The sequence below is a fragment of the Halococcus salifodinae DSM 8989 genome (assembly GCF_000336935.1).
GTDB classification, from domain to species: Archaea; Halobacteriota; Halobacteria; order Halobacteriales; family Halococcaceae; genus Halococcus; species Halococcus salifodinae.
In genome coordinates this window covers 350,971-402,253 of sequence record NZ_AOME01000051.1, presented here as the reverse complement: position 1 = coordinate 402,253, position 51,283 = coordinate 350,971, and the positions used below count along the sequence as shown (strand labels likewise).

General features: G+C 63.8%; 51 protein-coding genes, 1 tRNA gene and 5 pseudogenes (1 of these 57 cut by a window edge). 18 read left to right on the top strand and 39 right to left on the bottom strand.

What is annotated here, in order from left to right:
* Positions 1-231: 231 nt before the first annotated feature.
* Both C450_RS09175 and C450_RS09170 read left to right on the top strand, forming a co-directional pair.
* A pseudogene (locus tag C450_RS09175) lies at positions 232-1,106 on the top strand (ISH3 family transposase); the annotation flags it as partial.
* Between the two features lie 286 nt (positions 1,107-1,392).
* Positions 1,393-2,313 carry a glycosyltransferase family 2 protein gene (locus C450_RS09170; RefSeq protein ID WP_005042904.1) on the top strand — a complete coding sequence of 307 codons (921 nt, stop codon included), beginning with the start codon at positions 1,393-1,395 and terminating at the stop codon, positions 2,311-2,313.
* 1 nt (position 2,314) lies between these two features.
* Here C450_RS09170 and C450_RS09165 read toward each other — a convergent pair whose 3' ends face one another.
* Positions 2,315-3,784: an oligosaccharide flippase family protein gene (locus tag C450_RS09165; protein ID WP_005042902.1), complete on the bottom strand. Its 1,470-nt coding sequence runs from the start codon at positions 3,782-3,784 to the stop codon at positions 2,315-2,317.
* A gap of 464 nt (positions 3,785-4,248) precedes the next feature.
* Between C450_RS09165 and C450_RS09160 the strand changes: the two genes are divergently transcribed.
* The 4 genes from C450_RS09160 to C450_RS09145 all read left to right on the top strand — a co-directional run bounded on the left by C450_RS09160 (position 4,249) and on the right by C450_RS09145 (position 10,317).
* A complete protein-coding gene (locus C450_RS09160) occupies positions 4,249-6,318 on the top strand; it encodes a hypothetical protein (RefSeq protein WP_005042900.1) in 2,070 nt (689 codons plus the stop codon).
* Complete coding sequence (locus C450_RS09155) at positions 6,315-7,526, top strand: glycosyltransferase (protein WP_005042897.1); 1,212 nt, start codon at positions 6,315-6,317, stop codon at positions 7,524-7,526. The genes C450_RS09160 and C450_RS09155 overlap by 4 nt, the downstream gene beginning before the upstream one ends.
* Positions 7,527-8,242: 716 nt before the next feature.
* Positions 8,243-9,364: a glycoside hydrolase family 26 protein gene (locus tag C450_RS09150; RefSeq protein ID WP_005042893.1), complete on the top strand. Its 1,122-nt coding sequence runs from the start codon at positions 8,243-8,245 to the stop codon at positions 9,362-9,364.
* Between the two features lie 500 nt (positions 9,365-9,864).
* The gene (locus C450_RS09145; protein WP_005042890.1) at positions 9,865-10,317 is read left to right on the top strand and encodes a VOC family protein; all 453 of its coding nucleotides are present in this window, start codon (positions 9,865-9,867) and stop codon (positions 10,315-10,317) included.
* A gap of 424 nt (positions 10,318-10,741) precedes the next feature.
* Here C450_RS09145 and C450_RS09140 read toward each other — a convergent pair whose 3' ends face one another.
* From C450_RS09140 to C450_RS09125, 3 genes and pseudogenes are all read right to left on the bottom strand, one after another.
* A complete protein-coding gene (locus C450_RS09140) occupies positions 10,742-11,581 on the bottom strand; it encodes an ABC transporter permease subunit (RefSeq protein WP_005042887.1) in 840 nt (279 codons plus the stop codon).
* A gap of 693 nt (positions 11,582-12,274) precedes the next feature.
* A pseudogene (locus C450_RS09135) lies at positions 12,275-12,932 on the bottom strand (IS6 family transposase).
* A gap of 1,566 nt (positions 12,933-14,498) precedes the next feature.
* Positions 14,499-14,570 (bottom strand) — tRNA-His (locus tag C450_RS09125).
* Positions 14,571-14,684: 114 nt separating this feature from the next.
* On the opposite strand from C450_RS09125, the gene C450_RS09120 reads away from it, so the two are divergent.
* Positions 14,685-15,137 carry a DUF5814 domain-containing protein gene (locus C450_RS09120; RefSeq protein WP_005042883.1) on the top strand — a complete coding sequence of 151 codons (453 nt, stop codon included), beginning with the start codon at positions 14,685-14,687 and terminating at the stop codon, positions 15,135-15,137.
* On the opposite strand, the gene C450_RS09115 is transcribed toward C450_RS09120, so the two are convergent.
* The 3 genes from C450_RS09115 to C450_RS09105 form a co-directional block, all read right to left on the bottom strand.
* A complete protein-coding gene (locus C450_RS09115; protein ID WP_005042880.1) occupies positions 15,134-15,550 on the bottom strand; it encodes a hypothetical protein in 417 nt (138 codons plus the stop codon). The genes C450_RS09120 and C450_RS09115 overlap by 4 nt on opposite strands.
* Positions 15,551-15,648: 98 nt before the next feature.
* Positions 15,649-16,242: an RPA family protein gene (locus C450_RS09110; RefSeq protein ID WP_005042879.1), complete on the bottom strand. Its 594-nt coding sequence runs from the start codon at positions 16,240-16,242 to the stop codon at positions 15,649-15,651.
* On the bottom strand, positions 16,242-17,117 hold the full coding sequence (locus C450_RS09105) for a replication protein A (RefSeq protein ID WP_449271551.1): 876 nt from the start codon (positions 17,115-17,117) through the stop codon (positions 16,242-16,244). The genes C450_RS09110 and C450_RS09105 overlap by 1 nt, the downstream gene beginning before the upstream one ends.
* A 505-nt stretch (positions 17,118-17,622) precedes the next feature.
* Between C450_RS09105 and C450_RS09100 the strand changes: the two genes are divergently transcribed.
* Positions 17,623-17,895, top strand: a complete 273-nt coding sequence (locus C450_RS09100; protein ID WP_005042874.1) for a DUF7091 family protein — start codon at positions 17,623-17,625, stop codon at positions 17,893-17,895.
* Positions 17,896-17,937: 42 nt separating this feature from the next.
* On the opposite strand, the gene C450_RS09095 is transcribed toward C450_RS09100, so the two are convergent.
* From C450_RS09095 to C450_RS22575, 6 genes and pseudogenes are all read right to left on the bottom strand, one after another.
* Positions 17,938-18,402: a TRAM domain-containing protein gene (locus C450_RS09095; RefSeq protein WP_005042872.1), complete on the bottom strand. Its 465-nt coding sequence runs from the start codon at positions 18,400-18,402 to the stop codon at positions 17,938-17,940.
* A gap of 146 nt (positions 18,403-18,548) precedes the next feature.
* The gene (locus tag C450_RS09090) at positions 18,549-19,832 is read right to left on the bottom strand and encodes an ornithine cyclodeaminase family domain (RefSeq protein WP_005042870.1); all 1,284 of its coding nucleotides are present in this window, start codon (positions 19,830-19,832) and stop codon (positions 18,549-18,551) included.
* Positions 19,833-19,911: 79 nt separating this feature from the next.
* Positions 19,912-20,304, bottom strand: a complete 393-nt coding sequence (locus tag C450_RS09085) for a hypothetical protein (RefSeq protein WP_005042868.1) — start codon at positions 20,302-20,304, stop codon at positions 19,912-19,914.
* Positions 20,305-20,479: 175 nt separating this feature from the next.
* A pseudogene (locus tag C450_RS09080) lies at positions 20,480-20,779 on the bottom strand (hypothetical protein).
* Between the two features lie 67 nt (positions 20,780-20,846).
* A complete protein-coding gene (locus C450_RS09075) occupies positions 20,847-21,446 on the bottom strand; it encodes a hypothetical protein (RefSeq protein WP_005042864.1) in 600 nt (199 codons plus the stop codon).
* A gap of 1 nt (position 21,447) precedes the next feature.
* The gene (locus C450_RS22575) at positions 21,448-22,353 is read right to left on the bottom strand and encodes a DsbA family protein (protein ID WP_005042862.1); all 906 of its coding nucleotides are present in this window, start codon (positions 22,351-22,353) and stop codon (positions 21,448-21,450) included.
* Between the two features lie 153 nt (positions 22,354-22,506).
* Here C450_RS22575 and C450_RS09065 point away from each other — a divergent pair, with 153 nt between their 5' ends.
* Positions 22,507-23,214, top strand: a complete 708-nt coding sequence (locus C450_RS09065; protein WP_005042860.1) for an SOS response-associated peptidase — start codon at positions 22,507-22,509, stop codon at positions 23,212-23,214.
* A 12-nt stretch (positions 23,215-23,226) separates the two neighbouring features.
* On the opposite strand, the gene C450_RS09060 is transcribed toward C450_RS09065, so the two are convergent.
* The 5 genes from C450_RS09060 to C450_RS09040 form a co-directional block, all read right to left on the bottom strand.
* Positions 23,227-23,739, bottom strand: a complete 513-nt coding sequence (locus C450_RS09060) for a gamma carbonic anhydrase family protein (protein ID WP_005042859.1) — start codon at positions 23,737-23,739, stop codon at positions 23,227-23,229.
* A 69-nt stretch (positions 23,740-23,808) separates the two neighbouring features.
* Positions 23,809-24,171 carry a cupin domain-containing protein gene (locus tag C450_RS09055; protein ID WP_005042857.1) on the bottom strand — a complete coding sequence of 121 codons (363 nt, stop codon included), beginning with the start codon at positions 24,169-24,171 and terminating at the stop codon, positions 23,809-23,811.
* 329 nt (positions 24,172-24,500) lie between these two features.
* Positions 24,501-24,893 carry a PIN domain-containing protein gene (locus C450_RS09050; protein WP_005042854.1) on the bottom strand — a complete coding sequence of 131 codons (393 nt, stop codon included), beginning with the start codon at positions 24,891-24,893 and terminating at the stop codon, positions 24,501-24,503.
* Positions 24,890-25,120 carry a hypothetical protein gene (locus C450_RS09045; RefSeq protein ID WP_005042853.1) on the bottom strand — a complete coding sequence of 77 codons (231 nt, stop codon included), beginning with the start codon at positions 25,118-25,120 and terminating at the stop codon, positions 24,890-24,892. Before C450_RS09045 ends, C450_RS09050 begins: the two co-directional genes overlap by 4 nt.
* A 135-nt stretch (positions 25,121-25,255) precedes the next feature.
* The gene (locus C450_RS09040; protein ID WP_049909991.1) at positions 25,256-25,741 is read right to left on the bottom strand and encodes a cupin domain-containing protein; all 486 of its coding nucleotides are present in this window, start codon (positions 25,739-25,741) and stop codon (positions 25,256-25,258) included.
* Positions 25,742-25,846: 105 nt separating this feature from the next.
* Here C450_RS09040 and C450_RS09035 point away from each other — a divergent pair, with 105 nt between their 5' ends.
* Complete coding sequence (locus tag C450_RS09035; RefSeq protein ID WP_005042850.1) at positions 25,847-26,260, top strand: rhodanese-like domain-containing protein; 414 nt, start codon at positions 25,847-25,849, stop codon at positions 26,258-26,260.
* 129 nt (positions 26,261-26,389) lie between these two features.
* Here the strand turns inward: C450_RS09035 and C450_RS09030 are convergent, their stop codons facing one another.
* The 3 genes from C450_RS09030 to C450_RS09020 form a co-directional block, all read right to left on the bottom strand.
* Positions 26,390-27,169 (bottom strand): Nif3-like dinuclear metal center hexameric protein, encoded by a 780-nt coding sequence (locus C450_RS09030; RefSeq protein WP_049910021.1) that lies wholly within the window; start codon positions 27,167-27,169, stop codon positions 26,390-26,392.
* A gap of 305 nt (positions 27,170-27,474) precedes the next feature.
* Complete coding sequence (locus C450_RS09025) at positions 27,475-28,449, bottom strand: beta-ribofuranosylaminobenzene 5'-phosphate synthase family protein (protein ID WP_005042847.1); 975 nt, start codon at positions 28,447-28,449, stop codon at positions 27,475-27,477.
* Between the two features lie 32 nt (positions 28,450-28,481).
* Entirely contained in the window at positions 28,482-29,447 is a 966-nt protein-coding gene (locus C450_RS09020; protein ID WP_005042845.1) for a glycosyltransferase, read from the bottom strand.
* Between the two features lie 118 nt (positions 29,448-29,565).
* Here C450_RS09020 and ilvD point away from each other — a divergent pair, with 118 nt between their 5' ends.
* Positions 29,566-31,332 (top strand): dihydroxy-acid dehydratase, encoded by a 1,767-nt coding sequence (ilvD, locus tag C450_RS09015; protein ID WP_005042844.1) that lies wholly within the window; start codon positions 29,566-29,568, stop codon positions 31,330-31,332.
* Positions 31,333-31,629: 297 nt separating this feature from the next.
* Here the strand turns inward: ilvD and C450_RS09010 are convergent, their stop codons facing one another.
* Entirely contained in the window at positions 31,630-31,899 is a 270-nt protein-coding gene (locus C450_RS09010; RefSeq protein WP_005042842.1) for a DUF7553 family protein, read from the bottom strand.
* 129 nt (positions 31,900-32,028) lie between these two features.
* Between C450_RS09010 and C450_RS09005 the strand changes: the two genes are divergently transcribed.
* On the top strand, positions 32,029-32,982 hold the full coding sequence (locus tag C450_RS09005; RefSeq protein WP_005042840.1) for a phytoene/squalene synthase family protein: 954 nt from the start codon (positions 32,029-32,031) through the stop codon (positions 32,980-32,982).
* Positions 32,983-33,046: 64 nt separating this feature from the next.
* Here C450_RS09005 and cruF read toward each other — a convergent pair whose 3' ends face one another.
* From cruF to C450_RS08985, 4 genes are all read right to left on the bottom strand, one after another.
* The gene (cruF, locus tag C450_RS09000; protein WP_005042837.1) at positions 33,047-33,886 is read right to left on the bottom strand and encodes a bisanhydrobacterioruberin hydratase; all 840 of its coding nucleotides are present in this window, start codon (positions 33,884-33,886) and stop codon (positions 33,047-33,049) included.
* The gene (locus C450_RS08995) at positions 33,876-34,775 is read right to left on the bottom strand and encodes a prenyltransferase (RefSeq protein WP_005042835.1); all 900 of its coding nucleotides are present in this window, start codon (positions 34,773-34,775) and stop codon (positions 33,876-33,878) included. Before C450_RS08995 ends, cruF begins: the two co-directional genes overlap by 11 nt.
* Positions 34,772-36,301 carry a phytoene desaturase family protein gene (locus C450_RS08990; protein ID WP_005042832.1) on the bottom strand — a complete coding sequence of 510 codons (1,530 nt, stop codon included), beginning with the start codon at positions 36,299-36,301 and terminating at the stop codon, positions 34,772-34,774. The genes C450_RS08995 and C450_RS08990 overlap by 4 nt, the downstream gene beginning before the upstream one ends.
* A 91-nt stretch (positions 36,302-36,392) precedes the next feature.
* Complete coding sequence (locus C450_RS08985; RefSeq protein ID WP_005042831.1) at positions 36,393-36,971, bottom strand: NUDIX hydrolase; 579 nt, start codon at positions 36,969-36,971, stop codon at positions 36,393-36,395.
* Between the two features lie 136 nt (positions 36,972-37,107).
* Here C450_RS08985 and C450_RS08980 point away from each other — a divergent pair, with 136 nt between their 5' ends.
* The 4 genes from C450_RS08980 to C450_RS08965 all read left to right on the top strand — a co-directional run bounded on the left by C450_RS08980 (position 37,108) and on the right by C450_RS08965 (position 40,203).
* On the top strand, positions 37,108-37,827 hold the full coding sequence (locus tag C450_RS08980; protein WP_049910019.1) for an SDR family oxidoreductase: 720 nt from the start codon (positions 37,108-37,110) through the stop codon (positions 37,825-37,827).
* A 76-nt stretch (positions 37,828-37,903) separates the two neighbouring features.
* Entirely contained in the window at positions 37,904-38,767 is an 864-nt protein-coding gene (locus tag C450_RS08975) for a hypothetical protein (protein ID WP_005042826.1), read from the top strand.
* A 103-nt stretch (positions 38,768-38,870) separates the two neighbouring features.
* Positions 38,871-39,515: a helix-turn-helix domain-containing protein gene (locus C450_RS08970; protein WP_005042824.1), complete on the top strand. Its 645-nt coding sequence runs from the start codon at positions 38,871-38,873 to the stop codon at positions 39,513-39,515.
* Between the two features lie 211 nt (positions 39,516-39,726).
* On the top strand, positions 39,727-40,203 hold the full coding sequence (locus C450_RS08965) for a redoxin domain-containing protein (protein WP_005042822.1): 477 nt from the start codon (positions 39,727-39,729) through the stop codon (positions 40,201-40,203).
* Between the two features lie 54 nt (positions 40,204-40,257).
* On the opposite strand, the gene C450_RS08960 is transcribed toward C450_RS08965, so the two are convergent.
* Positions 40,258-40,764 (bottom strand): YkgJ family cysteine cluster protein, encoded by a 507-nt coding sequence (locus C450_RS08960; RefSeq protein ID WP_152424459.1) that lies wholly within the window; start codon positions 40,762-40,764, stop codon positions 40,258-40,260.
* A 166-nt stretch (positions 40,765-40,930) separates the two neighbouring features.
* Between C450_RS08960 and C450_RS08955 the strand changes: the two genes are divergently transcribed.
* On the top strand, positions 40,931-41,746 hold the full coding sequence (locus tag C450_RS08955; protein ID WP_005042815.1) for an aldo/keto reductase: 816 nt from the start codon (positions 40,931-40,933) through the stop codon (positions 41,744-41,746).
* A 24-nt stretch (positions 41,747-41,770) separates the two neighbouring features.
* On the opposite strand, the gene C450_RS08950 is transcribed toward C450_RS08955, so the two are convergent.
* The 5 genes from C450_RS08950 to C450_RS08930 all read right to left on the bottom strand — a co-directional run bounded on the left by C450_RS08950 (position 41,771) and on the right by C450_RS08930 (position 45,516).
* Complete coding sequence (locus tag C450_RS08950) at positions 41,771-42,091, bottom strand: transcription factor S (RefSeq protein WP_005042814.1); 321 nt, start codon at positions 42,089-42,091, stop codon at positions 41,771-41,773.
* Between the two features lie 98 nt (positions 42,092-42,189).
* Positions 42,190-42,975, bottom strand: coding sequence for a YihY/virulence factor BrkB family protein (locus C450_RS08945; RefSeq protein ID WP_005042813.1), 786 nt, complete (start codon positions 42,973-42,975; stop codon positions 42,190-42,192).
* Positions 42,976-43,175: 200 nt separating this feature from the next.
* Positions 43,176-43,991 (bottom strand): agmatinase, encoded by an 816-nt coding sequence (speB, locus tag C450_RS08940; protein WP_005042811.1) that lies wholly within the window; start codon positions 43,989-43,991, stop codon positions 43,176-43,178.
* Between the two features lie 8 nt (positions 43,992-43,999).
* The gene (locus C450_RS08935) at positions 44,000-44,374 is read right to left on the bottom strand and encodes a translation initiation factor IF-5A (RefSeq protein WP_005042809.1); all 375 of its coding nucleotides are present in this window, start codon (positions 44,372-44,374) and stop codon (positions 44,000-44,002) included.
* 65 nt (positions 44,375-44,439) lie between these two features.
* Positions 44,440-45,516: an aminotransferase class I/II-fold pyridoxal phosphate-dependent enzyme gene (locus C450_RS08930; RefSeq protein ID WP_005042807.1), complete on the bottom strand. Its 1,077-nt coding sequence runs from the start codon at positions 45,514-45,516 to the stop codon at positions 44,440-44,442.
* Between the two features lie 126 nt (positions 45,517-45,642).
* On the opposite strand from C450_RS08930, the gene C450_RS08925 reads away from it, so the two are divergent.
* Positions 45,643-46,311 carry a potassium channel family protein gene (locus C450_RS08925; protein WP_049909989.1) on the top strand — a complete coding sequence of 223 codons (669 nt, stop codon included), beginning with the start codon at positions 45,643-45,645 and terminating at the stop codon, positions 46,309-46,311.
* Between the two features lie 233 nt (positions 46,312-46,544).
* Here C450_RS08925 and hjc read toward each other — a convergent pair whose 3' ends face one another.
* From hjc to C450_RS08900, 7 genes and pseudogenes are all read right to left on the bottom strand, one after another.
* Positions 46,545-46,970: a Holliday junction resolvase Hjc gene (hjc, locus tag C450_RS08920; protein ID WP_005042803.1), complete on the bottom strand. Its 426-nt coding sequence runs from the start codon at positions 46,968-46,970 to the stop codon at positions 46,545-46,547.
* A complete protein-coding gene (locus C450_RS08915; RefSeq protein WP_005042802.1) occupies positions 46,967-48,244 on the bottom strand; it encodes an adenosylhomocysteinase in 1,278 nt (425 codons plus the stop codon). Before C450_RS08915 ends, hjc begins: the two co-directional genes overlap by 4 nt.
* A gap of 56 nt (positions 48,245-48,300) precedes the next feature.
* Positions 48,301-48,525 (bottom strand): annotated as a pseudogene (locus tag C450_RS22900) (IS6 family transposase); the annotation flags it as partial.
* A 423-nt stretch (positions 48,526-48,948) separates the two neighbouring features.
* Positions 48,949-49,089, bottom strand: a pseudogene (locus C450_RS23470) (hypothetical protein); the annotation flags it as partial.
* Positions 49,055-49,297, bottom strand: a complete 243-nt coding sequence (locus C450_RS22085; RefSeq protein ID WP_005042800.1) for a hypothetical protein — start codon at positions 49,295-49,297, stop codon at positions 49,055-49,057. The pseudogene C450_RS23470 and the gene C450_RS22085, both read right to left, overlap by 35 nt.
* A gap of 3 nt (positions 49,298-49,300) precedes the next feature.
* Positions 49,301-51,142, bottom strand: coding sequence for an IucA/IucC family protein (locus C450_RS08905; protein ID WP_005042799.1), 1,842 nt, complete (start codon positions 51,140-51,142; stop codon positions 49,301-49,303).
* Positions 51,143-51,144: 2 nt separating this feature from the next.
* Positions 51,145-51,283 carry the 3' end of a lysine N(6)-hydroxylase/L-ornithine N(5)-oxygenase family protein gene (locus C450_RS08900; protein WP_005042798.1) on the bottom strand. 1,232 nt of this gene lie beyond the right edge of the window, so the window shows 139 of its 1,371 coding nt (coding positions 1,233-1,371); its start codon lies off the right edge, out of view; it ends in the stop codon at positions 51,145-51,147.

Genomic DNA, 51,283 nt, shown 5'->3' with positions numbered 1-51,283 from the left:
GAGCTCGAACGAGTCGGCAAGACACTCATCCAGCAAGATATCCTCGAATTGCTCCCCGATCGGCCGGTGGAGGTCGCCGCTGACCTCCACCTCCGTCCGTACTACGGCGAGGAGTACGACTCCAAGGAGGAACTCTACGAGTCACTCGCCAAAGCCGGAACGACGACTTTCCACGGCTATGCCACTCTCTACGCGCGAGTGCGCAACAAACGNTACGACTCCAAGGAGGAACTCTACGAGTCACTCGCCAAAGCCGGAACGACGACTTTCCACGGCTATGCCACTCTCTACGCGCGAGTGCGCAACAAACGATACACGCTGGCGGTGCGCCGTCTGACCGACGGCGACACCGCCAGCTCGATCCTCGCGGAACTACTCGGCGTACTCGAAGGCCTTGACCTCGAAGTCAAGGCTGTCTACCTTGATCGCGAGTTCTACGACACGTACTGTCTGACGCTGCTCGCTGCCCACAACTGCGCGTACGTCATGCCGATCGTGAAGTGGGGCGAGGCGATCCAGACCGAACTGAGCGAGGGCTGGAGCCGCGTGATCGACCACGACCTCCNTACGTCATGCCGATCGTGAAGTGGGGCGAGGCGATCCAGACCGAACTGAGCGAGGGCTGGAGCCGCGTGATCGACCACGACCTCCGAGGGGAAATCGACGGTCACACGTGGACCGTCGATTTCCCGGTCTACATCGACTGTACGTACCAGCAAGGAAATTACGGCGAGGAAGGTGTGGCGCGTCACGGCTACGCCGTCGACGCGCCGTTCATTGAGACGCCACGCCAGGCTCGGAAGTACTACAGCCGGCGGTTCGGTATCGAATCGACCTACCGTTTGTCCGAACGAAGCATTGCGATGACGACGACACAGAATCCGGCGGTGCGGTTTCTATACGTGCTGATCAGCTTCCTTCTCCAGAATGCGTGGCGCTATCTTCACTGGGAGTACGTGGCGTCGCCGCGCCAAGGCGCGCGACGCCTCTGGTCATGGCGATTCGACGAATTCCTTGGGATGGTACGGCGAGCAGCGGAGACGGCGCTCGCCGTGCGTCGCGCCGTCCCCGCGAACAAGCCACCGGACGACCGCTTCGAGCGCTAATCCACCGACCGGGATAGTCCGCTCGGCGAGTGGCANCTGCCGCTCCAGCAACTGCTCGACATCACCATCTCCTCCGAGTTCACGTCTCAGAAGGAGTTAGTTTGAGAGCATTGTGAGGTACTGAGCTTTCCCCGGCAAGACGACTTTGATACCAACGAACAGTCGATGGTGATTGCACAGCGATCCTCCCGAACGAACCACTAAGCACCACTTTTTATTAGGGAAGATATATAACCAATGCAGTGCGTTTGCGACCAACACACGACATATCTCGGGACTGCAACACATGAACGACGAGATCATAAGCATAATAATTCCCACGTACTTCCGAAACGAGCAGCTCGCCGAAACCATCCGCAGCGTCCACGAACAACGATACGATCCGGTCGAGATTATCGTTGTCGACGACTCCGGGGAGGGTCACGCCGCCGATGACGTCGACGAATTCGAGGACGTGGTGTACATCCAGCTGGCGGAGAATCGAGGGGCACAAGCGGCCAGAAACGTCGGGCTCGACGTCGCAACCGGGGAGTATGTCCAGTTTCTGGACGACGACGACCGGATCGACCCGGAAAAGCTCCCGAAACAGGTGGCTGCATTGCGTGAACGGCCGAACGCGTCGGTGGCGTTCTGTGGGATACAGTACGACTCGGGCGAGGTCCATCTTCCGCCGCCGGAGGTTTCGGGGACCGTGCTGGAGCAGGCTCTGGGGTTCTGGAACGATATCTGGCGATATTCGACGCTGTTGGTCGAGCGGTCGGCGCTCGACGTTGTCGGACCTCTACAGGACACGTTTGAAGGGTCGGGTGATATCTGGTTGCGTGTCGAGCTGGCACGCATCACGGAGTTCGTCGCCATCAGGGAGCCACTGGTGTTCGTCGGTGAGGGCGGTGAACACCTCGGCCTGTCGTGGACGGCACTCGAATCGCGGTGGAAGCTCCTCGACCGATACGAACCGCTCTACGACGAGGCCGACCGGGACGTGCGTCGCCACGCGTTGGCCGAAGCGAACCGGCTGAAGGCACTCCTCTACCTCCGCGAGCGTCGCTGGTCGCCCCGAGCGATCCTGGCGTTCGCCCGTGTCGCGTACTACGCGCCGACGGACCGGGCCCAGCACATCGCGGAACTCGCCGCTTCGCTGTTCGGCCGGTCCGGCCACGAACTCGGCCGTCGGTTCCAGCACGCCGTCCTCGACCAGCTTCGATGAGTCAGGACCCGAGCATTCCCTTGAGTTTCCGGAGCTCGGTCTCTTGGAGTTCGCCGAGGAGATAGATGGCTCCGAGATAGCCAGCGCTCCCGACCACGCTGGCGACGACCAGCGGAAGAGTTGATCCCCATCCGAGACCGAACACTGCTGCGTAGGGAACCAGGAGTGCAAGCGAGGCGACGGCGGTGTTGCGGAGGCTGTGCCACGGAAGCCGCCACGGGATGAATCGCCGGGAGACCACGTAGATGAACACGGCATACAGCAGGAAGCTCACGAACGTCGCGATGGCCGCGCCGACGTAGCCAAATCGCATGATTAGCGGGACGTTAGTGATGACGTTGACCACAACCGTCATCGCAACGCCGACGAACAGGACGATGGTTCGTTCCTCGATCTCGATGGCTTTCTGCCCGATAACGGCGGCGTTCCAGCAGAGGAGCCCCGCGGCGACGAACGGGATGATGATCGACCCTGCGAGATACGAGGTATCGAGCAAGAGCCCGCTCACGACCCGGTTGAGTGCCGAGAGACCGATCACACCGGGTACGCCCACGAGGAGGAGATAGCGGGTGATATCCGTGATAACTGCCGCTAGCTCGGCGTCGTTGTCGTCGTTCCAGAGGTTCATCAAGATCGGTTCGGCGGCCGTAACAAACGGGGTGAAAACCAGTCCTAATCCGTAGAGCACCACGGAGTAGTTCGAGGCGTAGATCCCGGTCGCCTCGCTCCCGCGGAGGAGTTGGATGAGGATCTGGTCTGCGAAATTGAGCGCCGTCAACCCGACGAGCCAGCCGATGAGCGGAAAACCGTAGCGCGCCATTCGGTTTGCGAACGCGGCATCGATATTGATCGAGTCGGTGCGAAATCCGAGCTGGACCGCCAGTACCAACGCTGTAGCCCCGGAAGCGATCGCAGTGCCCCAGAGCCATCCCACGATATCGTTCAGGACCACGAACACGAGTACGAGCGCAAACGCCACACCACCGACCGACTGGATGAGCTCGTATCTCAGGACCGACCGCGACTGGAGGCGGACTCGAAGGAGCGCTCTAAGGACGTAATAGGTCCCCTGTGTGATGGCGACCGCAGCGCCGGCGAACACGAACGGTTCGAACGGACCGAGAACGGGCGCTACGATCACACGAACGAGCACCGATAGGATGCCGAGTCCGACCCCAATCGAAACGATGAGCCACGAGACGTTACCGATCAGCAACGAGGGTTCGATGTGGGGCTCGAATCGGACGATCGCCTGATCGATCCAGCCATAACAGACCGTCCCGAGGATGGTGGCGATCGAGAGGGTAAGTGCATATCGGCCGTACGCGCTCGGGGGGAACGCACGAGTGAAGACCACCAGCGTGACCACGCTGAGGATCGCCGGAACGACCCGCGCGACCGCGTACAGGCCAAGGTCACGGACGAACTGCTCAAAGACGTCCGTGACGCGACCGAGGTCGCTCTCACTCATCGGTCCGGATCCTCGATTCGAGACACACTGCTTCGGAACGAACCCCGCTGACTTAATCCTACTTCCGCGGTTTAGCAAATCGATGATTTGAGAGCGTTTTCGTGTGGTACAGAGGGGGTTCTTCCACAACGTCTGTGATGTTTCAGCAGTAGGTGGGTTCCTACGTTGCCTTCATCGTGAACTATGTCCATTCGATAACGTCGTCCCATCTTGTTCTCAAATCGTCAGACTGTATCATCCCTAGAGAAATCGTGCTACATGTTCAGATCAAACCGCGGAAGTAGGATTAAACATCACCGGACACCGGTCGTTCCGAAGACCGCTTGACTCGGACATTCGTCGATGGCCGCGTCGACCCGGCTCGAACACACCACGAGACTAACCAATAGAAAGAAGTCGGCTGGAGCACATTTTACGGTGATGATGCGGCTGTTTCCCACCACCGGGCCCCGATACGTGTGGCGATGGCGGACACTGGGGTGGTCGAAATGAGCGATCACTTCGCCGACGGACGGTCCGGCGCGCCGATGCTCGTGGCGTTGCTCGTCGGTGCGGCGCTCGCGGTAGTGGTGGCGACGGCCGTCGTCGGCGTCGTTACGGCGATCAAGGGTGCGTACACCGTCGTCGGACTGGCGCTCGCGGCCTGGCTTTACTCGCAGTCGTCGGCCGAGACAGCTTCGGCGGTGTGGGAGGGCTACGCCCGCCGATACGGCCCCCGAACAGTCTGGCTCGCCGCGGTTTGTGCGGTCGGAATCTCGGTCGTGACCGGCGACCGGTCGATCGGGCTGCTGATCGCCTTTCCAATCGGTTTCGGCTTCCTTGGACTGCAGCTGGCCGCCGAGGTCGACTCGCGAGCCATTCTCGCGCAGGCGCTCGCGCTCTACGGGAGCGCGACCATCAGCAAGTACCTCACGAACGGGTTCTACTACGCGGGCGGCGACACGCTGTTCCATACGACCTACGTCGAGACGTTGATTCGAACCGGGTCGGTCGCCGGCATCCCCCGCTATCGATTCTTCCCCGGCTTCCATCTTGTCGTTGGCTCGCTCGACGTCCTTGGGGGGATCTCGGCCTACGACGCGATCATGTTGGCCGGGATCGTGGTCTACGGGCTGGTCATCGTCTGTGTATTCGAGACCATTCGGGTGACGACGCGGGACGACCGACTCGCTGCGTTCACCGCGGTCGGCCTCGTCATGGTCGAGCCCTTCCTCTACTACGCGACGTACTTCTTCCCGGAGACGTTCGCCGTCGCAATAGCGACGTTCGCGCTCTATATCGCCTATCGGGCGAATCAGGTGCAATCGGCCCAGTTCCGCTACAGCATCGTTGGGGTCGCAGTAATGGCGGCGCTCGTGTTCACCCACCACCTCACGATCGTGTTCTTCGTCCCGATCGTCGGCATCCTGTTCTTGGTGACGGGCGCACTCCGGCGGATCGACGACCGCCATCCCAACGACCGGCAGACCCTCTCACGCCCCCGAACCTACCTGGTCACCGTCACGGCGTTCGGGGCATTCGCCTACTGGTCGTACCGCTCGACGTTCCTCGCCGAACTCGCTTATTCGGTCCGGAGCATCCTCCGTCTGAGCTTGTTCGCCTCCGACAGCGGGGCCCCGACGCCAACCTACGCCCTCGGGATGGAGCTTCCCGCGCTGACCCCCGAGACCGCTCTCTGGGGGCTCCTCAGCACTGACGGGATCTATCAGATCGCTCTTGTGGCGGTGTTCGCGCTCGGCCTCGCGGCCGTCGTCGACCACCGGAGAGGGTACTGGCCGGCCCTCCCGCTGTTCGCCGTCGGGGTCGTCGGGTCGGTCGTGATGTTCCGGACGCCGCTCGCCCTGCCGGGGATAGACCGGGCTCAGCTCCCGATTGCCGTGTTCTTCGCCGTCGCTATCGGGATCGGTCTCGTCCGGTTGGCGCGCGCGACCGGAACCGGACGAACGACCCTTGCCGTCGCGGTCGTCATCGTGGCCGTGCTCGGTACGACGGCCCCGCTGAACTACAACGCTGGAGACGACCTCTACGCGCTCAATGACGGGCCGAACCTCTACGAACTCTACCCGACGCCGTCCCCACAGAAGGAGTTCTCGACGGACGAGTATCGTGACCTCGAAGCCACGGCAGCGTTCCTGAAACGACACAACACCACTGTATACACGTTCGCCGTCGGCAGCATGGCGATGCAGGGCTTCGGCGTCGACGCCCGCGAGTCAGCGAGCGTGACGACATCAGGTATCGAGACCGGCGAAGGGCTCTTTCTCTATCGGGACCGTTTCGTCGGCCACCGGCTCTCGTATCTGGCCAGCAACGATGTCTCCGTCGGCGAGCTCAACATCGCCGCGGGATGGCTCAACCGGACCGTCGGCACGACCGACAAAATCTACGCGAACGGCCAGGGCGGGCTGCTCTGGAATCCGAACGGGTCGGTGATCGCACCGAGGACCAGGGAATCGGCCGGAGCCGGGAGCACGAACACTGATAGGCTGGGGCCACCTGCAACCGGATCGATGAACGGCGAGGGACGACGATGAAGATCTGTTTCATATCGGGCGTGTTCCTCCCGCAAGCGGCCGGCGGAGCCGAGAACTACGTTTTGGAGGTCGCAAAGCGCCTCAAGCGTAAGGGGCACGAGCTGTTCGTCATTGCGACGGAACCCTACGACGGGCCGGCGAGCCTCACTCCCCATCGGACGAGCTACGAGGGGATCGATGTCTGGCGGTTCAGCCCGATAAACGTCGCGTACAAGACCTCCTACGAGGGCTACTCGTTGCCGCGCCAAGCGGTCTGGCGGGCGCTCGACGCGGTCAATCCCCACTCAGTGGCGATGGTCGAGCGGCTCCTCGACCGGACGAACCCCGACGTCGTCCACGTCAACGAACTCGAAGGTATCTCGACGCTGTCGTCCCGCGCGGCCGCCCGGAACGACGCGGCATACGTCCACACTCTGCACAACTACAACCTCATCAGTCCAGGAAGCACCGTTCGGATCGGGAGCGTTCCTGGCGGCCTCGACCGAACGGGTGGAAACCACCCGCTCGTGACCAAGGGCTATTCACGCATCCAGCGAGCGCTTTTGGGGACGCCGGATACCGTCGTGGGCCCGAGCCAGTTCGTTATCGACGCCCACCGCGAACACGGCTTCTTCGAAGGCGTTCGCTGTCGGTGCCTCCAGCACGGCGTCGAACGGATAGCCGAATCCACCTCACCGCCACCCGACGACCCGAGCGTGCTCTACGTCGGCCGCCTTACTCCCGAAAAAGGGCTCAATACACTTTTCGCGGCGGCGGCTGACCTCTCCGACGTTCAGTTTGATCTCTGTGGCACGGGGCCACTCCAGTCCGCAGTCGAATGCCGCGCCGAATCGAGCGCGAACCTCACCTACCACGGATTCGTCACCGAGGCCGAACTCCGATCACTCCGGCGGAACGCGACCGTCGGCGTAGTGCCCTCTGTCTGGGCGGAGAACTCGCCGCTCGCCATCTACGAATCCTACGCCACGGGGCTTCCGGTCGTCGGCACCGACGTCGGGGGGATCCCGGAGCTGGTCGTTTCCGGCGAGACGGGTGCGTTGTGCGACCCGGGTCGGGCCGACGCACTCGTCAATGCCATCGAACGAGTCCTCGACAACGACCCCGCTGCCATGCGCGAGGCCGCGCTCGCGTGGGCGCGCGAACACACCCTCGAAACCCACGTCGATTCGCTGGTGGAAATATACGCTGAGAGCCGCCGAAACAGGTGAGGTGTGTAGGACAGAGGCACGGTCTAGTTGAGGCGTATCAGCCGATTTCGGATATTTGATAGTTGAACTGGTGTCAGAAGATAGCTAAGAACTGCTTCGATGGATAGTGAGCCAGAGAGACGATCAGCTACTTGATTGAGAATCCCCGTCTGTGTTCGGGGTGATTCCTCAGAGAGCTACACTAATGCGTTCGAAATCGTTCAACTAGACAGTGCTAGGACAGAAATCTGTTCAGGGATCCGACGAGTCGTCCGTCCGCGAATCCTCCTCCGGGATGCCGTCTCGGAATGATTCCCAATCGCTCACCGACCCATCGATCTCTCGGCACCTTCCGAGCGGACCGATCGTACACTTTGCGTAGTTCCTTCCGTACGGGTGCGGGATCACCCCCCACCGGACGAGAAGTCGGACCAGGCGCGCCGTTGTCTCCCGTCTCATGAGTACAAACACAACACGCCTCGTCATAACGATTTCCTTGCGAAGGGGATCAAATTCCTCCGGCTGGGACGGACGGCCAACCGAGGGAACCGTCCAACGTGACCCGATATGAACCGGTATCCATTTACCACATGCTGATCAAGGTTAAGAGCGCAGAAACGATGGGAATCCACAACGAGTCGACCAGTACTCGACGCGGCGTTCGCCGAGCCAGGCGTCGCCGGTTCCTGTGCGCGATGGGGGGTGTGGGAGTCGGGGCTGTAGCCGGTTGCTTGGGGATGCTCCCTACCGATGGGACCGACAAGGGGACGCCAGGGGACGTGGACGACAGTGGCGGATCCTCAGACTCCTCGGGGCGGTCCGGAACGTTCCTAACTGGCACCTACAACGGCGAACGGGGGTTCGACTCGGAGGCGTTCGGCACGTGGCTCGGTCGGAAACCGGCTGTCACGGAGCTCTTTGTGGACGCCCTCGCCGGCGAGGCGTGGGTCGAAACGTTCGTCCGGACGCGAATGACGCCAATCTGGAACCGCGGGCAGGTGCCGTTGGTCGTCTGGCAGCCCTATCGTTCACCGCGTGAGCGAACCCCGGCGGACGTTGAGCGCAAGATCACCGACGGGACGTACGACGACATCATCAGAGCGTGGGCAAGGGAGTTGGCATCGTGGGCGAAGCCAACGGGGTCCCGCGACCGTCGGTTCTACTTTGTCCCCGCCGAGGAGATGAACGGCGACTGGTATCCGTGGGGTGTGCTCTGGTCCGACGGCGGGGCTGGGCCGACGACACGAACCGGTTCCCCACGGGACTACGTCGGGATGTGGCGTCACCTCCACAATCGGTTCGAGGAGGAAGGGATGGACGAACGCGTGATACAGTGGGTCTGGACCCCGAACGCTGATCAGGCCGGGGACATCCCGACCGAGCGATACTACCCGGGCGACGAGTACGTCGACTGGATCGGCCTCAACGGTTTCAATTACGGTGATATCAACCAGTACTCGCGTTGGCAGACGCCGGAAGAGCGGTTCGGGTCGATGATCGACCGGATGAAGGCTCTTGCCGACAAACCGCTCGCGTTCCCCGAGGTGAGCAGCACGTCGTTCGTCGATGGGGCCTTCCGCCCGTCGCGGAAAGCCGAGTGGATCGAACAGCTGGTTTCGTTCGCGACGGACGAGAACATCGAACTGGTTTGTTGGTACAACTTCGACGACACGGGCACCTGGGAGTCCGACTGGGCGGTGTTCGGGGGAGAGCACGGCACCTCGGCCGTTACAATCGACAACAAACGGTACCCAGTCTACAATGCCTACCGGCGCGAAACCAAACCTCCGACCGGGCGTGACGCGCGTCCGGACCACCCTCGGTCCCTGACCAACGACGAGTTCGCGGGACGGTTCTGATTTCTTACGTTGTCAGAAAAATCAATTAGAAAGAGTGATGTAACATTCGTCGGTGCAAGGCGTTCCGCTGGTTGAGTTATCGCCGACATCGAGGACGGGATTTATCGGCTTTGATGGTATGAATGCCTGTTAAATCCCCGGAGCATGGAGTAAGAACGGGGTGGAGAAGGTCGGTGATTCAACAGCGTCTCATCTCTGATATCAGTCCAAGACGCTTCACGCCATGAGAGTTTACTCATCCTTAGCTCTCTAATCCCGAGTAACACGCATTTCTGCTGTGGGGGTTGGCAATCAAAATCATGCCTGGGTGTGCATACTCCCCGACGGCTGCCAGAAATACCGTGCAAGATACAGAGGCTGTATTCAGCACGGGCAACAGCTATCTCTATTCCCGATCATGTAGAAGTCGATGAACTCGATGAAACCCATCTCAGTCGATGACCGGGAGCTGCAGATCTACGTTACCCCACTGGAGTCGGACTCTCTAAGGGGCGACTGATATGGGGACGCTACGTCTCGATCACGTGGGTGTTGTCGTCGATGATCTTGACGCCGTGGCCGCGTTCTTCCTCAATCTGGGATTCGAGCGCGAGGGCGGGACGCTGGTCGAGGGCGAGTGGGTGGACAAGATCAACGGACTTGATGGCGTCCGAGCGGAGGTGGTGATGGTGCGAGCGCCGGACAGCAACGGCAAACTCGAACTCGTCAAGTACCATGCGCCGGCCGACAGTGAGGGCGCGCACCCCTTGCCGGCGAACCGGCTGGGGTTCCGACACATCGCTATCGAAATTAATGACCTCAACACGATCGTCGATGAACTGCGAGACAACGGTTTTGACACGGTCGGTGAGGTCCGTGATTTCGAGGACGCTTATCGACTCTGCTATGTCCGCGGTCCTGAAGGATTGATCATTGAGCTCACCGAGCAGATCGCCCCCAGGGAAGCGAGCTAGGCGGCCGTCCGACTCTCCGACTTCCATATCTGATCGCAATGAGCAGTGATACTGTGGACGAGGATATTCGCTCAACGCCATCGGCAACTGCGACCAGACGCTACCAACGCTGATCTTCAGCTGGACTGTGTGATTTGCCAATTTAGGATGCAAGATACACGCTGCCTATTCAGCAGCGTTTGTCCAAGCTGGCGAATTTTTGCCAAGAGCGACGTGTGAGATAGAGGGTATCTCTCGCACCTAGCCTCTGTCGCTATCTCCTGCCACAAACCTACCGAACTGTCCCCTGTCAACGACTAAGTGGCTGCCGGCAGGGTAGCCGAAAACCCGGATTCACCTGTCAACAGATCTCTATTAGCACGTCAGCCAGGGTTAGATTGGAAAATGTTCTCTGGCAAAACCCATAGACTCCAATCAAATGTGATTATTGTATGTCTGCTCTACTGAATAACAGATGGCCGATGGTTAGTGGCACAAGTATCCATAACCCCATAACAATGAAACCGTACCAGTCATTCCAGAGAGTTGCACCTAACAAGGGGAACACCGTAATTTCACGAGCCGCTGGGATGACCGCTCTCGTCGCCTGAGCAAATGCCGTTGATGGGTTCATGTAGCTAAACAGTATCAACCAATCAGGGAATGATTCTGGCTGGGATGGATTGTTAACGAATACTGTTATGAGTAGTGTCAAAACCGAATCCCATAATATCAAAGTCACCAAATAAATCGCGCCTGCACCGATAATTGCCTGCTGTAGCGATCGTGTACTTGCTGAAAATGAAACGGCAATAGAGATACAGACCAGCGCATAGAGCATCGAAAGCAGTGTATATACCACAAAGACATCAAGCGCAAACGAGTCGTATGTGAGTAACGCGATGAGGGCAGCGGTACTGTATCCAAACAGTATCGCAACTGAAACCACAGCAGTTTGGCCGATGACCTTCCCGAGGAAAACGTCCCTCCGCGTATTTGGGAGCCCGAGAGTCAACCGAATGCTCCCATGTTCGCGCTCGCCGGCAACTGCTTTATATCCGACTACGAGTGCCACCAGCGGAATGAGATATAACGCTGGTTGTCGCATACTATTCAGCAGTGCGATTGTATCGAGATTGCCAGTCACCGGATCGCCCATTTCTGGTATCCAATGAATCGTGGCCCAAAACCCCGTCATGGCCACAAAGAGCACGATGAGCCCGTGGAGCGTGTACGACCGGATAGCGTCCTGAAACTCCTTTTTCGTGACTGCAGCCAAGCCCATTCTGCTAATGTAGATTTAATTGCCTTTTAGGGCTACTGGTTTGTGATCCGTCTACGCAATTGGCCCTGGTATACAAAACCACACTCCGACCCACACCCACGGTTTCTTCTGGATCAGAGGCCAGGCAGGATAAACAAGACCGTGAATCCCGTTGGAGGTCTCTCTGACGCAACCACCGGTTGTACGTCAATCAGAGCACCATCCTAATTTTGCACATCATATTTCGCCTTTGAGTGCAGGCTATATGCAAGATACGCGCCCTGTATCTCGCACGACCGCTGAAACCTATCACTGTTTTAGACTGTCCCCTTACCGACTGATGTCGTACTGGGCGATTTCGGTGGAGTTACACACTGGACACGACTCTACACCAGGATCCACGTTCAAGCCACACTGACGGCACTCCACGACGAGTTCGCGATCCGAGTGGCCCAGCACGCTTTCACTGTCTCAAGCATGATCGTGGAAAGGAGGGGAGAGCGTGTGACGCGCTCTGATCCGAGGGCTGGCGAGAGCATCGCCCTCTATCTCAGGGAGACACCACGCCATTATAGAGCCTTTCCAACCGGAGTAGAAGTGAGATCGTCCGGAGTACACGTTCTACCTCTCGATTCTACCGATCATTCATCAGTCGGCGTGATGTAGACCCGCTCGTCGACGTAGTAGATGTGGCCCCGGCTCTGAAGGTAGTGTTCAGATACGCTGGTTCCATGCGACGGCGAACGATCGCAACCACTCGTCGGCAGTTGCTGGATCGGCGTGACCGAAACAGTTCGAGAACGAGGCGGTACGTCGTTTCACCTCGCGAAAGACACGTTCGACGGCGTTACGATTTCCGTGTCGTTCGGAGCGGAAATCGAGGCCGTCGGCGGCGGCAGGCTTCGTGTAGCGGTGTCGCGCCGTCGACGAGGAACGTGGCGTCATCGACGTGGTGTTTCTCACGAAGTTCGGCGAAGAAGCCATGAGCGAGAGCGGTGTTTCTGGTCGACTCAAGCTTCGTGTGCAGCAGTTCGTTCGACTCGGGATCAACCACGGCGTACAGCCAGTAGCGCTCGTCGTCGAGTCGGATCACGGTCTCNAGCAGTTCGTTCGACTCGGGATCAACCACGGCGTACAGCCAGTAGCGCTCGTCGTCGAGTCGGATCACGGTCTCGTCGACCGCGACGTGCTCCGGCGTCTTGCCGGACTCTGGCTGTAACTCCGCCTCGTGAACCCAGTTATTGATCGTGGATCGAGCGCGACTAACGCCGAATACGTCGAGAATCGAGACAGTGTTCGAAAGCGAAAGACCGGCGAGATGCAACTGGATTCCGAGCTTCATCAACAGTCGCGGCGTTGCTTCTCGCTCCACAAAACCTCACTCGATCTCGTCCAAACAACCGTTGAGGCGGGTGGATTTCCGCATAGAGCACTGAAATCACACCGCGCCTCACTTTTCAGCCGTATCTGAACACTACCTATAAAGCACGCACAAAACTTATTACAACGTACCATGGATTGTCTCATAGGACCAACGATGGGCGGTCCGTTGCGTGGCATCACCTTGTAACCGCCGCCCCGTTGGTCCACCCTCCCCCTCCGCTGGTATCACACCCACTGGCCAGATGAACGTGGGTCGTTGCAGAACAGGGACTCAATCGACCGATCTGCGACACACAGTCCTGTATCCAAGTTTGTCACCGCCACCCAAGGAGAACTGTCGAATTCAAGGTCGAAATGGACGAGGTACGGCCTCTTGGGTGATGCCACGCGGAACTGAAGGCCGCACCTCTGACACATATAGGCGCTCTAAGGACATCAATATAGCGTCCGTTGAAGGCATCAGAGCCACAGTAGTGCGGGGTAACTGGGTTTCACCGTTCGGGTGGTTTTCAGAACTCTGAAAGATCACCTCCCGTCGTCTCGCAGGATGGTTTTCCTCTCCGCTATCGAGTCAGGAAGTGGCCGCAAAGGGGATGGAGTCCGGATGCGAGAATCGAGCCTATGTTTTGACATCGTAACATCACTCAGCAATCAATGTCCAAAGCGATCCCTTCGAGATCTTCCCGAAATCGGCCGTCCGATGACACGCGATACAGAGTGAAGCCACGTTTTCGAGACAGTGCGTGTCCTTTTTTTGTGATCTTCCGATTCATCGAACGATCGAACGGGCACGATGTGATGGACGTCCGGATTGTGACCGAGTTCGTGTTTCGTTTTCGAACACCGAACGCACGCGTGTCCATCGCGTTTCAGCGCTCGCTTTCGAACGTTTCGCCAGCCAGTCCCGTACGATTCGTTACCGCCTCCTTTCCAGTTCGGATGATCAGAGCCGGTGAAAGCCGCCGATAACCACGTCCGACGGCAGTCCTCGCTACATACAGCCACGTCGCCAGTGAAGTTGCTCGGATACCGTTCGATAGCCGTGTCGCAGATCGCACACTCTCGTTCCATCTTTCCACCGCCCCACAATGGATGGCTGAGTCCTTTGATATCGGGCGTTATCCGCCACGATTCGTCTGCGACGCAATCCGGACAGTACAGACCTTTCTTCGTTGAAAAATAATATTCGAACTCGGTTCCACAGATCCGACATTCTGCATCCTCTTTTCCCCTCGATAGTTCGGATTTGCTTCATCCTCGAACGATACCCCCCTCACAACGACACTCCACGGAACAGTACTTCTTCGCATACGAGCAGTAAAACTCGCCGCTACAGTTCGCACACTCTCTGTTCGGTAGTCGTTCGTCGTGAACGAGACTGTGATGGACTCCAAGCCCTCATCTGGTGTCGAACGCAGATCTGCACGTCGGACACTCGAACGACATGGTCGAAGCTGCTGTGTCACCGTTGATGAACCTACGGCGTCGAGTCGGTGGATTTGGCGGGTGTACTGTACGAGTGCGTTGGTCGAATTAGCGAAAGAGAATTGTCATGGTCCGGGTGCGAGAATCGAACCCGCGTCTCAGCCTCCACAAGGCTGAAGGATGACCACTACCCCAACCCGGACACGCAAGCGAGAGTTACCCCCAGCGAATAAAGTACGTTACGACTCGGGCCGCCGAGTCGTCGATACGGTTCCGCGATGCTTTTTGCCGCCTCGCCCGTACGCTCCCCTTACGCGTGGCCATCACCGACAAGATCTACGTCAAGAACCACCGCCGGATCGGGTCTCAGCTCGAAACCCGGATCCCGCGGAGCGCGTTCAGCGGCGCGACCCTCGATATCCTCTACTCCGGCGAGGGGCTCTCGAAGCTCGACGACGCAACGCAAGAACGGGTGCTCGACTTCGCCGAGGACTTTCTCGACTGTGACTGCGAGTCGAACCCCTACTGTGGCCACCCCGAACGCAAGTTCATGCGCTACCTGCTCGATCTCCGTGCCCAGGGGCTCGGTCCCGACGCCATCGTCGACGTGATGGGCGACGAGTACCTCGTGACGGCCTATCCGGGCGACGTGCTTTCCTTTCTCGACAACTCGGTCCGCACGCTCGAAGCGATGGAGGACCTCGCGAGCGTCGAACACGACCGCGAGATGGAACAACGAGTGAGCGAACGGAAACGCGACCTGCTCTAACCCAACTTGAACGGCTCTTCGCTGTCGACCTCGTCGTCGAGCTCTTCGAGCTGGATCACGTCCTCGCCGCCCTCCTCCTCTTCGAGACGCTGACTCAACTGGGTGACGTACCGCCGGTGCTCATCGAGCTGATCGCGGAGATGTTCGGCTTCGAGTTCGAGGCGCTCGTGCTCGCGGACGTAGCTTTTGGGCACCTCGACCTTCGGCGGAAAGCTCGACCCGCTCTCTGTGGATTCGTCGTCGACCTCGTGCTCGGGGACGACCTGCACTTGGCCGTCGTGGGCAACCAGCATGTCGACGTAGTTGCGAAACACCGCCGAAAGGGAAATATCGCGCTCCTCGGCGATCTCGCGGAGTGTCTCGAAGGCGTCCTCGTTCACCCGAAACGAGATCGTCTTGTTCTTGTTGCCCATCTGGATACGCGTCTTTCGCCCCCGTCGACTTAACCCTTTGTCAGACGCTGGCACTGGCGGTCCGGCAGGCCGAAAACGAGCCGCGGATCGACGCCGCGTCAGTCAGCGTCGACCGCGACCTCGTCGTCTTCCTCCAGACTTTCGAGCGCCGACACCGCCGCGCGTCGGTAGTTCTCGACCGGCAGATCGTAGCGTTCGGTCGCCATCCGGGCGTACTCGTTGGTGTCGTCGTCGAAGGCCTGGATCCGTTCGATCGTCCGCTCGGCGGCCTCGACCACCCAGCGGTCGCGGGCGGCATCGTCAACCACGGTGATCGATTCCGGACGAACGGCGACGTTGGTCTCGCCGTCGTCGGTCTCGAACGTTCGAGGTTTGCCCGCCACTGCGACGTACTCCGGAGGATTGATTTCCCGAAGCGCGCTCGCGGCCTCGGGCTGGTACTGGCCGGCGTACACGTAGAACGTGCCCGTCGGATCGACCACGCGGCCCTGCCAGTACTCCGAATCCGAACCCACGTCTTCGGTCTCGGTCAGCGTGCCCACGAAGAAGATCCGGTTCGCGCGCTCGCCCGTCGGGAGGAGGAGGTAGACCGGCGCGCGCTCCTCGTCGCTCTCCTTGAACGTCTCGCTGCCGTCGTTGAACTCCCTCGCGAACACGCGCTGGGCGACCTCACGGGTGGGTGCTCCACTCATTAGAGCGACCTCGCTTTGATCAGCGTCTCCTCGGCATCCGTCGGCCCGCCGAGTCGCTCGAACTCGTTCGCGAGCACGTACCGGCCGAGGGTGGGGCCCTCCACGCGGTAGTACCCACCGAGAACCTCCTCTCGGATCTCGTCGGCGACCACGGAGGTGTCGAGCGCGTCCATCGCCATCTCCTTCGCCTCGTCCAGCGAGATGCCGGCGAGCTCCTCGGTCGCCTCCTGATCGAAGATGGTCTCGTGGACCGCGTTGCCGTCGTCGATCACGGCCTTCACCCGGAGGTCGAACTCGCCCTCGACCTCGCCGTGCTCGCTACACCGGCCGTTCTGGAGCACTCTCGTACAGCCCTCCTCGGGACACCGCTTGATGAGACCGCTGCCGCGCTGGATATCGACCAGCGCGCCCTCCACGGTGATGGCGTCGTCGCCGACCTCCATCTCCTCGTCGAGCTCCTCGATCGTCGTCGTCCGGTTGAGCTTGATCGAGAAATCCCCCTCGTACTCGTCGGTCACCACGTTTTCCAGCCGGTAGACCGACCCTTCTTCGAGTTCGGGGAGATCCGACTTCGCCCACTTGGTGAACTTGAGAGTGCCGGAGGGATCGCCGAGCAGGCCGACCTGGCCGACCGACTCGCTGCGTGGGTCCCAGAGTTGAGTGATCTTCGCCGTAACGTTCACCCACTCCTCGGGCGCATCGATCGCACCGATCTCGCGGTCCTCGCTGTCGCCGCCCGACTCGGGCACGTCGAGCTCTTCGTCGAGTTCCTCGATCGTCGTCGTTCGATTGAGCTTTACTGAAAAGCGGCCCTCGTACTCGTCGGTCACCACGTTTTCCAGCCGATAGACCGATCCCTCTTCGAGTTCGGGCAGTTCGGAGGTCGCCCACGCGGTGAACTTTATCGTACTCGTCTCGTCACCCAGGAGACCGACCTGAGCGATCGACTCGCTGCGGGGCTCCCAGAGCTGGAGCACCTCCACCGTGATATCGACCCACTCCTCGGGCGCGGCGATGGTCTCGAGGGTGCGTTCCTCGCTCTCGCCACCGAGTTCGTCTCTGTCCATCCCGGCCTCGTCGAGGTAGCTGCTGGTGACGCTCCGGCGGGCCTCCTCCGCGGGGACCTTGTACTCGTTCACCAGGGTGTCGAGGCGCTCCTCGACGTCCGCGACGGTGATGTCTAGCGTATCCGAAAACTGGTCGTGTATCTGCTCTGCGTGCTGTTGTACGTCCGTCATTGGTGTTCCTGTCTCCGCTTTGTTTTCGGTGGGAGACACACGTGGGTTGGCCCCCGATGGTATAAAAAGTTCCGCGAGCGAGGTGAAAGTGAACCCCCGGCGCAGCCGACGGGCCTTTGTAGCGCGCCGCGCAATCGAACCCATGAGCGACGAGGGGCGCAGCGGGTTCCTCGGGGCGACCGCGCGTGCAGCGGGGCGGCGGTTCGCGGCGGCGAAGCGCGCCTACAGCCGCGGTCAGGAACGCGCCGACGCCGAGGGACCCTACGACGAACACGCCAAAATAGTGTGTCGTCGACACGCCCAGAAGCGCACCGTCATGCTCGACGGCTACGTCCCCGACTGCTTCGAGGCTGGCCATCCCGACTGCGAAGGCTGTCTCGAAGACGTCCGCGAGGGCACCGTCGAGACGTGGTGAAACCGCGTCGAGAAAAGCTGTCCACTCGGTCGCCGAACCGTCCTACCCGCCCCAGAAGTTCTCCCGACTCCCCAGCCGCTGGCGGCGCTTCGGCCTGTCGTCGCCGCCGTTTTCGTCGTCATCGTCGTCGGTTTCGCCGTCCGTCACGTCGCCCGATTCCTCGTCTTCGTCGTCCATCGGCAGACGTTCGAGTTCGTCGGCGCGAGCGTGGTTCGAACGGACTTTGGTGACCTTCACCCGGGCGCGTGCGTCGGGGAGCACGCCGTCGACGAAGACGATGAACCCGTCGTCGGTCCGACCAACGCCGGCTCCGCTCTCGTGGATGTCCGTCACGTCGACGATGAGCTCCTCGCCGATCTGCACGGGTTGGGATTTGAGTTCGCGGATGGGCTGGCTGTAGTGGTTGCACCACTCCGCACCACCCCGGTTACCGTAGTGTTGACACCCCATCCCGGCGACCCGCTCGGAGAAGCTGGGACATTCGTCGGCGAGTGGACAGTCCGCCATGCTCGCGGTAGCGTACCCGCCCGCTAAACCTTTGCGACTCCTCACCCACCGTTTGCTGTCGTTCGAAAATCTTCGGTTTTCGGACCACGAACGCAGGGCGCTCGGTCCGCTCTGCCGCCGCACCGCTACCGCAACCACTCCGGTGCTCACTCGTCGAGCAACTGCTCGGCGAGGATCGGCACGAACGTCCCGATGTCGGTCACCATCCCGACCGCCTGGGCGCTGCCTCGATCGAGGAGCTGAGTCACGGTCGCGGGGTTGATGTCGACGCAGATCACCCGCGTCGTCGAGGACAAACAGTTCCCGACCGCGACCGAATGGAGCAGCGTCGAGAGCATGAGCACGAGGTCGGCCTCGTGGGCCTGCTCGCGGATCGCGTTCTGGGCTTCGACGGCGTCGGTGATCGTGTCGGGCAGCGGGCCGTCGTCGCGGATCGAGCCCGCGAGCACGTACGGACGATCGTTTTCGACACACTCGTACATCACACCCGACTCGACCAGCCCCGCGTCGATCGCTTCCTCGATTCCGCCGGCGCGGATGATCTCGCTGATGGTGTAGATGTGGTGTTTGTGGCCCTTTCGCGGGTGGTCGAGTGATTCGGTATCCATCCCCAAGGAAGTGCCGTACAGATCGCGTTCGAGGTCGTGGACCGCGAATCCGTTGCCCGCCGAGAGCATGTCGACGTACCCCTCGCGGACGAGGCGAGCGAGGTCCTCTCGCGCGCCGGAGTGGATCAGTGCCGGTCCGCACACGGCAAGGACCGACCCGCCCTCGCGCTTGGTCTCGGCGATCGCCTCGGCGACCTTCGTGATGGTCGATTCGGAGGGGCGCTCCGAGGAAACCCCGCCCTGCATGAACCCGAACGCACCTTCCTTGTCTCGCGGGCGTTCGGGCGGGCGGACCCGGATCCCGGTCTCGCCGGTGACCACCAGATCGCCCGCCTCGATCCCGTTCAACACCTTCGTGTACGCGCGTGGCCCACCGTCGCCGCCCGCGTCGTCACCACCAGTGTCGCCATCCACATCGTCCCCGTCGCCGGCTCCCTCCTCGACCACGACGGCGCAGTCCATCTCGATCCGGTCGACGGAGAGCCACTCGCCATCGTAGCGGATCTCGGTCGGGTGGTTGGTGGTGGAGTAGAAGTCGGGCGGGACGACCTGGTCGTCGGGTGCGGGTTCGAGGCTCGCATCCACCGGATGGGAGGGGTTCGCGCCGTTCTGATGGAGTTCGTGGACGATCGAGCGGAGTTCGGCCTCGTCCTCGGCGAACACGGTGAGCCGGGCGTAGGACTCCTCGACTTCGCTCCGGCCGATCTGGAACTCCTCGACCTCGAACGATCCCCCGAGATCCATGATCGCGCCGAAACACGCCTGCATCATCCCCGAGTCGATGATGTGGCCCGAGAGTTCGACCTCGCGCGAAACGGTCATAGTCGGGGATACCGTGGGGTGAATAAGTCGGTTGCGGGTGCCGCGAGTGTTGGCGTCGTGGGTGCGAGTGAGGCCGAACTCACTCGGCGTCGGTTCGGCGTTCGACGCGCCACGTCGCGTCACTCACCGCACACAACCGGCGGTAGAGCCCGCGCAGCCCCGCAGGATCGGTCTCGGGAAGAACGTGGAACTCGATGGTCCCGTCTCGAACGGCCGCACGAAACACGTCGCCGGTCTCGGTGTCGTGGACGAGGTACAGCGCCATCGGCAGGTCGAACCAGTCGCCGTAGGTGTACGCCTCGCCGTCGAGTACGCCCACGAGAAGCGCGTTCAACTCGTCGTTCCCGATGTCGTCGCCGGGTGTCAGCGAGAAGACGGTCCCACCGCCGTATTCGAGGCCGTCGTGGCGAGAATAGCGTCGCTCCGGCGGGTGGGGGATCTCGAACGACGGATCGGGCGATGCGTCCGACATGATGTTGGAGGGCTGACGGTCCGGCGTCCGGCCGACTGGCCTCGGGTACGGCGCTCTCCGATTTATACTTGCGGCCAAACGGTTCAGAGCCGTCGGAACGTGTATTCCGTCCCGTCAGTCACGTTTGACGAGATGGACAGAGACGTATTGTGTGCTACGGCGACGGAACGCCACCTCACTGCACGCCGAGGTAGCCGGCTGCTTCCCGAGCGACCGCCTCGGTCCGGATGTCGGCGTGTCGAACCGAGGTGACGGTCCACGGGTTGACGTAGCTCTCGTGGTCGAGACCGCCGGTCGTGAAGTCATCGTCAGCCAACGGGATCGCCACCGAGCGCCGTGTGGTCGTCACCGCGGCGTAGAGCGCCTCCTCTTCGCTGAATGGATGGGTATCGTCGCTCAAACAGACGTACGGTCAGTGACTGTGTGAGCCGAACAAATCGGGACGCTTCACGACCATGCCGCGAGCGTATGCCATCGGTCAGTCCTCGAAACAGGTTCCGAGCCCGGCCTCGAACCCCACTCGCACACTGTCCCGCCGTAGCTCAGTCGAGCTCGACCGGACAGCCGTTGATCTCACCGCCGCGCATTCCGCGTGCGAGCCAGAACACCGAAAACACGAGCGCCACCAGCGCGAGCGCAGCGAACTCCAGGCCGTCGAACGGCAGCACGGCGAGCGACGCCGTGACGCCAAAGAGCGAGAGCACGCCCGCGAGCACCGCCGAGCCGCAGGCCGCACAGCCCGCACCGAGCGTGCCGAGCACGACGCCCGCGACGCTCGTGGTGCCCTGGGCGGCCGAGAGCGCGTGCTCGCGGAGATGGTAGATCACCATCGCGACGTTCACCCCGACGAGCACTGCGGTCACGACGAGCAGCACACCTTGAAGCGTGCCGTAGTTCGTCCCGATGAAGGGGTACTGCTCGGCGAGGATGATCAGTCGGCTGTCGAGCGGCAACGAACTCGTCACGATGAACTCCGCGAGCGGGAGGTTCTGTGAGAGCACGAACAGCGTCAGCCCGCACACGGCGGCGACGAGCGCGATCGCGGCGTACAGCGGGATAGTGACGACCAGCCTCGCAGTACGGGCCATCAGTCGCCAGTCGCGCGCTCGGGTCGGCAGTCGGATCGAGCGAGTCGCCGCCATCTCAGACCCCTAGCGCCTGCTCGAACACGTCGTAGCTCTGTGCACCCCGGATCTCGGTCAGGAACTCGCCGTCACGGAAGAGATAGAAGGTGGGCGTGCTCACCACGCCAGCGTTCTCGCCGGCGTCGATGTCGCGCTGGACCGCCGCGTCGAACTTTTTGGCCTCGGCGTCCGCGACGACCGCCGCGGCGTCGAGATCCGTCTCGCTCGCGAGGAACTCTTGGGTCCGGTCGAGCACGTTCGAGTTCGAGAACTCACTCTGCGTTTCGAAATAGTGGGTCTTCAGCTCCCAGAACGCCGCCTCGCTCCGGGCGTCGGTGGCTTCGAGCGCCTGCATCGCGGGCTTGCCCCACTCGTAGGCATACGGGAAGTTCCGATAGACGTAGGTCGCCTCGCCGGGTTCGACGAGTTCCGCTTCGAGCGTCGGGAGCGTGCCGGTGTTGAACCGCTCGCAGTTCGTACACGAGGGGTCCTCGAAGGCGACGATCAGGCCTGGGGCCGCACCAGGCGTCGGACCGCGGTACGGCTGGCCCGCGAGCGCCGCGACCGCCGGATGGTCGATGCTCGCGGCTGGTGGCGTTCCGGTGGCCGTCCCGTTCGTTGCCGATCCGACAGTGGTCGACGACCCGTTGCCGTTCGACGTGGATTCACCTGACGACGTGGATCGTCCCGACCCAGTAGCGTTCGTCGACCCAGTAGCGTTCGTCGACCCGGATGCGGTCGTGCCGCTCGCCTGGCTGCCAGCCGTCGTACTCGCCGTACCACTGTCGTTTCCGTCGTCAGCGCCCCCGGTATCGCTTCCGTTCTCATCACCATTTCCACCGGTCCCCCCACCACTACCGAGACAGCCGGCCAGCGCGCCGGCCGCCACGGCGCTCGCGAGGAACGCCCGCCGATCAATCTGCATGAGAGAACCCACGGCCGGCGCGAGTATAGCCCTCCCCCGAACTGGCACGGACGGCGCACGACCGTCGCTTTCGGGAAGGGCCTCTCTGTCGCGAACCGAGGCGAACGAGTTGGGGGCCGATGGCGTTATTCACGCTGGTAGCGTGGTTCGAGTATGTGCGGACGCTACACCATCTTCACGCCACCAGACACCCTCGAAGACCGATTCAGTGTAACCACCAGACGGTCGCTGGAGCCACGGTACAACGCCGCACCCGGCCAAAAGCTACCGGTCATCACGAACGACGCGCCCGAGACCATCGACCACCTCCAGTGGGGACTGATCCCAGGATGGGCCGACGACCCGAGTATCGGGAACCGCCTCATCAACGCCCGCGCGGAGACCGTCGACGAAAAGCGGAGTTTCAAGGAGGCGTACGAGCGCCGGCGGTGTCTCGTGCTCGCCGACGGGTTCTACGAGTGGACCGAAACCGACGCCGGCAAACAGCCCTACCGCGTCACGATCGACGGCGGCGAACCGTTCGCGCTCGCTGGACTGTGGGAACGCTGGCATCCCCCACAGAAACAGACGGGTCTCGACGAGTTCGGCGACGGCGAACCCGACAGCGAGGCTGATCCAATCGAGACGTTCACGATCGTCACGACCGAACCCAACTCCGTGATCGAGCCGCTCCACGACCGGATGGCTGTGGTGCTCTCGCCCGACAGCGAACGCCAGTGGCTCGCTGGCGAGGCCGACGGGAAGGAACTTCTCGAACCGTACCCGGCCGAGGAGATGCGCGCGTACCCGGTCTCGACCGCCGTGAACAGCCCCGCGAACGATTCGTCGGAACTCGTCGAGGAAGTCGACGCCTCTGCCTGAGACGAGCTAGAATCAAGAAAAGAGGTCGTCGTGGCGTTCGGCGAGATCGGTGTACGCTCCCGAGGAGTGGGCCTCGAAGATCGCTTCGGGATCGAGCGTGGTCTCGGCGAGCGGAGTCACGGTCGCGGGGACGCCGCGGACGAACGACTCCGGTGGGATGTCGTACCCCTCCGGCACGGTGGTCCCGCTCGCGACGATGCTTCCGGCCCCGACCGTGACGTCGGAGTTCACGGTGGTGTTGAACCCCACGAGCGCGCCGTCCTCCACGACGGCGTCGTTGAGCACCGCGCCGTGGCCGATCATCACTCGATCGCCCGCGGTCGAGGCGTGGAGCACCGCGTTATCACCGATGTGAGAGTGCTCGCCGACCCGGACGGGCGCGACGTCGCCCCGGAGCACGACGCCAGGCCAGACGCTCGCGTGCGCGCCCACCGCGACGTCACCGACCAGCGTCGCCCCGTGACTGACGTGGGCAGCGGGATCGATGTCGGGCTCCGTCCCCTCGAACGCGTAGCGACCCGTCATATGTGCTACAAAGAGCCCATCGAATAAACCTCTATGGGGGTGGCTGACATACCTGCGAAGGGACAGCGGTCAGATCGATTCGGTGTCGGCGGTGCGCTCGTTCTCGACGTTGCCGGTGTTCCGTGTTTCGGCGGGTTCGAACAGCAGGACGTGCGCCTCGCCGTCCGCGACGGGCTTGTGCTCGACGCCGTGCGGGACGATATAGAACTCGCCCTCGTCGAGATCGACGCTCTCTTCTGGAAGTTCGATCGTGAGATGGCCGTCGAGCACGAGGAACAGCTCGTCGGCCTCGTCGTGGTGGTGCCAGACGAACTCACCCTCCATTTTGGCGAGCTTGACCGCCTGGCCGTTGAGCTCACCGACGAGCTTCGGCGACCACTGTTCGTCGAACTGGGCGAGTTTCGCTTCGAGATCGACTTTCTCGTGTTCCATGTTCTGATTCCTGATTAGGACCGTTCGGTTAGCAAGATGTCGGCAGCCATGCGTTTGACTGTTCGTCCACCGTCTCAAACTCGTGTCCGACGCCAGGGATCGAAATCGACGCGGCACGAGTGTCGGCCTCGGTACTCATAGGGCTCGTCGTCACCAGGTGCCGAGTCCGGCTCGGAACCGCGCCTCGTCATCGGCCGGCGGCGCTACGCCCCACGGAGAAATGACGCTTTCGCGCTGGTCCCGGCGGGACCTGTACCGCGTCTGCTTCGCCGGGCGTGAGGAGGATACGCTGTCGCCTCGCAGTCGTGGCTCCGTCGCGATCCACGACCTCAGTAGGACACAACCTCGATGCCGAGCGCTTCGAAGTCAGTGGCGTTGTCGGTCACGACCGGCTCGTCGTATCGGTCCGCGACCGCGGCGATCATCGGGTCGATTCTGCCGATCCCGCTCTCCCCGCCCGCGTCCATGTCCGCCTGCGCGAGCAGTTGCCCCGCACGACGGGCGAGTGCCGCGTCCTGCTCGACCACTGGATACATCCGGAGTGCGTTCCGGAGGTTCCGACGCTCGTCCTCGTCGCCGAAGGCCACGCCGTAGGACAGTTCCGCCACGACCGGCGTCGGCACGCGCTGGACGGCCCGTCGTTCGACCAGCGCCACCCCCATCTCGAAGGCGGCGTCGCGGCCGGCGAAGAGATCGATCAGAAACGAGGTGTCGAGTATCACTCGAAGCGTTCCCTGAGGTCACGCTTCGCGTCGGCCTCGGTCGCTCGCTTCGCACCGATTCGCTCGCGCATCGCCGCTGCTGTCTCTGTGGAAAGGATGCCTGCGACGTCTTCGGGGTGTGGCCCACCGATGAGCCGGCGAAGCGCGTCCTCCATCGTCTCACTGTCGCGCTTGTGCGAGGCGACGAACTCGTGGAACTCCTCGGAGACGCGGACCGACTTGCTCATGGGTTTCCGTATACTCAGTTATACGAGTTTATCAACGTTCGGATCACAAGCCACGTCGTTAGCACTGTCGTCGTTCGATCGTGCTGCGAAGCGCCGTCGAGAGCGTCTACGATCCAGTTCTCAGCCACGATCCGACTACCCCATCGTGAACTCGGTGCCACACTCCGTGCAGGTCAGATGAAAGGCTCCCTCCTCGATGAGATCGAGTTCGTGGGCGGTCTCCTCGCCGCACTCGCGACACGCGACGAGCGACTCCATCTCCTCGAAGTCGTGGCGGGCCTTCGGTGCACCGAGCGCGAACCCCACTACCTGTTCGTCGGACTCGTTGGTCCCCATCTGGAACTCACCGGGGGCAAATCTGATGAACTCGCCCGCCGCGACCGACACTTCCTCGCGCTCGCGGCCAACCTCGAACGTCGTCTCGCCCTCCTGAACGTAGAAAACCTCCTCCTGATCGTGGTGGGTGTGGAGCCCGCCCGAGAAGGACTCGCCGGGTTCGAGCTCGAAGTAGTTCATCGCGAACTCCTCGGTCCCGAGCGCCCCCGAGACCGGTTTGCGCACCGAATGCACGCCGAGTGGATTGTTGACGACGTCGACCTCGTCGATCGCGACTTTTTCCATGCCCACACCACCGCCGTCACGGTCAAAAGCGTTCGCTCCACCGTCCGGCGACCGCGTTTCGTCCACCGGCCAAAGAGCTATCACCGAAACCACGAACGTGGCGGTATGAGCACGCTCGAACGATCCGCGTGGGGACTCGTCGAGGAGGCCGAACGCGACGTCGAATCGATCTCGGTCGAGACACTCGAAGCCGAACTCGCCGAAGGCGAAACGATCGCCCTCGACATCCGCGATATCCGTGAGGTCTGGATCGAGAGATCGATCCCCGACGCCGAGCACGCTCCGAGAGGTATGATCGAGTTCTGGGCCGATCCCGAGACCGACTACTACAAGGACTTTTTCGATCCCGATCGGCGATACGTCCTCTACTGCAACGAGGCCGGCCGGTCGGCGCTCGCAGCGAAACGCCTCGCTGAAATGGGCTACACCGACGTCGCCCATCTCGACGGTGGGTTCACCGCGTGGCAGGAATCCGGCGGTGACGTCGTCGACGTCCCACAGAAGGACTACAAGAGCTGATTCCGACTCGAACGACGGTCGGCGATCCGTTCGCTGACCTTCGATGGATTCGCCGCACGCCCCGATGGCCTCGTCGACAGTCGTCCCAGATCCTCCCGAACTCTCTCGGATCGGCTGATTTCGGGTCGGCTACAGCCCCGTTGGACAGTCGACGAACGTTGTCTCGACGCCCCACTCCTCGGCCAGCGACAGCAACGACCGCACGCCGAACGTCTCGGTCGCGTAGTGGCCCGCGAGATAGACGTGGATGCCGGCCTCTCGCGCCTCGTGATAGACCGCCTGTTTGCCCTCGCCGGTCACGAACGCGTCCGCACCGGCCGCGACAGCCTCGTCGAGCCAGTCCGCCGCGCTCCCGGTGGCGATCGCGACGTTTTCGATCCGTTCGGGGCCGAAGTCGAGGTGCTTGACTCCTTGCTCCGGGTCGCATTCAGTCGCGAGTCGGTCGCGGAGTTCGTCGGGCGCGAACTCGTCGGGCGAACGTCCACGAAGACCGATGTGTTCGCCCCCGAGCGTGCCGAACGCCTCTCGATCTTCGAGGCCGAGCGTTTCGGCGAGGCCGGCAGCGTTGCCGATCTCGGGATGGCCGTCGAGCGGGAGGTGCGAGACGTAGAGCGCGAGGTCGTTCTCGAAAAACGGCGCGAGTCGGTCGTAGGTCGGGCCGGTGGCGCGCTCGAACTCGCCCCAGAACAGCCCGTGGTGGACACAGAGCACGTCAGATTGTGCGTCGGCAGCCCGTTCGGCCGTCTCGACCGCCGCATCCACCGCGAACGCGGCGTGATCGATGTCGGGATCGGCTTCTGCTGGGCCGCCAGGACCGACCTGGAGTCCGTTCGCGCTCGCGTCGAGGTCGGCGTAGGCGTCGGTGCGGAGCCGTTCGTCGAGCCGTTCGCAGAACGTCGAGAGGTTCACCCCGGCCGCTTCAGGCCCGATCGTTAAGAACGTGTGCGTCGAACAGTGACCGCTGTTGCGATCCGCGAACGACACGCGAGGTGATCGACGATGGGCAAGTTCAGGAAAGCACTACGAGCGTGGCGACGACTACCACGCAAGACCCAGCGACGTATCAAACGGAAAGTACGCGGCGTCGTTCGCCGCGACGACGACTCGTCGAACCGATAGCGCCGATTTTCCCGGAAAGCGAGACGTGGGCCGTCGTGCGTTCCCGCGACCATCGCTACCGCATCGGCGGTGGCCTCCGGAGCGACCGTCCGAGTTCACTCGTCGCTCGGCTCGATCCGTGTGCCCTCGTTTCGTGGGCGGCACACGAGGACCTCGCCATCGACGCCGACCGACGACAGTGCGTCGTGGGCTGCATCGCGCGCGTCGTCCGCGCGTTCGTCGTCGACCAGCCCGTAGACTGCGGGACCCCACGACGACTGCCCCGCGCCCGTGATCGCCGACGATGCGCCGAGGTCGTCGATGAGGTCGCCGAGCGGCGGGCGGTAGACGCCGCCCTGCTCGTCGGCGTACCACGCGCCGTTCAGCCGACCGAGTTCGGCGATCGCGCTGCCGAACCGCTGGAGCGACCCCTCGGCGGCCGCCGGCAGCAACCGCCGCGCGACCAGCTTCGCGATCTCGTCGGTGATCGTGGGATCGGCCTGGGCCGCGACGCGTTCGAGGCTTCGCTCCTCGCGGTCGCCGCTCCGACCCCGATCGAGATCGGGGATCGCGACCACGAACCGCCACGAGTCCGGGAGCGTGTGGCGGGCGACCGGCGTCGGGACCGTCCACTCGCCGTCCGTCGGTGGATCGGCGGTGAACCGCTCGGTGTGGTGTCCCGCGTCGACGACGAACCCGCCCTGCTCGAACGCCGCACAGCCGACCCCGCTGCGGCCGCCCCGGCCGAGCGCCGGCGCGCGCTCTCGAACTCGGGGTTTGCGGTCGTGCGCCTGCGCGACCGCCGCGAGCACTGCGAGCGCGAGCTGGGTGCCGCTGCCGAGACCCACGTGACGCGGGAACCGCTTGCGGCACTCGATCTCGACGCCCGGGACATCGAGGAGTTCGACCGCACGTTCGGCGTATTCGGCGGTGCGGGGATCGTCCGCGCGAACGGTCGGGGCGGGCCGAGCCGTGAGGACGATCCGTGGCTCGGCGAGCGCGACCCCGACGCCACCGTAGAGGCGCTCGCGGGCGAGCGAGAGGCTCTGGAACCCGAAGTGGAGCCGCGCGCCGGCCGTGACCTTCGCCATTGGCGACCCCTCGGTCCGTCTGCGAAAGTCGGTTACGATCGGTCGCCGAGGACGTGCGCCGCCGCATGGTCCGCGCCGTTCTCGTAGGCCGGCGATTCGAGCGGCTGACTGACCGCCCGGACGACGTGGGCGGGTGAGTGTTCGACCTGAAATCCTTCGATTCCTGTGCGCTCGATGACTCGCGAGACGCCGTGTTGTTCGTCGGTGAACGGGTAGACGATACAGGGCGTGCCGGCGACCGCGGCCTCCATCACGGTCGAGTAGCCCGAACACACCACCTTGTCGGCCGCCCGTATATGGGGGAGGAGTGCCGGAACACACTCCCAGTCCGGTCCGCCGACGAACGTCACCTCGTGGCCTGCGTCTCGGAGCCGAGCCGCGAGATCGTCGTATCCGGTCGAGTACGCGCTCGGCACCACGAGGACGTCGGTCTCGACCGGCTTTCGTTCCTGCTCGTCGGCCGGAGCGTCGAGCGCGATCGGTGGAACACGCGTCACGCCCGGCGGGTCGCCGGGATCAGCGGGCCAGATCGACGGATAGAGAAACGCCTCGGCGGCGAACAGCTGGTGGCGGTTGAGCAGCCACGTGAACCCCTGCTCGATGACCGCGTCGTAGTACGCCGAGGCGTTGTGGGTGCAGACGAACAGCCGCGTGTCGGCGAACTCGGCCGCCATCGCGGCGAACATGTCGTCGGTGACGAGCGCGTCGGGCTGCTCGCGCCGGAGCCAGCCCACGTAGTCGTACACCCGCCGCGCGCTGCTCGGCAGGCTGTTCGTGAGGACGTGGCCGAGCGAGCCACCCTGATAATCGCCGATGAAGTCGACGGGGGCGGGTTCGAACTGTTCGTACCCGTTGTACTCGATGAAGCGTGCGCCGTGACCGCCGCCGGCGAGCGTGACCGTCGCACCGCGGGCTTCGAGCGCCCGTGCGACCGCCAGCATCCGGGTCGCGTGACCCGCTCCCTCGGGGTAGTGGGCGACGGCCACAGTGGGTTGCATTGCCCGTTCCTGCCACCGGCGGCCACAAAACCTGTTCGACTCGGTTCCACTCCCGCGTGAAGCGGCAAGCAATCGTCCCGCCACCCGAAGTTAAGCCGCTGGCCACCGAGGCGAGTGTATGAGTCAACAGTCGAAATCGCCCGAGGCCGCCAGTGACGACGAGCCCCAGGACGACCCAGAACGACGAACGCCCGACGATCTTCGGAGCCGCGAAGTCACGGACGGCCCCGAGCGCGCACCCCACCGGGCGATGTTCCGGGCGATGGGGTTCGACGATACGGATCTCGACTCGCCGATGGTCGGCATAGCGAACCCCGCCGCCGACATCACGCCGTGTAACGTCCACCTCGACTCGGTCGCCGAGAGCGCCATCGAGGGCGTCGACGCCGCGGATGGAATGCCCATCGAGTTCGGCACGATCACGATCTCCGATGCGATCTCGATGGGCACGGAGGGGATGAAGGCCTCGCTGGTGAGCCGGGAGGTGATCGCCGACTCCGTGGAGCTGGTGGCCTTTGGCGAGCGGATGGACGCCCTCGTCACGGTCGCGGGCTGTGACAAGAACCTCCCCGGGATGATGATGGCCGCTATTCGTACTGATCTCCCGAGCGTCTTCTGCTATGGCGGATCGATCCTGCCCGGCGAACACGGAGGCCGAGAAGTCACCGTCCAGGACGTCTTCGAGGGCGTCGGCACGTACGCCGAGGGCGAGATGAGCCGCGAGGAGCTGGACGACCTCGAACGCAACGCCTGCCCCGGCGCGGGGTCGTGCGGTGGAATGTTCACTGCGAACACGATGGCCTCGATCGCGGAGGCGATCGGCCTCGCGCCGCTCGGGAGTGCGAGCCCACCAGCCGAGAGCGACGAACGTGGCGAGGTCGCCCGCGAGGCCGGCGAGATCGCGCTCGATGCGGTCGCCGAGGACCGCACACCGTCGGACATTCTGACGCGGGCGAGTTTCGAGAACGCGATCGCGCTCCAGGTCGCGATGGGCGGCTCGACGAACGCCGTGCTCCACATCCTAGCGATGGCCGCCGAAGCGGACATCGATCTCGACATCGACACGTTCGACGAGATCTCCCGTCGGACGCCGAAGATCGTGAACCTCCAGCCGGGCGGCACGCGCGTGATGAAGGATCTCCACGACGCCGGGGGCGTCCCGGTCGTCGTCCGCCGGCTCGTCGAGGGCGGGTACATGGACGGCGATGCGATGACCGTCACCGGGCGCACGATCGCCGAGGAGTTGGAGGAACTCGATCTGCCCGCCGACGAGTCGATCGACGCCGACTTCCTTCGACCCGTTGCGGACCCGTTCTACGAGGAGGGAGCGATTCGTATCCTGAAGGGAAATCTCGCGCCCGACGGCGCGGTCATCAAGGTCACGGGCGAGGAGGGCCTCCGACACGAGGGTCCCGTGCGAGTGTTCGAACGCGAGGAGGGTGCGATGGAGTACGTCCAGGAGGGCCACGTCGACTCGGGCGACGTGCTCTGCATCCGCAACGAGGGGCCGAAGGGCGGGCCGGGGATGCGCGAGATGTTGGGGGTCACGTCGGCGGTTGCGGGCCAGGGCCACGCCGAGGACGTCGCGCTCTTCACCGATGGACGCTTCTCGGGGGCGACGCGGGGCTTCTCGATCGGTCACGTCGCACCCGAGGCCTTCGACGATGGGCCGATCGCCGCGCTGGAGGACGGCGACCGAGTGACGATCGACGTCGCCGAGCGGGTCCTGGAAATCGACCTCACCGACGAGGAGATCGAATCCCGCCTGACCGAGCGCGAGCGACCCGACCCCGACTACACTTCTGGCGTGCTCGCGAAGTACGGGGTGATGTTCGGTTCGGCGGCCGATGGCGCGGTGACGAACCCCGGCGCGAAGCAGGAGTGAGCGAAGGCACCGATTCGTTGCTAATCGACCGGGCAAGAGGTTGCAGCCCGCAAGCGCAAGACGAGTGGTGCGATCTCTCGGGGTAGCGTGCTGGCTACCGGATTGTGCGAGAGCGGGTTTCTCGCGTCAAAGCGGCGCAGTCCTGGCGTCCTGCGTTCGTAGTCCGAAAGCCGACGGTTTTCGTCACCACGAAACGGTGAAGCCGTTTCGAACGACTTCGCTCAGGAGAACCGGTTTTAGACGGGGTTCGACCGAGCGTCGGAGGCGCGAGGAGGACTCCGTGTAAACAGTGGGTGTCTAAACGCCGCTGACCGTCGAACGATATTCGGAAAGGTGTTCGTGGGCTTCTTGGACGTTTTCGCGGGCGTCGCCGTCGATCTGGGCTTCGATCTCGTTGAGCGCGTTCTCCATCCGGGCGATCCGGCCGTGGTCGGGGCCGCGGTCGGCGTCGGCGAGGTCGTCGAGCTGCTCCGCGAGCCCGTCGATGCGCTCGCGCAGATCGCCGTCGGTGTCCCGTCTCGCGTCGGCCAGCAGCTCCCCGGCGGTCCGGAGTTGATCGCGTGTCATAGACGCTCTCCTCCCCGTACGGATAAAACGATTGTGTCGCGTGCAAATGATGCTTCAACTATAATTTTTGCTTAGATGTTTCGGCGGACAAACACATAAGTTTCGCACGCACGAAGGGGTGACGTCCTCATGATTGACGACACGCAGCTCGCGGAAAGCAAGGCAATCCACCGTCGGACGGGGACCACGTTCTATGTCGCGACACGGCTACTCCCCGAACGCGTCCGGCACGCCACGTACGTTCTGTACGCCTTCTTCCGCGTCACCGACGAGATCGTCGACGATCCGAACGGCCCGCCGCCGGACGTCCAGCGCACGGAGCTCGATCGCATCCGCGAGGCGGCGCTCGGTCGTCGAGAGACCGACGACCAGGTGCTCGCGGCGTTCAGTGAGCTCCGCGAGCAGTACTCGATTCCCGACGAGGTAGTCACGGAGTTCATCGATGCGATGGCGACCGACATCACGAAACGCCGATACGAGACCTACGAGGAACTCGAAACCTACATGGGCGGGTCGGCGGCCGCGGTCGGCGAGATGATGACCGCCGTCATGGATCCCGACGATCCAGAGACCGCGAGGCCGCACGCCCGCGCGCTCGGCGAGGCGTTCCAGCTCTCCAATTTCCTCCGGGACGTCGGCGAGGACATCGTCGAGCGCGACCGGATCTACCTCCCACAAACGACGCTCGACGAGCACGGCGTCTCGGAAGGGCAGATCGAGCGCCGCGAGACGGACGAGAACTTCGCCGCCGCGGTGGCGAGCGAGCTCGAACGCACCGAGGAGCGCTACCGCGAGGGCGTCGCCGGGATCAAGTACCTCCCAGACGACTGCCAGTTCCCCGTCCTCCTTGCCGCCGTGCTCTACGCCGACCACCACCGGCTGATCCGCGCGCACGACTACGACGTGCTCTCGACGACGCCCGAGCTGAGCACCACGCGAAAGCTCTCCCTACTCGCACGCACCCGATGGCACTGGCTCTGGAACAAGGACCCCGAAGCGGTGTTCGCGAAAGTGAGTACCGTGCCGATGCCGGGCGCGACGCGGCCGGATTCGGGGGTTGGCGAGCCGCGCCCGATGGGCTGAGCCGTCGGCACTTTTGGCGTCGAATCTCAGTCGAAACCCAGAACGGCTGCTGTGCCGAACACAGTCAGGATCGTGAGTCGGCAATCGAGCCGACGGCGAAATCGAACCGATCGGTTTTGAGTAGACCACCAGCGAGAACGAGCGCGAGCGCCACTGGAATCCAGTTGCCGAAGTAGGCGTTGATCCCGCCCCAGAGTACGACGAAGCTCACGAGATCGTCGAGCATGAACCCACACTCGTCGAGCCGAGCGCGTAGCGCCGTGCGATCGAAGGTGAGATCGAGCACGAATACTGTAACTGTGGCCGACAGCACCCATCCCAAGTAATTCGAGACGGGAACGCCGTAGTAGACCCCCTCACCGTAGCTCCAGAAGCCGATCGCGACCGCGCCTGGATCGAGCACGAGATCGACGAGGAGCACCGTCGCGATCACCACGACGAGTCGGATGGCACGCCGTCTGGCTGCGTCGCCGAGCACGAGAAGACAGAGCAGGTAGCTGTTCAGGACGAGCGGGAGAAAAAAGACCGGCAGGCCGAGCGGAACCCCCGCCAGCATCGGCCCGAGCGCGATGGTGTACTCGAAGGTGCCGTACGGCCACCCTGTCGTCACCCCGATCAGCTCGATCCCGAAGGCGTAGGCGACGAGCACAGCGAGACCGAGCGACGCCCGGCGATCGAGCACCGGCACGAGTCCCGCCACGAGGGGGAGGCGCATCACGACCGTTCCGAGCAGGATGAGAGCGGGGTTGTAGCGCAACGGCGGGCCGACGAGGGCCTCGGCGCTCGCGAGAAGAAGGACTGCGCCGACGATCGGGAACACGACCGCGATGGTGAATCGGTTGTCGGCCACCAGATCGTCGAGTCGCGCTTCGATCCGTCGGCGGGTCGCTGTCTCAGCCGCCATAGATCAGGGTCCAGATCCCGCCGAGGGTCATGATCGTTCCGACGAGCGTGTTCACCGCGGGATACCACCAGTACGCGCGCTCGACCGCGACCGACGACCGTGCGATCGAGAACACCAGAACGGGGTACGCGAGCAGGAGCAGGGTGAAGAACGGGTGGACGACGAAAAACAGGATCGCCGCCGCGAGCCAGCACGCCCCACAGTAGGCGTAGGTTCGGCGTTCGCCCAATGCTGTGGCGGTTGTCCGGATGCCTGCCTCGCGATCGGGCTCGATGTCGGGGATCGCGGAGAAGGTGTGCATCCCCATCGTCCAGAGCCAGCCACCGAGTACGGCGGCGAGCGGCGGCACGGCGTCAGCGACGGCGATGTAGCCGACCACCCCTGGGAGGACGTACAGCCCGTTCGAAACCGAGTCGAGCGGCGGAGTCGTCTTGAATCGGAAGGGTGGCGCGCTGTACGCGACCGCGAGGAAGCCGAAGACGGCGAACGCCGCGAGTTCGCTCGGGGGGAGGACGGGAACGAACGCCAGCCCGAGGAGGCCGCTCGCGAGCACCGCCCAGAGCACGCCCTGATCGCCCGAGTAGCGCACCTCCCGGTCGTCCTTCTTCGGGTTTTCGGCGTCGATGTCGGCATCGAAAACGTCGTTGACGCCGTAGAGGAAGACGTTGGCGGGGACGAGGAAGTACGCAAACAGCGCGACGGCGACGGGTGAGAGGACGTCGGTGGGCGCGTCGGCGGCGTAGACCACGCCGACGATCACCGGACCGGCGAGGTAGAGCCAAAAACGCGGGCGTGAGAGCCGGAGGAGGTAGCCCAACCATGTGGATTCGGGCGGCGCGAGCGCTCCGAGCCGGTCGACCGTCCGGCGGACGCGCTCGCCGACGCTCATCGGTGGTCGTCGATCACGGCGTTCGCGGCGTGCTCGCCGCTGATCAGACACATCGGGACGCCGATCCCCGGTGTGGTGTACGAGCCGGTGAAGTAGAGGTCCGGGACGGCTTCGGAGCGATGCGGCGGTCGGAACAGCGCGGTCTGGCGGAGTGTATGGGCGAGACCGAGCGCGGTCCCCTGGCGGCTGTTGTAGCGCTCGGCGAAGTCCGAGACCGAGAAGGTTTCCTCGACCACGATCCGGTCTTCGAGATCGACGCCGGTGTTCGCGGCGATGTCGTCGAGCACGGTCTCGCGATAGCGCTCCCGTGTTTCGGGCGAATCGTCGAGGCCTGGCGCGATCGGCACGAGCGCGAAGAGGTTCGAGTGACCGTCGGGCGCGACGGTATCGTCGGTCTTCGAGGGGACACAGAGGTAGTACGCCGGATCGTCGGGCCACGCCGGCTCGTCGAAGATCTGAGCGAAGTGGCCGTCCCAGTCAGTCGGCAGCACGAGAGTGTGATGCGCGAGCGGGTCGACATCACCCTCGACGCCGAGATAGAGGAGGAAGGCGGAGGGCGCGAGCGTGCGATCGTCCCAGTAGCTCTCCGAGTACTGGCGCTCGTGTTCGGGCAGGAGCTCCTGCTCGGTGTGTGCGTAATCGGCATCGCTGACGACCGCATTTGGGCTGTGGGTTCCCGCCACGGTGTCGACGAGGAACTCGCCCCGCCGCCTGGTGATCTCGGTGACCTCTGCGCCGGTCTCGAACGTGACACCGAGCTCCCGGGCGAGATCGGCGATTCCGTCGACGACGCCGCCGAACCCACCCTCCGGGTAGTACACGCCGAGGTTGAAATCGACGTGACTCATCATGGTGTAGAGCGCGGGCGTGTTCTTCGGCGACCCGCCAAGGAAGACGAGGGTGTACTGCATGATCTGCTGGAGCTTCGGGTGCTCGAAGTAGTTCGAGACGTGCCCCTCCATCGAGCGGAGCAGGTTCAGCCCGACCGGCGCGGATCGAAACACCTCGCTGTCGACCCAGTCCCGCAAGCGGGGGCGATCAGTGTAGACGAACCGCTCCATCGCGGCCTCGTAGGTCGACTCGCTCTGGGCCAGGTAGTCGTCGAAGGCTTCGGCCGCGCCGTCCTCGTAGGATTCGAACGTCGCCCGGACCTGATCCATATCGGGTGTGAGATCCACCCGGTCGCCGTCCTTGAAGAACACGCGGTAGTGGGGATCGAGACGGGAGAGACCGTAGTAGTCGGTCGGCTCTCTCCCGAAGTGACCGAAAAATCTCTCGAAGACGTCGGGCATCATATACCACGACGGTCCCATGTCGAACCGGAAGCCCTCGGTCTCGAACTGGGAGGCGCGCCCGCCCAGTTGATCGTTCTTTTCGAGCACGGTGACGTCGGCCCCTGCATCGGCGAGATAGCACGCCGCCGACAGCCCGCCGAAGCCACTGCCGACCACGGCGATCGATCGCCCGGCGAGCGGGTCGTCCGACCCCACTCCTGTCGTACTCGTTCCGCCCGAGAGCGAATCCATGTACTCGTTCACACGGCCGCGGCGCATAAAAACCGCCGGACCCGCCGGCGTCGAGGGAGCCGAAGCGTTCGGTTCGTCCCGTCTCCGTCCGTCACTCTTCGAGCAATCGTTTCGTGGATGGCAGCAGTCGATCGGCGCTCGGTGGCTCGGCGAACCACGCGGCCCCGTTGAGTTCGCCTGGCTGGATCGCGATCGAGCCGCCCTCGTACTCGGCGTGAAAGAACGCGCGGAGCACGTGGAGACGCTCGTCGTACCCCTCACAGGTGGCGACCTCGTGGCGCAGGTGGTTCAGCCCCGTCGGCGAAGCCGCGATTCCCACCTCTTCGAGCAACTCTCGCCGGACAGTCGCCTCCATCGTCTCGTCGCCCTCCTGGCCGCCGCCAGGCACGCCCCACTTCGATCCGCCCCGTCCCAGGATGAGGAGCACGCGCTCCCGCTCGTCGCCGTCGACGGCCATCGACTCGGTGAGTTCGGGTAGTCGTTCCGGGGGCCGATGGACGAGCGCGTACGCACTTCCGATGTAGCCGGTAGTGGACAGTTCGCTCCACTCCTCGAACTCATCGGCGTCCGGTGTATCGTGGCGCTCGCGGACGGGCGCTTCGCCGAAGCGATCGAACAGCCGATCGCGACGGCGCTCGATTTCGTCGAGATTGATCTCTCGATGGGTCATGAACCCGATCCAGCAGCCAGCACGTCTTGAGTCCGTCGAGACGATCGACGCCTCTCCCGCCGGACGATGGCCGACGATCAGCGGTCGATGCCGCCGGGACGGAAACGGGTATCGGGTTGCCGGCTTCACTGAGTGTATGGACGACACCACCGCACTCGTTACCGGCGCCAGTCGCGGGATCGGCGCGGCACTTGCGCGACGGTTCGTCGCCGAAGGCGCACACGTCGTCGGCTGTGCGCGCGACGCCGACGCGCTCGAAACGCTCGCCGAGGAGATCCGAGCGGGCAGCGACGACACGGACGACGCGAACGGCGGGATCACCGTCCAGCGCGCGGACGTCCGTGACGAGTACGACGTCGAACGTCTCGTGGAGACCGCCGCCAGAGCTGGTGAAAGCGACGGGATCGATCTCGTGGTGGCGAACGCGGGCGTCTATCACGGTTCGGCGGGCGAAACGCCGCTCGACGAGGAGAGCTACGCCGCTGTCGACGAGCATCTCCGGACGAACGCCCGTGGCGTTTTTTCCACCGTCCGAGAATCGCTTCCCCACCTCGCAACCAACGGCCGCGTACTGGTGCCCTCGGGATCAGTCGCCCGGGAAGCACGGTCCGGCATGGGTTCGTACGCCGTCTCGAAGGCCGCGGCGGAGGCGCTCGCGCGCGGGTTCGCGGTCGAGATCGACCAGTCCGTGGGCGTCGTCGATCCGGGTCAGGTCGCGACTGATCTCGCGGGCGATCAGGGACGTGATCCCGAGGAGATCGCCGAGATGTTCGTCTGGGCGGCGACTGTCATCGAGCCCGACGATCTCGACGGCGAGATCCTCGACCTCCGCGCGTGGCGGCAAGCGACTCGCTGAGACGGTAGTCCTAGTGGTGAGTGGTCGTCCGCCACCCGACGGGCATATTAACGACCAACACCTCGTTGCTAATCGAATGGGTATCAACGAGACAGACGATGGTGTTGAATTCGGGTCAGTCCCGTGGCTCGGCATTGCCGGAACGGGCGCGCTCGTGTGCCTCTCGGTCGTCGGGGCGACGGCGGGCCTCTGGAAAGTGCTCGTCGTCGGCTGGGTCGCGTTCGCCGCGATGGCCGGCGGGGCACTCGTGGGATCACGCTCGGCGACCGCCGACACCCACGCGGAGCGGTTGGTCTGGGGGTACGGTCTCGCGAGCGGCGCGATGGTCACGAGTGCCGCCGTCTTCCTCGTCCCGCAGGCGATCGGGTACGACCCGAAGATCGGCGGGTTCGGGATCGCCGCCGGGCTGCTCGCGGGCTACACCGGCCACACCGTCGGCCACCGATTCGCCCACCGTGATCTCCCCATAGAAACCACGACCGCCCAGCTCACCGCGCATTCGCTGACGGCCGGGATCGTCATCGGGACCGTCTACACGCTGCTGCCCGATCTCGGCCTCCTGCTGGGACTCGGAATCGTCTCACATAAGGGACCTGCGGGCTACGCCGCCGCACAGCGGCTCCAGCGGCGCGACATGCCGGTCGGGATGGTCGTGCTCCCGGCGGCCGGGGTTGGGGTCGCGGCGCTCCTCGCGGGGTTGCTCCAGCCGCCGTCGTCGATGGCGGTCTCGGCCGCGGTCTTCGGGTTCGCCGCCGGACTCTTCCTTCACGTCGCGATGGACTTCCTGCCGGAGTGTGAGGTCGGTGGCGAAGTCGGTGAGGTAGCGGCGCTCACCGGCGACGACCACGCGCTGCTCGACCGCCTCCGGGTTCACGCGGTGGCGAGCACCGCGGTCGGCGCGGGGGCAGTGTTTCTCGCGTGGCTGGCGCTCGCCGCCTGACGCGTCGCGCCGGTCTCCAGTCGATTCCGGCCTGGTTCCGATCTCGTGTCGAATGACCGACGGAAGGGGAAGTGTTTTGCTATTCAGTACCATACCGTCACGCATGGGCGTCATCGCCGAGTTCAGTCTCGCGCCGGAGAAACTCTCGTTCGCGACGGCGCTCTCGGCCGCACCGTCGGTCGAGTTCGAAATCGAGCGGGAGTACGGGACGCGCTCGGCAACGCCGGTCGCGTTCTGTTGGGCGCGCGGTGACGATCTCGCGACGTTCGATCGCGGACTCGAACGCGACGAGACCGTGACCGACATCCAACGGCTGAGCGAATCGGACGACCGACGACTCTATCGCGTGCGACTGACTGGCACAGCTCCCGTCATGACTTACGACGCGTGGATCGATCTCGGGGCAGCCCGCCTCGAAATGTGCTACACCGACGGACGATGGCACACAAGAATGCGGTTTCCCGATCGCGAAGCACTGACCACGTTCAGTGGGTTCTGTGACGAGCACGGACTCGAGTTCCGACTCGACCGACTGTACGACACCGATCCCAGCGACGGACCACCGCGGGATCGGCTCACGTCCTGCCAGCGCGAAACCCTCCAGTTGGCCCACGAACGCGGCTACTTCGACATCCCACGTCAGGCCACTCTCGGCGACCTCGCCGAGGATCTCGGTGTCTCGAACCAGGCTGTTTCCGAACGGCTCCGTCGCGGCTGTGCGCGGCTCGTCGGCGATCTGTTCGGCTAAAGGTGCTTGCTATGTCATCGCGAATCGTTTAGTCGAGCGATTGCCTATCGGCGGTCGGGGATCGTCCTTCGGGGCGGGTTCCGTTGCGTGGCATCGCATACTCGACCGCCCCACCGTTTTCGTCCCCCATCGTGCCCGGAATCGGCCGAAATGGCAGTCTCTCAACCAGCGAACCATATGCTCTTGTTTCCGGCGTGTGTACCCAGAAGTGATGGTTTCTGATGGCGATTCCGCCCCTGACTTCACCGCAAAGCTCGCCGGCGACGAGCCGGCGGAATTCACGCTCTCGGAACAGTTCGGCGAGGCACCGCTCGTGCTCGCCTTCTTCCCGGGTGCGTTCACGCCGCCGTGTACCAACGAGATGGTGGCGTTTCAGGACGACCTCGACGCTCTTCGCGGGACCGGGGCGACCCTGTACGGGATCAGCGCCGACTCGCCGTTCTCCCAGGCCGCGTTCCAAGACGAACACGGTCTGGAGTTCGATCTCGTGAGCGACATGGATCGAGCGGCCATCGAGGCCTACGACGTGAGCCTCGACATCGACGATCTCGGGCTCCAGGGCGTGGCCGAGCGCGCGATCTTCGTCATCGACGGCGACGGGACGATTACGTACTCGTGGGTCGCCGACGATCCGACCAACGAGCCCGACTACGACGCGGTCCACGAGGCTGCCGAGGCCGCGGCGTAAGCTCGTACGAACGCCGACCCACAGCCGGCCGCTTTCTTCGGTACTCTCGGGTAGCTACAGCTCGATCTTCGTTTCGGGGTTTTCCAGCGACCAGAGCACCTCGGGAAGAAAGGCGTCGAGGTTGTCGATCACGCGGCGCTCGCTCACGTCGAGACCCTCGCAGTGTTCTTCGGCCTCGTCGCGTACCGTCACGCGGATCTCACCGTTCTCGTAGTGGACTTCGAGCGGGAACACCGAACACCGCGCGGGCTTCCAGTCGTGTTCGGCGTGGAGCGAACACAGGCCGTCCTCGCCGAGGAAGTAACACGCCGCGCCGTCGTCGCCAGTGTGGTCGTCTCTGTCCTTTTGCTCACGGCGGACGAACTGCTCGCCGTGGGCGGTCGTGGTGGCGTCGTTCAGGTTCGCGCGTTGGGCGAGGCCGAGGAGATCGTGATCGTAGAGCAACACGCCGTGGCCACAGCACCACGTACACGAGTCGACGCACTCGAAGGTGAGGTCGGGATCGAACGCCACGACCGCCTCACAGCCGGGATGGACCTCGACGCGGCGTGGCTCGTTCACGAACGAGATCCGTGCTGTGGCGGACAAAGGCTTTCGGTCGGCGTCACGCCGGTCGTTCGCGACCGTTTCACCGAGAATTGGATCCCTGTCGGGAGTCGCGAGGCGGGCACACCAGCCATCGCCGGCAACCGAATCTTGAAGCCTGGCCGCAAACACGTCTCTCGGGATGCAACAGATCACCGTGGATGGCACGACGGTCCCCGCACTCGGCTTCGGCACGTCGGGAATGGACACCGACGACGAGCGGTATCGGGCCGTCTCGGCCGCGCTCGACGCGGGCTATCGCCACGTCGACACCGCACAGATGTACGAGAGCGAATCGGCGGTCGGCGACGCGATGGGTGATTCCGGAATCGACCGCGAGGAGGTGTTCGTCACCACGAAGCTGTTGGGCGAGAATCGCGCCCACGACGCGGTGATCGAGTCGACCCGCGACAGCCTCGACCGCCTCGACACCGAGTACGTCGATCTCCTCCTGATCCACTCGCCCGATCAGGAGGTGGCTCACGAGGAGACCCTTGACGCGATGAACGAACTCGTCGAGGAGGGAACGGTGGAGAACATCGGTGTCTCGAACTTCTCGGTCGAAGAGACGCGCGCGGCGATCGAGCACTCCGATGCGCCGATCCTCACGAACCAGGTCGAGTACAACGTCCACGAGCGCCGGGACGACCTGCTCTCGCTCTGTCTCGACGAGGACGTGATGCTCACCGCCTACAGCCCGCTCGGGGTCGGCGATTGCCTCGACAACGAGGTGGTCACGGGGATCGCCGACGACCACGACAAGACGGCCGCCCAGGTCGCGATCCGGTGGCTGCTCCAACAGCCGCTGGTGTCGCCGATCCCGATGTCATCGAACCCCGAGCACGTCCGGGCGAACGCCGACGTGTTCGACTTCGAACTCACGGACGACGAGATGCGCGATCTGTTCGCCATCGGCGGCGATCTCGACGACGATCTCGCTGGGAAACTCGGACTGTAGTCGGTTCGTGACGGCGAACGGTTCTTAGCTGTACCCACGCCAGCGATGACCGCACTCGGTACATTTGAAGAATCGCGTCGGCGGCTCGTCGGCCGAGCCGGTCTGCTTGATGGTGTACCACGCACGATCGTTGCCACAGTCGTCGCACTCGACCTCGGCGGTGGGTTTGCCCTCGTCGGCGGCGTCCTCGCTGGTTTCGATCACGTCGTCGGTGGTCTGGGATTCGGTGCTCACGAACGCCGCTGCGCGCTCGCCGTCCTTCGGGACGCGCTCGCCACAGTCGGCGCACACCATCTCGTCGCCGTCTGCGTGCATCATCGATCCGCACTCGTCGCAGAACTGCATGCGGGGGTCCACGGGAGCGACCGTGAAAAGCACCCGGACAGCGGCCCAGTGGGATCGTTCTCGTCGTCGGCGTCCCCGGGTCGATGACGTCGAACGACTCAGCCGTGGCCCCCGAGAACGGCGTTCACGGCCGCTCCGGTGAGGAGGATGAACATGCTCGCGTACACCCAGATCAGCACCGAGAGCACCACACCGAGCACCTCGTAGGCCTCCTGCGTGATCGCGTAGGTGGCGTAGAGCTGAAAGATGACGTGAAAGAGTGCCCAGCCGATCGCGGCCACCACCGTGCCAGGGAGCACGTCGCGGGGCGTCACTTCGACGTTCGGAAACACGTAGTACAGCGGGAAGAACACGACCGCCAGCACGACCACGAACAGCAGCGGGTTGGCGAGCCGGGCGAGCGGCCCCAGCGGCACTACCGCGACAATCGCCCCGACGACCACCGACGCTGCGAGGCCACCAGTCACCGCGAGCACGGCCACGACGCCGTCGCCGAACTGTCGCCCGAGCGAGTCGTGAGTCGGAGCGTCGTAGATCGTCGCGAAGGCGATGTCGAGCCCGCGGAAGATCCTGAACAGGCTCCAGACCAGCGCACCAGCACCCAACACCACCAGTCCTGTTCGATCCGCCGCGCCCGTGATGGCGTTCGCGAGCAGCGCCCGCGCCCGCGGCGTGAGATACGGCTGTGTCAGTTCGACGAGATAGTCGACGCCGGCCTCGCCGCCGACCGCCGAAACCACGACGAGCGAGAGCAAGGAGACGGGAACCAGCGCGACGAACACGTGGTATGCGAGGCTCCCCGCGAGAAAGGGCACGTAGTTCCCGGTCACGTGACGAACGATCCGGCGGACAGTCGCGGCTGCGGCGGCGAGTCGCTCGTTCATGATCGGCGTTCCGACAGCGAGCCGTCACACCGAGCGACGACGATTCTCTGACCGGACACGGTACACCCGCTACGAGGAGCACGAGGATATACTGTGGGCCGGCACGTCACGGGACGGGCGATCGCACCGCTGTTCCCGGGCTCGATTCGGGGAGTGAAAGTGAAAATTGCCGTGGACCGTTCGAGACCGTGTCGGGACCGTCAGTCGTCGGTTCGGGCGTGAGCGTGGGTGTAGACGAACTCCCGGAGGAGTTTCGCTCCGAGCGCGGCCGCCTGGCCGTCGTCGCGGTCGTTCACCTCGACGAGATCGAACCCCACGGTCGACGGCGCGACCGATCGGACGACGGATCGGAGCTCGCGCGGTTCGAGCCCGAACGGTTCCATCGTGCCGGTCCCCGGTGCGAATCCGGGATCGGCGGCGTCGATGTCGACGCTACAGTAGACCGAAGTCCCGTCGTCGAAATCCGGCTCCCAGTCGGCCACGTCGCCGGGCGGGACCACCGTGACGTCGTCGCGGTCGGCGCGCTCCCACTCGGCTTCGCTGCCGGCGCGCGCGCCGAGGACGACGGCTCGATCGGCGATATCGAGCACGTGACGCGTGACGGTGGCATGGCTGTACTCGTCGCCCGCGTACGACTCCCGGAGATCGAGGTGGGCATCGAGACAGACGAACACGTCGGGCTCGGTCGCGCGCACGCCCGCGACGCTCACCGTGTGTTCGCCACCCACGAGCAGCGGGATGGCTCCGTCGTCGGCAGCGTCGCCGAGCAACCCCATGAGGAAGTCGAGATACTCCGTGACGTCCGTGAACGTGTCGAGATCGCCGGCGTCGTGGACGCCGAGGGCCGAAAAGCGGCGATCAGTTCGTCGATCGTAGTCGTCGAACGTTTTCGCGAACTGGCGCACCCGGCGGGGACCGAAGCGTGCGCCGGGCTGAAACGTGGTCGAGCGGTCGAGCGGCGCGCCGACGAGGACGTAGTCGGCGTCGTCCCGTTCGGCGCTCGCGTCGGGGAACACCGCAGTCCTCAGACGATCTTTCGCTGCTCGTCCATCTCGAGATACTCGATCTCGTCGTCGGGCGCGAGGTCGGCGTCGCCGGTCTTGATCGTGAACGTCTCGTAGGTGTCGAGCGCCATCACCTGGGAGACGTCGTCGGACTCGACACTCACGACCTGGCCCTGCTTTCGGTGGATGATCGGGACCCAGACCTTCGCGTCGACGGGTTGGGTGAAGTTGCGCTTGTTCCCGTCGAAGACGCCCGTGCCCTCGACACGGGCCTTCGCGCTGCCGTGCTTGCCCGGTTTCGCCGTGCTGTACGCCGTGATCTTGCACGGCGCGTCGTCGATCATCACGTAGCTACCCTCGCCGAGGTCGCGCACCTGCGTCTGCTCTCTGGCCATAGCCGTGATTGCTAACCCGGCAGTATAAACGGTTTGGAAGCAGCCCTGTCGTTCCCCGATGGCCGCTACTCGGTCGTGTGTGCTTCGATCACCCGACCGACCCGTTCGAGCCCCTCGTCGAGCTCGTCGGCCGGGAGCCCGAACCCGATCCGAAACCGGTCGTCGAACCCGAAGACGTCGCCCGGTGCGAGCACCACGCTCTCTTCTTCGACCACCGTCCGGCAGAACTCGCGGGCGTCCGTGAACCCCGATGGAACCGTCGGAAACCCGTTGACGCCGACGGGGTCGTGCCAGTCGAGACCGTGTTCGTCGACGAACTCCCGGACGACCTCGTGGTTCCGGCGGGCGTGCTTGCGGTTCTCGTCGAGGATCGTCTTCTCCTGCTCGCCGAGGGCCTGGCGCGCGATATGCTGGCCGAAGATCGAAGGCGAGATCGTGGTGTAATCCTTCCAGCGTCGCGCCGCATCGGCGATCTCGGGCGGGCCACACAGCCAGCCGAACCGGAGGCCGGCGAGGCCGTAGGCCTTGGTGAGACTCGTCGTACTGATCCCCCACTCACCGAGACTCGCGACAGGAGGAAGGGGATCGTCGGCGAGCAGCCGGTACACTTCGTCACAGAGGAGGTAGGCGTCGTTGTCGGCCGCGAGATCGTAGAGCGCCTCGATCCGCTCGCCCGAGTGGTATCGTCCGGTGGGGTTGTTCGGGTTGTTGCAGACCACGAGTCGTGTGTCGGGTTCGATCGCGTCGGCGACCGCATCCACGTCAAGGCGCCAGTCCGGCGGCGTGAGTTCGACGCGAGTGACATCCGCGATCGCCTCGGGAAGCGCGTAGAGGGACTGGTAGGTCGGGGTCACGACCACCGCGTGATCGTCAGGGTCGAGCGTCGCGAGGACAGCGAGCAGATTGGCCTCCTGCGTGCCACAGGTAAAGAGGAGGTCGTCGGCCGAGCGGTCGTAGCGGTCGGCGACCTGTGCCCGGAACTCGGGGTCGCCATCGGTCGGGATCACGTAGCCGAGCTCGCCGGGATCGGTGTCGAACCGCGAGGAATCGAGGCTCCGGATACCGCTTTCGGCGAGCATGATGTCGGCGTCGTGTTCGTGCTCGTCGAACCAGCGTTCGAGCGTGAACGGTTCGATCTCCATATCACGACATCGACGAGCAGCGGCAAAAATTCGAGGGATGACGACCGCCCCATGAGACGACGATCGGTGCGAGCGATCCTCGGCAGGGGGTTAGTGTTTTTAATCCCGGGTGGCGTACCGGGCCGCATGAGATGTGTGATCGTCGGGTACGGTCGCGTCGGGATTCGGACCGCACAGATCCTCGCCGAAGAGGGCCACGACGTTCTCGTGATCGACAACGATCCGGCGAAGGTCGAACGCGCCCGCGAGGCGGGCTTTGCGGTCATCGAGGGCGACGGCGCGACCGACGATGTCCTCGCCGAGGCTGACCTCGACACTGCCGATGCGGTCGGCGGACTCACGGGCGATCCCGAGACCAACTTCACGGTGTGTACGGCCGCGAACGAGCGCGGCTGTCGCACGGTGTTACGGATCAGCGAGGAGTTCAGCGAGGCGGTCTACCAGCAGTACAGCGAGGGCGTCGACGAGATCGTCTACCCAGAGCAGTTGGGAGCCGCAGGGGCAAAGACCGCACTCCTCGGGGGCGATTTCAACGTCCTCGCCGACATCACCGAGAAGCTCGCGGCGACCACGCTCACCGTTCCCGAGGGATCACCGGCGATCGACGAACGCGTCGTCAGTCTCGACGTCCCGGAGGGTGTGCGGATCTACGCCCACGGTCGGGCGGGCGAAGCGATGGATATCCCGTTGCCGCGAACCGCGATCGAGGCCGGCGACCAGCTCGCGGTCGTCGCCGAACCGGACGCCGTGAGCGTCGTCCGCGACCGGCTCCGCGGGGACACAGGCGAGGCCTAGCGAGTCAGTCGATCGAAGACAGCGTCGAAAGAGCACGAGGAGGGGAGGGCGTCGCAGCGGGAACCGTCGCCGGGCGCGCGAGTGGGAGGATGGGGGGATTCGAGGCCGTCGGCGCGCCCGGATAGATCGACGATCGGTTGATACTTAAATCTGCGTCAGACATCCGCGTGACGAACGCCAGATCGGGGTCGTGGCAGCCTTGCGCCACCGCCGGCTCCCCCGGCACATCCTGCTTAGACGTCGTATTGGTCCAGCTGCGTGCGGGTCGACTGGCCGGTGAGTTCGTCGAAGTCGGTGCCCTCTTCGAGCGCGGTCTCCTTTTTGACGCGGTAGTTGCCACCGTCGGTGACGTAGCAGTCGCCCGGATGGAAGAAGTACCACGCTTCGCGGTCGAACCGTACTCCGATACGGGGTTTCGCGCCGAAGTTTTGGGCGAAGTAGACCAGCGCTTCGACCTCCTCGCCGGTGAGATAGATCGGGTCGCCCGCGGAGGATTTCGCCTCGATCGCGAAAAAATCACCGTCGTTACCGGCGAGCACGTCGGGGAGCTCGCGGTCGGTCGCACTGCCGCTCGCCGGCGCGCGCATCACCGCGAACCCGGCATCGTCGAGCTCGTTGACGAGTTCGCGCTCCCGACGATCGCCCTTGGCGTTGCTCACGTTCCGTGATCCCAGCTTCCCATGTACTCCGTCTGTTCGTCGGAGAGTTCGTCGATCGCGAGCCCCTCGGCGTCGAGTTTGATCTCGGCGACCTCACGGTCGAGATCGTCGGGAACGTCGTGGACGCCCGGCTCGTACGCTGCCCCGCTGAGTTCGCGCACACAGACTGCCTGGACGCCGAAGCTCTGGTCCATCACCTCGACCGGGTGGCCGAGCGCGACCGGCGCGGCGAGGTTGACGAGTCGGCCCTCGGCGAGCACGTTCAGCCGCGTGCCGTCGTCGAGTTCGTACTCCTGAACCCCGGGCCGCACCTCACGGGTGCTCGCCGCGAGATCCGAGAGCCCGTCGAGGTCGATCTCGACGTCGAAGTGGCCCGCGTTCGCGAGCAGCGCGCCGTCGCCCATCCGCTCGAAGTGCTCGGCGGTGATGACGTCGCGGTTGCCGGTCGTGGTGACGAACACGTCGCCTTTCGCCGCGGCTTCGCTCATGGGAAGGACCTCGTACCCCTCCATGTGAGCCTCCAACGCGCGCCGGGGATCGACCTCGCAAACGACGACATGGGCGTTCTGGCCGGCGGCCTTCTTCGCGACACCCTGGCCACAGTAACCATACCCTGCGACGACGATCGTTTTCCCCGCAAACGAGAGGTTGGTGGTCATCGCGATCGCCGACAGCGCGGACTCACCCGTGCCGTGAACGTTGTCGAACAGCCGTTTCATCGGCGTGTCGTTCACCGCGAACACGGGGTACTCCAGCGCGCCGTCGTCGTCCATCGCGCGGAGGCGGTGGACGCCCGTCGTCGTCTCCTCGCACCCACCCACGATGGAGTCGATGAGTTCGGGATAGTCGTCGTGGATCGCGGCGACCATGTCCATCCCGTCGTCCACAGTAATCGTGGGCTCGTGGCCGATCACGGCCTCGATCGCGGCGTAGTAGGCGTCGTCGTCGACGCCGCGCTCGGCGTAGGAAGTGATCGATTCGTGGGCGTCGAGCGCCCGACTCACGTCGTCGTGGGTCGAAAGCGGGTTACAGCCTGTGATCGCGATCTCCGCGCCGGCGGCGGCGAGCGTCTCGGTGAGCACAGCAGTAGTGGCCTCGACGTGCATCGCCATCCCGATCCGCTCGCCCGCGAGAGGTTGTTCGGCCTCGAATTCCTCACGAAGCGCGCGCATGATCGGCATGTGCTCGCGTGCCCAGTCGATCTTCTGGCGGCCCGACTCGCGGGCGCTCTCGGGATCGTCGATACGGTCGGTGATCGGCGCGGCGTCGGTCATGGGTGAACCGAGAGCCAGCGCGCTCAAAACGCTACCGGACCCTACTTCGATAGTGTTCAGATAAGCTGGTTCCATGCGACGGCGAACGATCGCAACCACTCGTCGGCAGTTGCTGGATCGGCATGACTGAAACAGTTCGAGAACGAGGCGGTGCGTCGTTTTCCCTCGCGGAAGACACGTTCGACGCCGCTACGATTTCCATGCTGTTCGTCGCGGAAATCGAGGCCGTGGCGGCGGCAGGCTTCGTGTAGCGGTGTTGCACCGTCGACGAGAAACGTCGCCTGGCGAGGGCAAATAGTGCCAGTCCGGCAGCTCGACAGACGAACGACGCCGAAAGCAAGGTCGGTATCGATCCTGAGAGTCGTCCACGAACCGTGCGTGCGAAGGCGATCGCCCCGCCCATGACCGTGAAAAGGAAGCCGGCGTTGTCGAGTCCGACGGTTGGTGCGTAGAGTGGCACCAACGCGTCGATTGCGCCAACCGGAATGCCCGCGAACGTGACCAGGGCTGCGCCGGCAAACTGCACGGCGAACCCGTAACGATGCGCTACCCAGAGCCCGGCTGGTGGTAGCACCACGAGCGCGACGTTCGGAACCACATCGAAGTACGCGAATCCCTCCGATTGACGGGCGTCCGGTAACCACGTCTGCGGCGATCGTCGGCATCACGGTGTTGCTGGCATCCCAGGTCAGTCCGTGCAGTATGCGAAGGCCGATCGCGACCCAGATAGCGGTCACCCACGTGAACGAGAGGGTCGTAGCCACGAACGCGACAGCAGCTATCGCCTGGACGCCGCGCCGGCCGAAGCGGTCAAGCAGCCACCCGGCTATCGGCCGTGGCTGCAAAGGTGAACGTGCCGAACGCGAGGCCGATGAGCGACTCGCTTTGGGTGACCGTTTCCATATACACCGCAAACGTCGGATGGATCGCCGCGTAGCCGCTGCAGGCGAGAAACTGTGTCCCGCAACCGAGCAGGAAGGCACGCGTCCACAGCGGTGGCTCCTCGTCGGCGATGAATGCTGTCTTGAGCCGCCGTGTTAGCGCGCTACTCATTTCCTAGTCGTCAGCGCGGCTCGACCGTTTCGCGTGCTCCGGCGTGTCGGCTGCGACCTCATAGAGGGGGTTCGTCACCGTGCCGTGCTCGGTGGCGTGGGGACGACCGGGCGCGTCGTCGTAGCCGTAGTCGAAGATTCGGTTCCGGTTGAGGCTGAGCTTCGTGAACTCGGGCTGAAGCAGGTCGAAGAGCTCGAACCGTTCTTCCAGTTCGGGGAACTGCGACTGGTAGTCAAGTATCGTCTCCCGCGCGTGGGTCCAGAACTGATCTTCGGAGTACTCCTCGTGTTCCACGAGGAGGTCCGCGACGTATCGGAGCACACAGACGAACAGTCCACAGAAGATGAACTGACAGAGTCCCTCGGGGGGCTCCTTTCGGAGAACGTCGTGCATCTCATCTGCGAGCGCGTCCAGTTCGGGAAGCGGCCGGTCGCTCACGTTCACGTCGTCGGCGAAGTCCTTGACCGCGAGGCGGGATGGAACCGCGTCTTCAACGACCAGGATCGTGTTCTGTCCGTGCGGGGAGAAGACCGTACCGTAGCGATAGAGGAAGTGCAAGAGCGGCGGAAGCACAGTCTCGAAGAACTCCGCAAGCCACTCGTCGAGCGTGAGTCCCGACTCCGCGACGAGTTGCGAGACGTAGGGTTCGCCCTCGCCGTCGACGTGCATCAGCGCGGAGAGCGTGATGGCTTCTTCGTCATCGTCCAGGAACGTGTAGATCGACTCTCGCCAGACAGCGCCGAGCAGTTCGTGGTACTGGTAGGGCGAGCCCTCGATGTCGGTGAAATCTGAGTGGTCGTAGTTGACGCCCGCGATCTCACCCGGGAGGACGAGCCCCTGCTCTTGCAGGAACTCGTCTTCCTCGTAAATACCCTTGACGTACTCGGTGACGGTGGGAGCGAGTTCAGTCCGCTCCCCGGGGAGACCGCGCCAGACCAGGGTATTGAGGATCCGCATTGGGACTTTGACGTGGTGTTTCTCCTCGTTGTCGACGTTGACGAAGGTACGTACCGACTGCTGTGGCAGGTACTCGTCCGGTCCTTCACCGAGTGGCACGATGTCCTCGGCCGCGATGTGATCGGGGAACAGCGGGACGATACTGTTCTCCCACTGCCAGTCGTGCACCGGCAGGAAGTAGTAGGCGTCCGGGTCGAGGCCCCGTGCGGCCAGCCGGTCGCGGAACTCCTCGTAACGGGAACCGAGTTCGCGCCGGACGAGCGAGTCGTGATCGACGTTTTCCGTAGCGACGAAGGTCGCCTTTTCCTTGTAGATGGCGACCCATGAGAGCGTCACGGGGGTTTTCCGCTCGGGTGCGAACTGTTGGTAGTCGTCGTACCCCCAGCCGAGACGACCTTTGTTGTACGTGATCCAGGGGTGACCCTCCATCTCGCCCTCGAGTTCGGCATAGTCAAAGTCGAGTAGATTGACGTCGTCGCGGTTTCGCTTGCGTGCCTCGATGTGGGCGTCGGCGAGAAGCGTTCGCTTGTACTCGCGAACGAGGTTCCCCTCAGTCAGACCGTCGAGATCAGTGGTTTCGCCGAGATCGTGAACGAGTCCGAGCGGATCCGTGAACGCGGTCCAGTCGTCGCTCCCGTCGCGACGTTCGACGGTGTCGCCGTAGACGTGGAGGCCGTCCATCAACCGCTCCGTCGCTTCGAATCGGTACGATGCCTCGCCGAGGTCGAAGCGGTAGGTAGCAGGCTCGTCGTCGACATTGACCTTTCGAGGTGCGATAATCTCTTCGTACGTGAACTCTTCGAGCATCTTCGTGAGGAGCCGGGATTCGACCGTCTCCCACGTTTCGCTGTCCAGTGCGTGCCGTCGTATCGTGTCGTTCGGATCCATCGTTAATTGTCGTTGGTGGGAGTTGCTTCGCTCCCGGGCTGCCGGGAGGCGGACGGTGCGCGTTCGACGAACTGCTCCACTGCGAAGTCCTGATAGACTGTGTCGTTGTCTTCGGGGTAGGCTTCCCGGCCGACGAGGCGA

Bases quoted from the DNA above. Each gene is read 5' to 3' on its own strand.
- C450_RS09170 (WP_005042904.1), top strand. From the start codon at position 1,393: ATGAACGACGAGATCATAAGCATAATAATTCCCACGTACTTCCGAAAC.
- C450_RS09165 (WP_005042902.1), bottom strand. From the start codon at position 3,784: ATGAGTGAGAGCGACCTCGGTCGCGTCACGGACGTCTTTGAGCAGTTC.
- C450_RS09160 (WP_005042900.1), top strand. From the start codon at position 4,249: ATGGCGGACACTGGGGTGGTCGAAATGAGCGATCACTTCGCCGACGGA.
- C450_RS09155 (WP_005042897.1), top strand. From the start codon at position 6,315: ATGAAGATCTGTTTCATATCGGGCGTGTTCCTCCCGCAAGCGGCCGGC.
- C450_RS09150 (WP_005042893.1), top strand. From the start codon at position 8,243: ATGCTCCCTACCGATGGGACCGACAAGGGGACGCCAGGGGACGTGGAC.
- C450_RS09145 (WP_005042890.1), top strand. From the start codon at position 9,865: ATGGGGACGCTACGTCTCGATCACGTGGGTGTTGTCGTCGATGATCTT.
- C450_RS09140 (WP_005042887.1), bottom strand. From the start codon at position 11,581: ATGGGCTTGGCTGCAGTCACGAAAAAGGAGTTTCAGGACGCTATCCGG.
- C450_RS09115 (WP_005042880.1), bottom strand. From the start codon at position 15,550: ATGGGCAACAAGAACAAGACGATCTCGTTTCGGGTGAACGAGGACGCC.
- C450_RS09110 (WP_005042879.1), bottom strand. From the start codon at position 16,242: ATGAGTGGAGCACCCACCCGTGAGGTCGCCCAGCGCGTGTTCGCGAGG.
- C450_RS09100 (WP_005042874.1), top strand. From the start codon at position 17,623: ATGAGCGACGAGGGGCGCAGCGGGTTCCTCGGGGCGACCGCGCGTGCA.
- C450_RS09095 (WP_005042872.1), bottom strand. From the start codon at position 18,402: ATGGCGGACTGTCCACTCGCCGACGAATGTCCCAGCTTCTCCGAGCGG.
- C450_RS09090 (WP_005042870.1), bottom strand. From the start codon at position 19,832: ATGACCGTTTCGCGCGAGGTCGAACTCTCGGGCCACATCATCGACTCG.
- C450_RS09085 (WP_005042868.1), bottom strand. From the start codon at position 20,304: ATGTCGGACGCATCGCCCGATCCGTCGTTCGAGATCCCCCACCCGCCG.
- C450_RS09075 (WP_005042864.1), bottom strand. From the start codon at position 21,446: ATGGCGGCGACTCGCTCGATCCGACTGCCGACCCGAGCGCGCGACTGG.
- C450_RS22575 (WP_005042862.1), bottom strand. From the start codon at position 22,353: ATGCAGATTGATCGGCGGGCGTTCCTCGCGAGCGCCGTGGCGGCCGGC.
- C450_RS09065 (WP_005042860.1), top strand. From the start codon at position 22,507: ATGTGCGGACGCTACACCATCTTCACGCCACCAGACACCCTCGAAGAC.
- C450_RS09060 (WP_005042859.1), bottom strand. From the start codon at position 23,739: ATGACGGGTCGCTACGCGTTCGAGGGGACGGAGCCCGACATCGATCCC.
- C450_RS09055 (WP_005042857.1), bottom strand. From the start codon at position 24,171: ATGGAACACGAGAAAGTCGATCTCGAAGCGAAACTCGCCCAGTTCGAC.
- C450_RS09045 (WP_005042853.1), bottom strand. From the start codon at position 25,120: ATGAGCAAGTCGGTCCGCGTCTCCGAGGAGTTCCACGAGTTCGTCGCC.
- C450_RS09040 (WP_049909991.1), bottom strand. From the start codon at position 25,741: ATGGAAAAAGTCGCGATCGACGAGGTCGACGTCGTCAACAATCCACTC.
- C450_RS09035 (WP_005042850.1), top strand. From the start codon at position 25,847: ATGAGCACGCTCGAACGATCCGCGTGGGGACTCGTCGAGGAGGCCGAA.
- C450_RS09025 (WP_005042847.1), bottom strand. From the start codon at position 28,449: ATGGCGAAGGTCACGGCCGGCGCGCGGCTCCACTTCGGGTTCCAGAGC.
- C450_RS09020 (WP_005042845.1), bottom strand. From the start codon at position 29,447: ATGCAACCCACTGTGGCCGTCGCCCACTACCCCGAGGGAGCGGGTCAC.
- ilvD (WP_005042844.1), top strand. From the start codon at position 29,566: ATGAGTCAACAGTCGAAATCGCCCGAGGCCGCCAGTGACGACGAGCCC.
- C450_RS09010 (WP_005042842.1), bottom strand. From the start codon at position 31,899: ATGACACGCGATCAACTCCGGACCGCCGGGGAGCTGCTGGCCGACGCG.
- C450_RS09005 (WP_005042840.1), top strand. From the start codon at position 32,029: ATGATTGACGACACGCAGCTCGCGGAAAGCAAGGCAATCCACCGTCGG.
- cruF (WP_005042837.1), bottom strand. From the start codon at position 33,886: ATGGCGGCTGAGACAGCGACCCGCCGACGGATCGAAGCGCGACTCGAC.
- C450_RS08995 (WP_005042835.1), bottom strand. From the start codon at position 34,775: ATGAGCGTCGGCGAGCGCGTCCGCCGGACGGTCGACCGGCTCGGAGCG.
- C450_RS08990 (WP_005042832.1), bottom strand. From the start codon at position 36,301: ATGGATTCGCTCTCGGGCGGAACGAGTACGACAGGAGTGGGGTCGGAC.
- C450_RS08985 (WP_005042831.1), bottom strand. From the start codon at position 36,971: ATGACCCATCGAGAGATCAATCTCGACGAAATCGAGCGCCGTCGCGAT.
- C450_RS08980 (WP_049910019.1), top strand. From the start codon at position 37,108: ATGGACGACACCACCGCACTCGTTACCGGCGCCAGTCGCGGGATCGGC.
- C450_RS08975 (WP_005042826.1), top strand. From the start codon at position 37,904: ATGGGTATCAACGAGACAGACGATGGTGTTGAATTCGGGTCAGTCCCG.
- C450_RS08970 (WP_005042824.1), top strand. From the start codon at position 38,871: ATGGGCGTCATCGCCGAGTTCAGTCTCGCGCCGGAGAAACTCTCGTTC.
- C450_RS08965 (WP_005042822.1), top strand. From the start codon at position 39,727: ATGGTTTCTGATGGCGATTCCGCCCCTGACTTCACCGCAAAGCTCGCC.
- C450_RS08955 (WP_005042815.1), top strand. From the start codon at position 40,931: ATGCAACAGATCACCGTGGATGGCACGACGGTCCCCGCACTCGGCTTC.
- C450_RS08950 (WP_005042814.1), bottom strand. From the start codon at position 42,091: ATGCAGTTCTGCGACGAGTGCGGATCGATGATGCACGCAGACGGCGAC.
- C450_RS08945 (WP_005042813.1), bottom strand. From the start codon at position 42,975: ATGAACGAGCGACTCGCCGCCGCAGCCGCGACTGTCCGCCGGATCGTT.
- C450_RS08935 (WP_005042809.1), bottom strand. From the start codon at position 44,374: ATGGCCAGAGAGCAGACGCAGGTGCGCGACCTCGGCGAGGGTAGCTAC.
- C450_RS08930 (WP_005042807.1), bottom strand. From the start codon at position 45,516: ATGGAGATCGAACCGTTCACGCTCGAACGCTGGTTCGACGAGCACGAA.
- C450_RS08925 (WP_049909989.1), top strand. From the start codon at position 45,643: ATGAGATGTGTGATCGTCGGGTACGGTCGCGTCGGGATTCGGACCGCA.
- C450_RS08915 (WP_005042802.1), bottom strand. From the start codon at position 48,244: ATGACCGACGCCGCGCCGATCACCGACCGTATCGACGATCCCGAGAGC.
- C450_RS22085 (WP_005042800.1), bottom strand. From the start codon at position 49,297: ATGAGTAGCGCGCTAACACGGCGGCTCAAGACAGCATTCATCGCCGAC.
- C450_RS08905 (WP_005042799.1), bottom strand. From the start codon at position 51,142: ATGGATCCGAACGACACGATACGACGGCACGCACTGGACAGCGAAACG.